Source organism: Paenibacillus sp. GCM10012306 (assembly GCF_042649265.1).
Lineage (GTDB): Bacteria > Bacillota > Bacilli > Paenibacillales > Paenibacillaceae > Paenibacillus_AQ.
The window spans coordinates 265,911-323,581 of sequence record NZ_JBHRYW010000008.1; the positions used below are offsets into that span (position 1 = coordinate 265,911).

At 49.9% G+C, this 57,671-nt stretch carries 53 protein-coding genes (1 of these 53 only partly in view); 42 read left to right on the forward strand and 11 right to left on the reverse strand.

Annotated elements, in window-relative coordinates; translation table 11 throughout:
- The 5 genes from ACFORK_RS18875 to ACFORK_RS18895 all read left to right on the forward strand — a co-directional run.
- Nucleotides 1–1,724 carry the 3' portion of a calcium-translocating P-type ATPase, SERCA-type gene (locus tag ACFORK_RS18875; protein ID WP_379201894.1) on the forward strand. Its footprint begins 1,096 nt before the window's first position, so 1,724 of the gene's 2,820 nt are visible here — the last part of the coding sequence; the start codon falls outside the window, past its left edge; the stop codon is at nt 1,722–1,724.
- A 131-nt stretch (nt 1,725–1,855) separates the two neighbouring features.
- Nucleotides 1,856–2,692, forward strand: a complete 837-nt coding sequence (gene dapF, locus ACFORK_RS18880; RefSeq protein ID WP_379201745.1) for a diaminopimelate epimerase — start codon at nt 1,856–1,858, stop codon at nt 2,690–2,692.
- 151 nt (nt 2,693–2,843) lie between these two features.
- The gene (locus tag ACFORK_RS18885; RefSeq protein ID WP_379201747.1) at nt 2,844–4,505 is read left to right on the forward strand and encodes a spore germination protein; all 1,662 of its coding nucleotides are present in this window, start codon (nt 2,844–2,846) and stop codon (nt 4,503–4,505) included.
- Nucleotides 4,498–5,703, forward strand: coding sequence for a Ger(x)C family spore germination protein (locus ACFORK_RS18890; RefSeq protein ID WP_379201749.1), 1,206 nt, complete (start codon nt 4,498–4,500; stop codon nt 5,701–5,703). The genes ACFORK_RS18885 and ACFORK_RS18890 overlap by 8 nt, the downstream gene beginning before the upstream one ends.
- A 21-nt stretch (nt 5,704–5,724) precedes the next feature.
- On the forward strand, nt 5,725–6,831 hold the full coding sequence (locus ACFORK_RS18895) for a GerAB/ArcD/ProY family transporter (protein ID WP_379201751.1): 1,107 nt from the start codon (nt 5,725–5,727) through the stop codon (nt 6,829–6,831).
- Here the strand turns inward: ACFORK_RS18895 and ACFORK_RS18900 are convergent.
- Complete coding sequence (locus ACFORK_RS18900) at nt 6,804–7,061, reverse strand: hypothetical protein (RefSeq protein WP_379201753.1); 258 nt, start codon at nt 7,059–7,061, stop codon at nt 6,804–6,806. The two genes, ACFORK_RS18895 and ACFORK_RS18900, sit on opposite strands and share 28 nt — an antisense overlap.
- Before the next feature lie 163 nt (nt 7,062–7,224).
- Between ACFORK_RS18900 and ACFORK_RS18905 the strand changes: the two genes are divergently transcribed.
- From ACFORK_RS18905 to spoVM, 16 genes are all read left to right on the forward strand, one after another.
- Nucleotides 7,225–9,096, forward strand: coding sequence for a bifunctional homocysteine S-methyltransferase/methylenetetrahydrofolate reductase (locus ACFORK_RS18905; RefSeq protein ID WP_379201755.1), 1,872 nt, complete (start codon nt 7,225–7,227; stop codon nt 9,094–9,096).
- Between the two features lie 38 nt (nt 9,097–9,134).
- Nucleotides 9,135–10,031, forward strand: a complete 897-nt coding sequence (locus ACFORK_RS18910) for a YicC/YloC family endoribonuclease (RefSeq protein ID WP_379201896.1) — start codon at nt 9,135–9,137, stop codon at nt 10,029–10,031.
- A gap of 55 nt (nt 10,032–10,086) precedes the next feature.
- The gene (gene remA, locus ACFORK_RS18915; protein ID WP_006209218.1) at nt 10,087–10,347 is read left to right on the forward strand and encodes an extracellular matrix/biofilm regulator RemA; all 261 of its coding nucleotides are present in this window, start codon (nt 10,087–10,089) and stop codon (nt 10,345–10,347) included.
- Nucleotides 10,348–10,366: 19 nt separating this feature from the next.
- Nucleotides 10,367–10,942 (forward strand): guanylate kinase, encoded by a 576-nt coding sequence (gmk, locus tag ACFORK_RS18920; RefSeq protein WP_379201758.1) that lies wholly within the window; start codon nt 10,367–10,369, stop codon nt 10,940–10,942.
- Between the two features lie 39 nt (nt 10,943–10,981).
- Complete coding sequence (gene rpoZ, locus ACFORK_RS18925; protein WP_379201760.1) at nt 10,982–11,185, forward strand: DNA-directed RNA polymerase subunit omega; 204 nt, start codon at nt 10,982–10,984, stop codon at nt 11,183–11,185.
- A 283-nt stretch (nt 11,186–11,468) separates the two neighbouring features.
- Nucleotides 11,469–12,719, forward strand: coding sequence for a bifunctional phosphopantothenoylcysteine decarboxylase/phosphopantothenate--cysteine ligase CoaBC (gene coaBC / locus ACFORK_RS18930; protein ID WP_379201762.1), 1,251 nt, complete (start codon nt 11,469–11,471; stop codon nt 12,717–12,719).
- Entirely contained in the window at nt 12,719–15,274 is a 2,556-nt protein-coding gene (gene priA, locus ACFORK_RS18935) for a primosomal protein N' (protein ID WP_379201765.1), read from the forward strand. The genes coaBC and priA overlap by 1 nt, the downstream gene beginning before the upstream one ends.
- 1,239 nt (nt 15,275–16,513) lie before the next feature.
- Nucleotides 16,514–16,999, forward strand: coding sequence for a peptide deformylase (gene def, locus ACFORK_RS18940; protein ID WP_379201767.1), 486 nt, complete (start codon nt 16,514–16,516; stop codon nt 16,997–16,999).
- 4 nt (nt 17,000–17,003) lie between these two features.
- The gene (gene fmt / locus ACFORK_RS18945) at nt 17,004–17,948 is read left to right on the forward strand and encodes a methionyl-tRNA formyltransferase (RefSeq protein ID WP_379201769.1); all 945 of its coding nucleotides are present in this window, start codon (nt 17,004–17,006) and stop codon (nt 17,946–17,948) included.
- A complete protein-coding gene (gene rsmB, locus ACFORK_RS18950) occupies nt 17,945–19,474 on the forward strand; it encodes a 16S rRNA (cytosine(967)-C(5))-methyltransferase RsmB (protein WP_379201771.1) in 1,530 nt (509 codons plus the stop codon). Before fmt ends, rsmB begins: the two co-directional genes overlap by 4 nt.
- Before the next feature lie 181 nt (nt 19,475–19,655).
- Nucleotides 19,656–20,696: a dual-specificity RNA methyltransferase RlmN gene (rlmN, locus tag ACFORK_RS18955; RefSeq protein ID WP_379201773.1), complete on the forward strand. Its 1,041-nt coding sequence runs from the start codon at nt 19,656–19,658 to the stop codon at nt 20,694–20,696.
- Between the two features lie 6 nt (nt 20,697–20,702).
- On the forward strand, nt 20,703–21,479 hold the full coding sequence (locus tag ACFORK_RS18960; protein ID WP_379201775.1) for a Stp1/IreP family PP2C-type Ser/Thr phosphatase: 777 nt from the start codon (nt 20,703–20,705) through the stop codon (nt 21,477–21,479).
- Nucleotides 21,476–23,755, forward strand: coding sequence for a Stk1 family PASTA domain-containing Ser/Thr kinase (gene pknB, locus ACFORK_RS18965; RefSeq protein WP_379201777.1), 2,280 nt, complete (start codon nt 21,476–21,478; stop codon nt 23,753–23,755). Before ACFORK_RS18960 ends, pknB begins: the two co-directional genes overlap by 4 nt.
- A 100-nt stretch (nt 23,756–23,855) precedes the next feature.
- A complete protein-coding gene (gene rsgA, locus ACFORK_RS18970; RefSeq protein WP_379201779.1) occupies nt 23,856–24,761 on the forward strand; it encodes a ribosome small subunit-dependent GTPase A in 906 nt (301 codons plus the stop codon).
- Nucleotides 24,762–24,763: 2 nt separating this feature from the next.
- Nucleotides 24,764–25,429, forward strand: a complete 666-nt coding sequence (gene rpe / locus ACFORK_RS18975) for a ribulose-phosphate 3-epimerase (protein WP_379201782.1) — start codon at nt 24,764–24,766, stop codon at nt 25,427–25,429.
- Between the two features lie 242 nt (nt 25,430–25,671).
- Complete coding sequence (gene spoVM, locus ACFORK_RS18980; protein WP_006675261.1) at nt 25,672–25,752, forward strand: stage V sporulation protein SpoVM; 81 nt, start codon at nt 25,672–25,674, stop codon at nt 25,750–25,752.
- A 99-nt stretch (nt 25,753–25,851) separates the two neighbouring features.
- On the opposite strand, the gene rpmB is transcribed toward spoVM, so the two are convergent.
- Nucleotides 25,852–26,040: a 50S ribosomal protein L28 gene (rpmB, locus tag ACFORK_RS18985; RefSeq protein WP_066370676.1), complete on the reverse strand. Its 189-nt coding sequence runs from the start codon at nt 26,038–26,040 to the stop codon at nt 25,852–25,854.
- 190 nt (nt 26,041–26,230) lie between these two features.
- On the opposite strand from rpmB, the gene ACFORK_RS18990 reads away from it, so the two are divergent.
- The 4 genes from ACFORK_RS18990 (at nt 26,231) to ACFORK_RS19005 (ending at nt 31,375) form a co-directional block, all read left to right on the forward strand.
- A complete protein-coding gene (locus ACFORK_RS18990; RefSeq protein ID WP_379201784.1) occupies nt 26,231–28,006 on the forward strand; it encodes a DAK2 domain-containing protein in 1,776 nt (591 codons plus the stop codon).
- Between the two features lie 89 nt (nt 28,007–28,095).
- A complete protein-coding gene (locus ACFORK_RS18995; RefSeq protein ID WP_379201786.1) occupies nt 28,096–28,956 on the forward strand; it encodes a DegV family protein in 861 nt (286 codons plus the stop codon).
- Between the two features lie 12 nt (nt 28,957–28,968).
- Entirely contained in the window at nt 28,969–31,020 is a 2,052-nt protein-coding gene (gene recG, locus ACFORK_RS19000; protein ID WP_379201788.1) for an ATP-dependent DNA helicase RecG, read from the forward strand.
- 67 nt (nt 31,021–31,087) lie between these two features.
- Nucleotides 31,088–31,375, forward strand: coding sequence for a stage VI sporulation protein F (locus ACFORK_RS19005; protein WP_379201790.1), 288 nt, complete (start codon nt 31,088–31,090; stop codon nt 31,373–31,375).
- A 129-nt stretch (nt 31,376–31,504) separates the two neighbouring features.
- On the opposite strand, the gene ACFORK_RS19010 is transcribed toward ACFORK_RS19005, so the two are convergent.
- Together ACFORK_RS19010 and ACFORK_RS19015 are read right to left on the reverse strand one after the other, a co-directional pair.
- Complete coding sequence (locus ACFORK_RS19010) at nt 31,505–32,377, reverse strand: YitT family protein (protein ID WP_379201792.1); 873 nt, start codon at nt 32,375–32,377, stop codon at nt 31,505–31,507.
- A gap of 46 nt (nt 32,378–32,423) precedes the next feature.
- Nucleotides 32,424–32,801, reverse strand: a complete 378-nt coding sequence (locus tag ACFORK_RS19015; protein WP_379201794.1) for a hypothetical protein — start codon at nt 32,799–32,801, stop codon at nt 32,424–32,426.
- A 177-nt stretch (nt 32,802–32,978) separates the two neighbouring features.
- On the opposite strand from ACFORK_RS19015, the gene ACFORK_RS19020 reads away from it, so the two are divergent.
- The gene (locus ACFORK_RS19020) at nt 32,979–33,398 is read left to right on the forward strand and encodes a DUF2500 domain-containing protein (protein WP_379201796.1); all 420 of its coding nucleotides are present in this window, start codon (nt 32,979–32,981) and stop codon (nt 33,396–33,398) included.
- A 101-nt stretch (nt 33,399–33,499) separates the two neighbouring features.
- On the opposite strand, the gene ACFORK_RS19025 is transcribed toward ACFORK_RS19020, so the two are convergent.
- Nucleotides 33,500–34,426 (reverse strand): C40 family peptidase, encoded by a 927-nt coding sequence (locus tag ACFORK_RS19025; protein ID WP_379201798.1) that lies wholly within the window; start codon nt 34,424–34,426, stop codon nt 33,500–33,502.
- Nucleotides 34,427–34,756: 330 nt separating this feature from the next.
- Here ACFORK_RS19025 and ACFORK_RS19030 point away from each other — a divergent pair, with 330 nt between their 5' ends.
- The 9 genes from ACFORK_RS19030 to ACFORK_RS19070 all read left to right on the forward strand — a co-directional run bounded on the left by ACFORK_RS19030 (nt 34,757) and on the right by ACFORK_RS19070 (nt 44,072).
- Entirely contained in the window at nt 34,757–35,833 is a 1,077-nt protein-coding gene (locus ACFORK_RS19030; RefSeq protein WP_379201800.1) for an ABC transporter substrate-binding protein, read from the forward strand.
- A gap of 58 nt (nt 35,834–35,891) precedes the next feature.
- Nucleotides 35,892–36,815 (forward strand): ABC transporter permease, encoded by a 924-nt coding sequence (locus ACFORK_RS19035; protein ID WP_379201802.1) that lies wholly within the window; start codon nt 35,892–35,894, stop codon nt 36,813–36,815.
- A complete protein-coding gene (locus tag ACFORK_RS19040) occupies nt 36,808–37,602 on the forward strand; it encodes an ABC transporter ATP-binding protein (protein WP_379201804.1) in 795 nt (264 codons plus the stop codon). Before ACFORK_RS19035 ends, ACFORK_RS19040 begins: the two co-directional genes overlap by 8 nt.
- A gap of 199 nt (nt 37,603–37,801) precedes the next feature.
- Entirely contained in the window at nt 37,802–38,593 is a 792-nt protein-coding gene (locus ACFORK_RS19045; RefSeq protein ID WP_379201806.1) for an SDR family oxidoreductase, read from the forward strand.
- 200 nt (nt 38,594–38,793) lie between these two features.
- Nucleotides 38,794–39,510 (forward strand): MgtC/SapB family protein, encoded by a 717-nt coding sequence (locus ACFORK_RS19050; protein ID WP_379201808.1) that lies wholly within the window; start codon nt 38,794–38,796, stop codon nt 39,508–39,510.
- An 86-nt stretch (nt 39,511–39,596) separates the two neighbouring features.
- Entirely contained in the window at nt 39,597–40,586 is a 990-nt protein-coding gene (locus tag ACFORK_RS19055) for an aldose 1-epimerase (protein WP_379201810.1), read from the forward strand.
- A 337-nt stretch (nt 40,587–40,923) separates the two neighbouring features.
- On the forward strand, nt 40,924–41,592 hold the full coding sequence (locus tag ACFORK_RS19060; protein WP_379201812.1) for a TraX family protein: 669 nt from the start codon (nt 40,924–40,926) through the stop codon (nt 41,590–41,592).
- Nucleotides 41,593–41,683: 91 nt separating this feature from the next.
- Nucleotides 41,684–43,201 (forward strand): copper amine oxidase N-terminal domain-containing protein, encoded by a 1,518-nt coding sequence (locus tag ACFORK_RS19065; RefSeq protein ID WP_379201814.1) that lies wholly within the window; start codon nt 41,684–41,686, stop codon nt 43,199–43,201.
- A gap of 271 nt (nt 43,202–43,472) precedes the next feature.
- Entirely contained in the window at nt 43,473–44,072 is a 600-nt protein-coding gene (locus ACFORK_RS19070; RefSeq protein ID WP_379201816.1) for a nitroreductase family protein, read from the forward strand.
- Nucleotides 44,073–44,201: 129 nt separating this feature from the next.
- On the opposite strand, the gene ACFORK_RS19075 is transcribed toward ACFORK_RS19070, so the two are convergent.
- On the reverse strand, nt 44,202–45,359 hold the full coding sequence (locus ACFORK_RS19075) for a peptidylprolyl isomerase (protein ID WP_379201818.1): 1,158 nt from the start codon (nt 45,357–45,359) through the stop codon (nt 44,202–44,204).
- 196 nt (nt 45,360–45,555) lie between these two features.
- Entirely contained in the window at nt 45,556–45,894 is a 339-nt protein-coding gene (locus ACFORK_RS19080) for a LytTR family transcriptional regulator DNA-binding domain-containing protein (protein WP_379201820.1), read from the reverse strand.
- 218 nt (nt 45,895–46,112) lie between these two features.
- Here ACFORK_RS19080 and ACFORK_RS19085 point away from each other — a divergent pair, with 218 nt between their 5' ends.
- Nucleotides 46,113–47,234: a lactonase family protein gene (locus ACFORK_RS19085; protein WP_379201822.1), complete on the forward strand. Its 1,122-nt coding sequence runs from the start codon at nt 46,113–46,115 to the stop codon at nt 47,232–47,234.
- A 117-nt stretch (nt 47,235–47,351) separates the two neighbouring features.
- On the opposite strand, the gene hfq is transcribed toward ACFORK_RS19085, so the two are convergent.
- Nucleotides 47,352–47,573, reverse strand: coding sequence for an RNA chaperone Hfq (gene hfq, locus ACFORK_RS19090; protein ID WP_217492827.1), 222 nt, complete (start codon nt 47,571–47,573; stop codon nt 47,352–47,354).
- A 171-nt stretch (nt 47,574–47,744) separates the two neighbouring features.
- Here hfq and ACFORK_RS19095 point away from each other — a divergent pair, with 171 nt between their 5' ends.
- On the forward strand, nt 47,745–48,332 hold the full coding sequence (locus tag ACFORK_RS19095; protein ID WP_379201825.1) for a phosphatase PAP2 family protein: 588 nt from the start codon (nt 47,745–47,747) through the stop codon (nt 48,330–48,332).
- 51 nt (nt 48,333–48,383) lie between these two features.
- Here ACFORK_RS19095 and ACFORK_RS19100 read toward each other — a convergent pair whose 3' ends face one another.
- Complete coding sequence (locus tag ACFORK_RS19100; protein ID WP_379201828.1) at nt 48,384–48,875, reverse strand: hypothetical protein; 492 nt, start codon at nt 48,873–48,875, stop codon at nt 48,384–48,386.
- A gap of 632 nt (nt 48,876–49,507) precedes the next feature.
- On the opposite strand from ACFORK_RS19100, the gene ACFORK_RS19105 reads away from it, so the two are divergent.
- The 3 genes from ACFORK_RS19105 to bcbE all read left to right on the forward strand — a co-directional run bounded on the left by ACFORK_RS19105 (nt 49,508) and on the right by bcbE (nt 55,230).
- A complete protein-coding gene (locus tag ACFORK_RS19105; protein ID WP_379201830.1) occupies nt 49,508–50,536 on the forward strand; it encodes an FUSC family protein in 1,029 nt (342 codons plus the stop codon).
- A gap of 890 nt (nt 50,537–51,426) precedes the next feature.
- Complete coding sequence (gene helD / locus ACFORK_RS19110) at nt 51,427–53,775, forward strand: RNA polymerase recycling motor HelD (protein ID WP_379201832.1); 2,349 nt, start codon at nt 51,427–51,429, stop codon at nt 53,773–53,775.
- 174 nt (nt 53,776–53,949) lie between these two features.
- Nucleotides 53,950–55,230, forward strand: coding sequence for a bacillibactin exporter BcbE (gene bcbE / locus ACFORK_RS19115; RefSeq protein WP_379201899.1), 1,281 nt, complete (start codon nt 53,950–53,952; stop codon nt 55,228–55,230).
- Nucleotides 55,231–55,376: 146 nt separating this feature from the next.
- On the opposite strand, the gene fsa is transcribed toward bcbE, so the two are convergent.
- Entirely contained in the window at nt 55,377–56,024 is a 648-nt protein-coding gene (gene fsa / locus ACFORK_RS19120) for a fructose-6-phosphate aldolase (RefSeq protein ID WP_379201834.1), read from the reverse strand.
- Between the two features lie 270 nt (nt 56,025–56,294).
- Between fsa and ACFORK_RS19125 the strand changes: the two genes are divergently transcribed.
- Both ACFORK_RS19125 and ACFORK_RS19130 read left to right on the forward strand, forming a co-directional pair.
- Entirely contained in the window at nt 56,295–56,744 is a 450-nt protein-coding gene (locus ACFORK_RS19125; RefSeq protein ID WP_379201836.1) for a hypothetical protein, read from the forward strand.
- A gap of 72 nt (nt 56,745–56,816) precedes the next feature.
- Complete coding sequence (locus ACFORK_RS19130) at nt 56,817–57,308, forward strand: GNAT family N-acetyltransferase (protein WP_379201838.1); 492 nt, start codon at nt 56,817–56,819, stop codon at nt 57,306–57,308.
- A 3-nt stretch (nt 57,309–57,311) separates the two neighbouring features.
- Here the strand turns inward: ACFORK_RS19130 and ACFORK_RS19135 are convergent, their stop codons facing one another.
- Nucleotides 57,312–57,509 carry a hypothetical protein gene (locus ACFORK_RS19135; protein ID WP_379201840.1) on the reverse strand — a complete coding sequence of 66 codons (198 nt, stop codon included), beginning with the start codon at nt 57,507–57,509 and terminating at the stop codon, nt 57,312–57,314.
- Between the last annotated feature and the right edge of the window lie 162 nt (nt 57,510–57,671).

Sequence of the window (57,671 nt, forward strand, 5' to 3'; positions counted from 1 at the left end):
TGAAGGGCCGTGCTGTGGAGCTGAAGAACGATCAGAGTCTGCGGCGACTGCTTCAGGTAGGCGCACTGTGCAATAACGCGGAAATCGTAGAAACCTTCCCCGAGGACCAGGGTAAGCGCAAAAAAGGTAAGGACAGTGATGGAGGCAAGGAACAGCAGGGCCAGGCCGTATGGGAGTTGAAGGGCGATCCGACAGAAGGGGCGTTGGTTACACTATCCTCGAAAATGGGGTTGACCCCGCAGTCTCTGGCGGGGACATATACCCGCGAGAAGGAGTTTCCATTCGATTCGGAGCGCAAACTGATGTCCGTTGTTGTAGAACATCCCGGCGGTCGAATGGTCTGCACCAAAGGGGCACCCGATATTCTGCTTAGCCGCTGCTCTTACTTGCTCTGGGAGGGCGCAGTGGTACCTCTCACACCGACATTGCGCCAGAAAGTGATGGATGCTAATGAGGCCATGGCCTCAGGCGCGCTGCGAGTGCTGGCCATGGCGTATCGTGATCTGCGGAAGAATGAAGGCGTAGGTGAGGATAAGGATGCGGAGTCTCAGCTGATCTTCATCGGCCTTGCAGGTATGATTGATCCGCCGCGCCGTGAGGTTCGGGACGCGATCAGTATTACCCGCCGGGCAGGAATCAAGACGGTTATGATCACCGGAGATCACGGGACAACGGCGGAAGCTATTGCTCATCAGCTTGGTATTCTGCAGCGGGGCGGCACGGTACTAACCGGTAACCAGCTTAGCCGAATGGATGACGACGAGTTGGATAAGGTGTCAGACAACGTGTATGTATACGCCCGTGTATCCCCGGAACATAAGCTGCGGATCGTCAAATCACTTCAGCGTCGTGGACATGTCGTAGCCATGACTGGTGACGGAGTCAACGATGCCCCGGCCATCAAGGCGGCGGATATTGGGATTTCAATGGGGATTACCGGAACGGATGTGACCAAGGAGGCTTCATCGCTAATTCTCGGCGATGATAACTTCTCCACGATTGTGGCAGCTATTGAAGAAGGCCGAAACATCTATGAGAACATCCGCAAGTTCATTCGCTATCTGCTGGCTTCCAATGTCGGGGAGATTCTGACAATGTTCTTCGCCATGATGCTGGGACTGCCACTTCCGCTCGTGCCGATTCAAATCCTGTGGGTCAATCTCGTCACAGACGGCTTGCCGGCTATGGCACTGGGTGTTGATCAGCCGGAGAAGGACCTCATGGAGCACAAGCCACGCGGTGCCAAAGAGAATATCTTTGCCCGCCGCCTCGGCTGGAAGATTATCAGCCGTGGCTTACTGATCGGCCTGTGCACGCTAGGGGCCTTCTGGCTGACACTGCGCATCGCGCCGCAGAATCCGGATCAACTGATTCGGGCACAGTCGGTTGCTTTTGCCACATTGGTTATGGCCCAACTCATTCACGTGTTCGACTGCCGTAGCTCCCGCTCGGTGTTCCATCGCAATCCGTTCCAGAACAAGTACCTTGTGCTGGCTGTATTGTCTTCCGTTGTTCTAATGCTGGCTGTGATGTACTTGCCAGTTCTGCAACCGGTCTTCAAGACGGTGCCGCTGAATTTCCGCGAATGGTGCCTGGTGCTGGTAGCCTCCGGCATCCCTACCTTCCTCATGGGAGCGGGCAGCGTGTGGGGCGGCAGACGCAACCGTCACAGTATGAACAGAGGCGGTCGGCCGATGATAAAAAGTACAAAAATTTCGGCATAAAGTCAATAGCATAAGCTCATTCCTTACGGTATGCTTGTTGCAGCCAAAGCCAGTATGCTAGTGTGCTGAACATCAGCGCAAGTTTATATGGCCCAATATGACAAGCCTATCTCTCAAGGAGTGACCTGAATATGGAATTTACTAAAATGCACGGACTCGGCAATGACTTTATTATCGTCTATGGAGAGCAGGAGCTGCCTGCCAATGCTTCTGAACTGGCAGTAACGCTCTGCAATCGGTTTTTCGGGATCGGGGCTGACGGACTGGTGTTCATTCTGCCATCCCAGCGCGGGGATTATATGATGCGTATTATGAACTCAGATGGATCGGAAGCGGAGCAGTGCGGCAACGCAATCCGCTGCGTATCCAAATATGTATATGACCACGGTCTCGTGAGCTCGGAGGAAATCGTTATTGAGACTATTGGCGCCGGAGAGCAGAAAGTTACGCTGAACGTGAAGGATGGCGTAGTCGAGACTGTAACTGTGGATATGGGCGAGCCAGTGCTGTCCGGCCTCCAAGTTCCGGTTGCAATCGATGCGGAGCCTGTACTGAACCAGCCGATTGAAACGGAAGGGGCGGCATTCAAATTCACCGCGGTGTCCATGGGCAATCCGCACTGTGTAATCTATGTGGAAGATGCGGTGTCCTTTGACCTGGCGACCTGGGGGCCAAAGCTTGAAGTGCACCCCCTGTTTCCGCGCAAAGTTAATGTAGAGTTCGCAACTGTTCTCGATCGGGGCCGGGTAGATATGCGTGTCTGGGAACGCGGTGCCGGACCTACGCTGGCTTGTGGAACTGGAGCCTGTGCAACCCTTGTATCGTCCGTGCTGAATGGCCTGACCGACAGAGCAGCCTGGATCAGCCTCAAGGGCGGGGATCTCTTTATCGAATGGAATGAAGAAGATAACCATGTCTATATGACAGGTCCCGCTGAAGTTGCCTACACAGGTACTGTTGAAGTGTAAGGGAACTGCTAATCGTCAATATGAGTTATGTTGTAAGCCAAGCCGTCACGTATTGTGACGGCTTTTTTATTATGCTAAGGCCAAGATCAGGCGAATAATGGAAGAGTCTGCCGCGAATAATAAGCTCCAGTGTGAGAAAGGAGGGAGAAGAGTGAACAGAAACGGCAGGTTCTGGCGTAGCAGTGAGGGCAAGAGAGAATCGTCTTCAGCTACACAAAATGGTAGTGTCAGTGGCACATCCGGGCTTAGCGCTGTACTAGATGAGACACTGGAAAATATGAAAAGTGAGCTAGGCGACAGCCCGGATCTGAAAATCCGCCATGTCCTTCTCGCCGGAGCGTCGCCAGTCAAAGCGGCTGCTGTTCATTTTAGTGAACTGGCGAATACAGACAGTGTCAACCAGTTTGTAGTCGGGTCTCTGCTGGAGGTCTCGGTAGATACTTTCAGGCAAGGTGAAGAGGGTTGCGGTAATCTGCCGGATTTTATACTCAAACGGGCCTTGGAGATCGGACAGGCAACCAGACTGGAGGCGTGGAACGAAGTCCTGCTTGCTCTTCTCTCGGGAGAGACACTGATCCTGCTTGATGGCTATTCTGTGGTGATTACCTGCGAGACAACAGGTGGAGAATGGCGCGCAGTCGGTGAGCCCAGCTCCCAGCTTGTGGTTCGAGGCCCCAAAGACAGTTTTGTAGAGTCAGTGGCTACTAATGTATCTCTCATCCGGCGGAGAATCAAATCGCCTAAGCTCAGGCTGGAGTATATGAAGATCGGCAGTGTTACCCAAACTCTTGTGGCTCTGATGTACATTCAGGACACAGTGGACAATGATCTGCTGGATGAGATCAAATTACGTTTGAACCGGATCAGAATCGATGGAGTGCTGGAATCAGGGTATATCGAAGAGCTTATTCAGGACAAGACCTTTACGCCATTTCCGACCGTCTACAATACGGAGCGCCCCGATTCCGCGGTTGCGAATTTGTTGGAGGGACGTGTGGTGCTGATCGTGGACGGTACGCCCTTTATCCTCGTGCTTCCAGCAGTCTTCACCCAGTTTTTTCAATCCTCAGACGATTATGCCCAGCGGTTTGATATTTCCCTGTTGATGCGAATTATCCGGTATATCAGTTTTATCGTGCTGATGCTTGGACCAGCTGTATACATCGCCCTCACTACCTATCACTATGAGATGATTCCAACCACTCTGCTGATTAGTCTCTTGGCACAGCGTGAGAACGTTCCCTTTCCAGCTTTTGTGGAGGCACTGTTGATGGAAGGAGCCATTGAAATTCTGCGGGAAGCAGGAGTGCGTATGCCTCGAGCAGTAGGGCAGACAGTGTCCGTTGTCGGAGCCTTGATTCTCGGCCAAGCCGTGGTGGAAGCCGGGATTATTACACCGGTAATGGTGATCGTGGTCGCCTTGACCGGGATCGCAAGCTTCGCTATTCCCGCCTATAATATGTCGATTGCGGGTAGGCTAATTCGCTTCTTCTTTCTGCTTCTGGCAGGGATGTTTGGTTTCTTCGGAATCACACTGGGCATGATTGTCCTGGTTGCACATATGAACAGTCTGCGTTCTTTCGGCATTCCCTATCTGGCGCCCATCGTTCCGCCTTCATCGAAATCCCGCAAAGATACCATTGTAAGACTACCGCTGTGGGCGAAGGGAGCTAGCAAACAGCACCCAACGGCGGTCTCCGTACCACTGGGCAAGAAAATCACCAGCGGACATGAGGAGAATCTCTCGCCCAAGTTCCTGGAGCAACATGCCGGAACAGCTGGTCCCAAGGAAGGGCGGGAACAGCATGAATAGGGTATTCCTGCGGGTAGCAGCGGCAATGCTGTGTTGCTCCATTCTACTCGGACTGACCGGCTGCTGGGACAGTGTGGAGCTGAACCGGAGAGCTGTAGTCACCGGGGTAGCAATTGACCGGGGGCCATCATTGGAGGAGAAATACGAGCTTTCCTTCCAGGTTATCGTTGCGGATGAGATTTCGGGCAAAAACGCCCGAGGCACCTCGCCCGTTGCAGTCTATACCGGCAGGGGCCGCTCTATGTTCGAAGCACTTGCTGATGCTTCTCGTCAGACGGCTCGATTTCTGTCATTAGGCCATGTCCGGGTGCTGGTCATCTCCGAGAAATTCGGGAGAGAAGGCATCAAAGACGTTATGGATGCATTGGAAAGGGAGAGTGAGACGCGCCTGACGAGTTATATGTTCATCTCCAAAGGACAGGCGGCAAAGGATAGTATGACCACCATGACGGTGTTCGGCAAGATTCCAGCCAATGATCTGGTGGAGAAGCTGGAGACCACCTCAAAGCAATTTGGCTACAACTTCAAGATGGAAGTGGATGATGTGGTCCGGGGGCTTCAGATTCCGGGTGGAGGCCCACTGATCAATGGCGTGCTGCTCTCCGGGGATGAGAAGAAGTCTGATACCAATGACAATCTAAAAAGCATTGCGCCAAAAGCAACACTGAAGGTGACGGACATAGCCGCTTTTAAAGGGGACAAACTAGTGGGCTGGCTGGAAGGCAGTGAAGCTGTCGGTACAGCGTTGATCAAGAACAAAATCACACAGATGCCGCTGCTGCTCAAAAGCGGGAAGGGAAACTACATGGCGTTTAACGTCTATCTCTCACAGGTCAAGATTGCGGCAGAGGCTGACAATCCCGAAGATCCCCTGATCCATATAAAAGTCACCCAGCAGGCAAGCCTTAAGGAATCTCCAAATGATCTGGATCTTGCGAATCCCCAAGTGTTAAAGGATCTCTCCAAGCTGGTGGAACAAGAAACCGAGAAGCAACTGACGGCGGCGCTGACAGCGGCCCGCAGCATGAATAGCGATTTTCTGGGCTTTGGAGAAGCCGTGGAGAGAGACAACAAGAAAGGGTGGAAGCGGGTCGAGAATCATTGGGACCAGATATTCAAAACATGCCGTGTCAAGTATGAGATTGATTCAGTAATCAGGCATACAGATATGCGCAGCAGCTCTTTTCAGGCCGATTAGTCCAGATTAAGGGGGGAGATTATGAATAAAGGTAGCATTAAGATCGGGTTATTTGAGATATTCACATTGACCCTGCTGTTCGAGCTTGGGACGGCACTGGTAGTGAATCTAGGTATGGAATCGGGAAAAGATGCCTGGCTCTCCATACTGATTGGGGATTGCATCGGCCTGTTTGTTTTTGCGGGGTATGCTTTTCTCTACAGGCGATACCCCAAGCTGCCCTTGACGGGCTACACCCGAAAGCTGCTAGGAAAATACATCGGCGCGGTGGTCTCCGTGCTGTACATCATTCTGTTCATGAATCTGGCGGGGCGTGACTTGCGAGATGGAAGTACAATGCTCGTCATGGCGACAATGCACCGGACACCGTTATTTATTATTTCAGTGCTCATGATCCTGTCCTGTGCCTATGTGCTGCACAAGGGTGTGGAAGTGCTGGCGCGGACATCGTTAATATTCGGGGTGATCGTGCTGTTTATCGGGCTCTTCTGTACGATTTTTCTGTTCCTGTCCGGGTCAATCAATAGCAACCACCTGCTGCCGGTGCTGGATAACGGGATTCAGCCTGTCCTGTCTTCGGTTCTGCATCAGAATTTCATGTTTCCTTTCGGGGAAATGATCAGCTTCACCATGCTAATGCCGTACTTGAGCAACAGTAAAAAAGGCCCCAGGGTCATCGGTGCAACGATGTTTTTATCCGGCCTGCTGCTCAGTTTTACGATGGCTTTGAATATTTCGGTGCTTGGCGCCGATATCGCGAATCGTTCCCCGCTCCCGCTGATGCCTACCATCAGCAAGATCTCCATTTCGGATTTTATCCAACGGGTCGATATCCTGGTTGTGATGGTGCTTATTATCGGTGTGTTTTTCAAAATGGCGGTGTTCTTCGCGGCAGCATTGGTGGGAATCTCGGAGCTGTTCAAGGTACCTTACCGGAAAATGGTTTATCCTGTCTCCCTGATTGTTCTGTTCATCTCCATGTTAGACGCCCGCAGCTTTACTGAGCATCTGCAAGAGGGCGGGAAGCTGTTGTATACGGTATATCCCTTCTTTATGCTGTTGTTTCCCGCGATTCTAATTCTGCTTTCCTTCATAAAGGGTCACCGTTCGCCGCCCCGTTCAGGCTGACGTCCGGTGATCCACTGCTTGATATCCGGAACTACTAGACACAGCAGCATAATGACAGCTATTAATTTCTCGGAGGCCGTGTACAGCAAATAGTTCAGGATATATGGGATATTATCCAGGCCATAGCCGAACATCCAGTCTCCAAAATATATATATAGCAGATTCAGCCCACACAGGAGCAGCAGGAGTGCATATTTCTGAAGCAGAAGTTTTCTTGTTTTGTTCTTCATTAGGTACATCTCCCTTACTTTTGCTTCAACATAGTATGAGGAATTTATGGAAGGGACATGCATCTCCAGTGGCGGGCCAGACATTGCTTTCTGCGAGAAAGCTTATCATTCATCCCGATTTATGCTACATTAGTATGAAACTAATGTTAGGGGAGGGCTTGCGGTGAAGCCGGATTTACGTTCCGCATGGGGAAATAAAGTGCTTGTCGGTGACGGTGCGATGGGTACATTTTTATATCAGAAAGGCTTCCCTGTAGGGATCTCTTATGAAGAATTGAACTTGACCTCACCGGAGGTTATTGAAGAAGTACATCGTAGCTATATTCAGGCGGGAGCGGTGCTGCTGGAGAGCAATACCTACTCAGCTAACTATGATAAGCTGTCTAAATTTGGCTTGGAATCCAAGGTCGAAGAAATTAACCGGACAGGTGTGAGGATTGCCCGGCGTGCCGCTGGAGAGGCTGGCTATGTTGTTGGGGCCGTTGGCTCAATCCGTGCCGGGAAGCGGGCCAATCTGTCCTCTTCGGAGCTTAAGAAATATTTCACACAGCAGATTACCGCATTGTTGGAAGAGGATGTAGACGGCATTATGCTGGAGACGTTCTACGATGTCGAGGAAATGCATTTGGCGCTCAAGACTATCCGCAAACACAGCTCGGTGCCGGTGATCTGCCAGTTCGCTATGGATGATACAGCCCGTACACTGGACGGGCTGACACTGCCGGAGGCGTTCCGGATTCTGGAGCAAGACGGTGCCGATATTATTGGCTTCAACTGTCGTACTGGCCCGATGGGGATCAAGCGCGCTCTGGGCACACTTCAGGGAAGTCTGACGCTGCCGGTCTCCATATACCCGAATGCAGGTATAGCGGATTATGTGGATGGACAGTACAAATATGGGGCGTCGCCTGAGTATTTTGGCCAGATGGCGATGACTTTTGCAGAGATGGGCAGCCGAATTATCGGGGGCTGCTGTGGAACAACTCCGCAGCATATTGCGGAAATCTCCAAGGCGCTGGCGGGCTACGAGCCGGAGGCGCTGCCGGAGCCGACAGTGAAGCCTGTTGAGCGTATTACAATTACAGAGCATTTGAGTGACGAGACTGGACGCGATGGAGGAGAGCCGACGCTGGTTGACCTCGTTAAGGAACGCCATACTGTCATAGTGGAGCTTGATCCGCCGCGAGATCTGGATATTAACAAGTTCATGAAAGGCGCGGAAGCGCTGCGCCGCGCCGGTGCTGATGCGCTGACACTCGCGGATAACTCGCTGGCTGTTACCCGTATGAGCAATATGGCGCTCGGCCATCTCGTACAGGCACGTACAGGGTTGCGCCCGCTGGTGCATATTGCCTGCCGGGACCGCAATCTGATCGGAACACAATCCCATCTGATGGGCTTCGATGCACTGGGTGTCAACCACGTTCTGGCTGTAACCGGTGACCCGGCCCGCTTCGGTGATCTGCCCGGTTCAAGCTCGGTGTATGACCTGACCTCATTTGAAATCATAAGAATGATCAAGCAATTGAATGATGGTATTGCATTCTCGGGTAAGCCGCTGAAGCAGAAAGCCAATTTCGTGATCGGGGCTGCATTTAACCCCAACGTCAAGCATTTGGACAAAGCGGTACAGCGTCTGGAGAAAAAAATCGCCTCTGGTGCAGATTATATTATGACCCAGCCGGTCTATGATCCAGAACTTATTGCCAATATCGCCAAAGCGACAGCGCATCTCAGCGTACCTGTATTCCTCGGCATTATGCCTCTTGCGAGCGGCCGCAATGCTGAATATTTGCACAACGAGGTACCGGGCATTCAGCTATCCGAAGAGGTTCGCAACCGGATGAGTGGGCTGGAAGGGGAAGCAGGACGGGCCGAAGGCGTGGCGATTGCCAAGGAGCTGCTGGATGCGGCTACAGAGCATTTTAACGGAATTTACCTGATGACACCTTTCATGTTCTACGATATGAGCGTACAGCTGCTGGAGTATGTATGGCAGAAGTCCGGGCGCAAATTGTCCCCCTTGTTTCGTTAAGTATAATCAATTACAATAGTGTAATGGATGTGATTCCGTTGTCATTTAGCATGACCGGATACGGTCAGTCGTCCCTGCAATTCGGCGGTTACAAGATTACGTTCGAAGTCAAATCGGTGAATCACCGGTACTGCGAAGTTGTACTGCGGATGCCCCGGGATTGGATGGTCTATGAGGATGTACTGAAGCGTAAGGTGCAGCAGCACATCAAACGGGGACGGGTGGATGTAGTTATTAACAGGGAGCGCGATGAGGAAGCTACTGCCGGCCTGGTATTGAACCAGGCCGCTGTGCAGTCCTATCTTCAAGCCGCGGATACGCTGAAAGAATCTTTCGGGATTGTTGGCGAACTCGGTCTGCGCGACCTGCTCTCATTGCCTGGCGTAATGGAAAGCAGGGAGGAAACTGCGGGTCTTGACTCGGTATCCCCCGAAGCTCTGTCTGAAATGCTTGAGCAAGGCCTGGATCATAGTCTGCAGTCCCTTATGGAGATGCGTGTTCGTGAGGGAGGCTATCTGGGTGCAGATCTTGAACAGCGGCTGAGCCATCTGGAGCAGCTTCATGCTGATATGGTGGGACTAGCTCCAACGGTTGTAAGTGAATATCGGGACAAGCTGCGCCAGCGGCTTGGCGAACTGAATGACGGATCCTTCCCTTTTGATGAACATAAGTTTGGAATGGAAATCGCCATTTTTGCTGACCGCTGCAATATTGATGAAGAGCTGACCCGGCTCCACAGTCATTTCGAACAATGCAGAAGCCTGTTGAGAGGGAACGAACCGGTAGGGCGTAAATTGGATTTTCTCATTCAGGAGATGAATCGGGAGACGAATACTATCGGTTCCAAATGTAATCACTTGACATTGGCTGGCTGTGCGCTGGAAATGAAAGCGGAGCTGGAGAAAATTCGGGAACAGGCGGCGAACTTAGAGTAACCGTAGCCTTGATCCACAAGCGAAGATGTAACTTATTGGGGGGAACAAACGGAACATGGCCATTAAACTTATCAACATCGGCTTTGGAAATATCGTGTCGGCAAACCGTATCATTTCCATTGTCAGCCCGGAATCGGCGCCGATCAAACGTATCATCCAGGAGGCCAGAGACAGGCATATGCTGATTGATGCCACCTACGGTCGCCGTACCCGTGCCGTCATCATTACGGACAGCGATCATGTCATCCTGTCTGCGGTTCAGCCAGAGACTGTGGCGCACCGCTTGTCCAGCAAAGACGACGATAACGACGAATAACGATTAAATGGAGTGTATTATGTCAAAAGGATTGCTGATCATATTATCCGGCCCATCCGGTGTTGGTAAAGGAACTGTCTGTACTGCGTTGCGGCCTAAGATGCCGGAATTAATATATTCCGTATCGGCTACAACCCGTAGCCCGCGTGCAGGTGAAGAAGACGGTGTCAATTATTTTTTCAAAAGCAGAGAGCAGTTTTTGTCCATGATCGAAGCCGATCAGCTGCTCGAATACGCAGAATACGTGGGTAATTATTATGGTACTCCACGTGATTTTGTGGAACAGACACTGGAGAGTGGAAAGGATATTATCCTGGAGATCGAGGTGCAAGGCGCCTTGAAGGTCAAGGAGAAATTCCCGGAAGGCATCTTTGTGTTCCTGCTTCCGCCGTCCATGGATGAGCTTAAGGACCGCATTCGCGGCCGCGGCACCGAGCATCCGGATGTCATCAATCACCGTATGTCGGTGGCAGAGGATGAGATCAACTTGATGCAGCATTATGACTATGCTGTCGTTAACGATGAGATCGATCTGGCCTGCAAGCGAATAGAAAGTATCATTATCGCCGAACATTGTAAGATCAGGGAACTGTAGGTCGGTTCTATTAACAGTAAATTATAAAGAGGTGCTCACGTGTTATATCCATCCATTGATGAAATGATGAACAAAGTGGACAGCAAGTATTCGCTCGTTGTCGCTGCATCCCGCCGTGCCAGACAATTGCGTGAAGGCGGAAAGACTGAAGTTAAAGCTCCTAAATCCCACAAGTTCGTTGGGGTTGCCCTTGAAGAAGTCTATGAGGACCGTATCATCGTAACAAAAGGGGAAGAAAACTAGTCCCAAGCAGCTTCAGCATAAACGGACGCCGCCTTCCCAAGAGGCGGGCGCTGCCGTTTTTTTTCTGAGTGAATTAGCTAAAGGTTGAAGTGACAATTTAGCGATAATAGCCCGGACCGGGCTGTTCCTGACAACCGGAAGGTTGTTATTTTTTTAAATATAAGGATGTTATGTTCTACGCTATAAATCATCCTTATATTTCTCGTTGAAACGGATACCGTCCCTTAAAGGACGGTAAAGCCGTTTCTACTTGCTCACATGATCGCTCAATTGCAGGATGAGTATGAGGAGGAGGATCATTTTGAATAGCTTGAAGGGGAAAAGGATTATACTTGGCGTAACCGGTGGGATTGCAGCTTTCAAGGCAGCGTCTTTAACTAGCAAGCTGGCCCAGAAAGGGGCCGATGTACATGTGATTATGACAAAATCGGCTAAAGAATTTATCACCGAACTGACGATGCAGTCATTATCCAAGAACCTGGTGTACAGTGATACGTTTCAGGAGCGGGACCCGTCTCTCTTTGCCCATATAGATCTTGCGGGTAGTGCAGATCTGGTGCTGGTTGCGCCGGCCACGGCTAATATTATCGCTAAAATGGCCCATGGCCTGGCAGACGATATGCTGTCCACTACACTTCTGGCTACAACAGCTCCCATCATGGTGGCTCCGGCCATGAACGTGCATATGTACCAGCATCCTGCCGTTATGAATAACCTCGATATTCTCGCCCGTAGAGGTGTTGGGTTCATTGAACCGGGTGAAGGTATGCTGGCTTGTGGCTATGTCGGTAAAGGAAGACTTGAGGAGCCGGAGACGATTGTGCAATGTGTTGAACGTTTTTTTGCCAAGCAGGAGACAGTGACATCAGGACCTCTAACCGGCAAAAAAGTGGTCATCACCGCTGGCGGAACTGTGGAACGAATTGATCCGGTCCGTTATATCTCTAATGACTCGTCCGGGAAAATGGGCTTTGCCCTGGCCCGTGCCGCAAGACTTATGGGTGCTGAGGTCACTCTGATTGCCGCCCGTACGGATGAAGCGTTGCCGCAGGAGGCTGGCATTCATGTGGTGCGAGTGCAATCGGCCGAGGATATGTACAATGCTGTCATCGCGCATTGGGAGGACTGTCATATTCTGATCAAAGCTGCGGCTGTCTCAGACTATCGTCCAAAGTTCAGTGCGGATACCAAAATCAAGAAAAGCGGAGAGACGATGACGCTTGAGCTTGTAAAAACAACGGATATTTTGGAAACACTGGGCAAGAAAAAGGAAAATCAGTTCCTGATCGGTTTTGCGGCCGAGACGGGCAATGCGGAGATGTATGCTAAGGACAAGCTGGTTCGCAAGAACTGTGATCTGATTGTCGCTAATGATGTAGCCGTACCGGGTGCCGGATTTGGGACGGATACGAATATCGTATCTATTTATGACCGGGACGGACTGGTAAAAGAGCTGCCGCTGTTGTCCAAGGACGAGGTTGCGAAGCAACTGCTCATCCTGGCGGCAGAACGAATTTCCGGAGTCTCTTTATAATGGATATAGCCAAGGTCATTGTCGATGTACCCGTACGCAGCACTGACCGGCCTTTTGACTATAGTATCCCGGAATCGCTGAAGCTCTGGATTGAAATCGGCAGCCGTGTTGCTGTTCCTTTCGGGCATCGTACAGTACAGGGGTTCGTTGTATCGCTGGAATCCGGAGAAACGGGTTCAATGTCAGGATTGAAGCCGATTCAGGAGGTGCTGGATCTTATCCCTCCGCTGTCGCCGGAGCTGGTCGAACTGGCAGATTGGATGAGTCGGAAGTATGCATGCAGGAGAATATCCTCTCTGCAGGCGATGCTACCCACCGCATTGAAGGGCAAAGCCGAACGACTGATCTCGTTGGGCGAGTCTGCTGGTGACCTGTCCTCGGGTGATGGGTCTGACGGCATCTTTCCTGAAGATGAGCTGTTCTCGATGTTTGACGATTCAGGGAGCGAAGAGCGGGAGATTACCGAATTTGTGCGGCGGGCCGGGGAAGTGTCTATGAAGCAGTTGACTCGCTCCTTCCCGGATGCTGCGGAGACGGTGAAGTTCATGCTGCGCCGGGGTGTCCTGTCGGAGAGTCAAAGCATCAAGGACAAAATGGGCAAGAAGAAGATAAAGGTTGTAGACCTGATTATGGATGTCGATTCGGCTCGTGAGGCGCTGGCTAGCTTCCCGGCAAGGTCTGCACGACAGAAGGAAGTGTTGACCTTCCTGATTGAGATGGCTGCTATGCTGCCATTGCCACTCAAGGAAGTGTTAGCGGTCCTGCAGGTGACAGCAGGTACAGTGAAGGGGCTGGAGGAAAAGGGCTACATCGAGATCGGCGAGATTGAGGTGTACCGCGACCCTTACCGGGGCCGTGACTTCAAGCCAACTGCGCCTCTACCACTTACCATGGAGCAGCAAAACGTGTACTCCCGCATTGCAGCCACAGTGGATGAACAGCAGCATGAGGTATTCCTACTGCACGGTGTAACCGGCAGTGGTAAGACGGAAATCTACCTCCAATGCATACAACGTTGCCTCGATCAAGGTCGTCAGGCCGTGGTGCTGGTGCCGGAAATTTCCTTGACACCACAGATGGTGGAACGATTCAAGGGTCGCTTTGGCAGCGGTGTAGCTGTGATGCACAGCCGCTTGTCGGCCGGGGAGCGGTACGATGAATGGCGCAAGATTCGCGAGGGAAAAGCTACGGTTGCTGTTGGAGCGCGTTCGGCGGTGTTTGCACCGTTTGCTAACCTGGGCTTGATTATCATGGACGAGGAGCATGAGACCTCCTACAAGCAGGAAGAGAATCCGAAGTACCATGCCCGTGATGTTGCGGTACGCAGGGCGGAGCAATGCGGGGCTGCAGTTATTCTAGGCTCGGCGACACCGTCGCTGGAGAGCTATCATGCCGCGCGGTCGCGAAGTGACATTCACTTCTCGCCAGTGCTGCTGGAAATGCCAAGTCGTGCACTTGGCAACCCGTTGCCGAAAGTGCAGGTCGTGGACATGCGCGAGGAGCTGAAGGAAGGCAACCGCTCGATGTTCAGCCGCAGGCTCCATGCTGCTCTGGCTGAGCGCTTGGAGCGGGGAGAGCAGACGGTGCTGCTACTGAACCGCCGGGGCTTTTCCACCTTCGTCATGTGCCGGAGCTGCGGGTATGTAGCTACTTGTCCGGAATGCGATATCTCGCTGACCTTCCACAGTCGCAGCAACAACCTGCGCTGTCATTACTGCGGTCACGCCGAGCCGGCGCCGCAGCTCTGCCCGGAATGCGGAAGTGAGCATATTCGCTTCTTCGGGACTGGCACGCAGCGTGTTGAGGAAGAGCTGGGCAAGCTTTTTCCGGGTATCCGGGTGATTCGGATGGACGTGGATACCACCACGGAAAAGGGTTCGCATGAGAAGCTTCTAGGTCAATTCCGGGATAAAAAAGCCGATGTGCTGCTGGGAACGCAGATGGTGGCCAAAGGTCTTGATTTTCCGGATGTGACGCTTGTTGGTGTCATCACGGCGGACTCGGCGCTGAATCTGCCAGATTTCCGTGCAGCCGAGAAAACGTTCCAGCTACTCACCCAGGTGGCTGGTCGGGCAGGGCGTCACCAACTCCCCGGAGAAGTGGTCGTGCAGTCGTACACACCGGAGCATTATTCCATTATTCATGCTAGCGGGCATGATTATCATGCCTTCGTCCGCGATGAGCTGAAGCATCGCAAAGGCCTGCATTATCCGCCATATTGTCGGCTTATTCTTGTGACGTTGTCGCATGAGCAGCTTCCGCTACTGCTGCGGCTGGCCGAGAATTATGCGCTGAATATACAGGGCAAAGCCAAGCAGCTGCGATGGTACGGAAGCCTGGACAAGCTGTCTGCGGATGCGCTCGATCTGTTGGGTCCGGTGGCTTCGCCGCTGCCGCGTCTGAAGGGCAGATACCGGTTCCAATGTATGATCAAATGGCGCGGGAGTATTGATGCGGTAGGTCTAGCACGACAGGTAGCAGCGGAGCTGGAAGATTCCGCGCGCGATACAGGATTGCAAATCAGTATTGATGTAGACCCACAAATGTTAATGTAGACCCGCAAACGTTAATGTACAGCGGGATCATGTTGCAATAGGTGGAAGAATGTTTATATAGCTATCTAATGTGAAAACATCTAACGTCCGGGACGGGTGATGGGTGGAATCCTTGGTATACGAGGGTGCGACTTGAGATAAATCAGGTCACTTCGGTATCACAGGTAACTCCGGTGTCACAGGTGTCACAGGTATCTCAGGTATCACAAGCAACTTAGGTGTCTCAGGTAACTCAGATGTCACGGGTAACTTAGGTGTCTCAGGAAACTTAGGTAATTCAGGTATCCCAACTAACTTAGGTGTCACAGGTAACTCAGGTATCTCGGGTATCTCAGGTAACTTAGGTATCACAGGCAACTTAGGTGTCTCAGGTAACTCAGATGTCACGGGTAACTTAGGTGTCTCAGGAAACTTAGGTAATTCAGGTATCCCAACTAACTTAGGTGTCACAGGTAACTCAGGTATCTCGGGTATCTCAGGTAACTCAGATGTCACAGGTAACTTAGGTGTCTCAGGTGTCTCAGGTATCTTAGGTCACTCAGGTCCTTAGGTATCCTAGGTTCTTAGACATCTTGTGTAACTGAGTATCTCGTTATCTTGTTTAGCACATCCGTAGCCGATCATTCTTAGGCCTAGAGAATAGAGTGGGTTTAACCTTGAAGAATTCGGGGAGCCAAAGCCACTGTGGTCCACACTTCACGGGAATAGTCACCTGAGCCAACGTTCGAGCTTAAGAAGGGTCTGGATAACAGGAAAATATACCGTTATTTCTCCTCTTTCTCCTTATTTGTTGCGAATAACGGGAATTTCTCCCGTTAAAAACTTTTTTATTACCGTAATTGTCTAGTTATGAGGTGATTAACGGGAATTTTTCCAGTTATTTTTAGAAAAGAAGAGAATGAGATCAAAATAACAGGAGTTATTCCCGTTATTCTTATTATTCCAACGCCCAATCGAGTGAAGTTGAGCTTTTCGGAGCATTCGTCATCTGAATGAGTGCAATCCTTGTGAGCCAAGGATTCATTTTGTCCCTTAGGCTACAAAATAGCCTTCCAGCAATAAAGTGGCTCGTAAGATCAAGAAGGCTCGTAGGATATAAAATGGCCCGTAGGCTACAAGAAGGCCATTAGTTAGACGTCGGCGTCATTTTCGAGATGACGTTGTGTTTTTAAATGCGTTATATATCTTTATAATATTAAAAATACAAACATGTATCAGAATAGGGATGGTGTTGTTGAGATGGCAATACGTTTGATTGTAAAAGAACCAGATGAAGTGTTGCACAAGATAGCAAAAGAAGTAAAGGCTGTAACTCCAAATGTACAAAAACTGCTGGATGATATGGCAGACACGATGTATGACGCAGAGGGCGTAGGTCTTGCTGCGCCGCAGGTCGGCATTCTGAAACGCCTAATTGTGGTGGATGCAGATGAAGAGCATGGTCTGATCAAAATGATCAATCCGGAAATTGTTTCGACCGAGGGTGAGCAGCTCGGACCGGAAGGATGCCTCAGTATCCCTGGTCTTAATGGTGATGTCCGCCGTGCGGAGACAGTTACTGTGCGCGGTCTTGACCGTGAAGGTAAAGAAATTACGATTACAGGTAGCGGCTTGCTTGCACGGGCCTTTCAACATGAGATTGACCATCTGAACGGCGTATTGTTCACGGACATTGCCGAGAAGGTATATGAATATACGGCTGAACGCAGCGAATCCGAGGAGTGATCTGATGAAGATAGTATTCATGGGAACCCCGGCTTTTGCCGTGCCCAGTCTACAAATGCTGGTGGAGGAGGGCTACGAGGTCGTAGCTGTTCTCACCCAACCGGACCGTCCGCAGGGCCGGAAAAAAACGCTGACTCCTTCGCCGGTCAAAGAAGCGGCACTGGCACTGGGTCTTCCAGTGCTTCAGCCGGAACGCTTGCGTCGTCCGGAAGCGGTGGCAGAACTGGCGACTTATGCGCCGGATTTGATTGTTACCGCGGCTTATGGGCAGATTCTGCCCAAGTCGGTTCTGGATCTACCACAAAACGGTTGTGTGAACGTTCACGGTTCACTTTTGCCGAAGTATCGTGGTGGTGCTCCGATCCAGCGCTCGATTATCAATGGTGAAAAAGTCACAGGTGTGACCCTGATGTACATGGCAGAAGGACTGGATACCGGTGATATGATCTCTCGTGTGGAGGTGCCGATCGAAGACGGAGATACCTCTGGTGATATGTTCGAGAAGCTGAGCCTGGCAGGACGTGATCTGCTAAAAGCTGAAATGCCTCGCCTTGCTGCCGGTCGTGTGGACGCGGTGGTGCAAGAGGAGAGCGAAGCTACCTATGCGCCGAACCTCAGCCGTGAGGATGAGCGTATAGACTGGAACGCGTCTTCGCGTGACATTTATAACCGCATCCGCGGACTCGTGCCGTTCTCCGGCGCATTTACCCTCTGGAACGGGGAGACGTTCAAGGTATGGGCAGCTAGCAATCCTGCGCTGGCTTCTACCGGGAACGGCGGTCAAGCCGCACCAGGTACGGTGCTGGCGGTGGAAGCACAAGGCGTCGAGGTGAAGACCGGCGACGGCAGCCTGCTATTGACGACGGTGCAGCCGGCAGGCAAAAAGGCCATGAGCGCCGCTGACTTCAGCCGCGGAGCAGTGATGAAGCCCGGCACGGTGCTAGGATGAGCGCCGGTAATAATGGCGCAGGCCGGCATGGCCAGCGCGGACATTCACCTCGCCAGGGCGGAAGCCGTCCGCCGGGCGCAGGAAAAGCAGCCACCGCAGGGAAAGCGGCTGCTGCAGTAAACGCCGCTGCTGGCAAGGCTAGCGGTGCAGGTAGCGGAAAAGGTGGCGGCGGTAAACCGGCGACGGCCCGTGAAGTCGCCCTGGATGTGCTGGTAAGAGTCGAGCAGCAGGGCGCTTACAGCAATCTGCTGCTCAATAGCAGCTTGCAGAAATCTTCACTGAGCCGGGAAGATACGGGACTGGCTACCGAGCTAGTCTACGGAACCATCTCCAGAATGAACACGCTGGATGAAGTGCTGGAAGGGTTCGTCAGCAAGGGAATCGCCAAGCTGCAGCCCTGGGTACGGAATCTGCTTCGTCTGAGCCTATATCAGATCATGTATCTTGATCGCGTTCCATCACATGCAGCCGTGAACGAAGCTGTGAATATCGCGAAGAAGCGTGGGCATCAGGGCATTTCCGGAATGGTCAACGGTGTCCTGCGCAGTGTGCTGCGCGCTGGTGACCTCCCGGTGCTGCCGGAGAACCTTGGTCCGGCGAAGCGTATTTCTATTCGACACTCGCATCCACTATGGTTGGTACAGCGCTGGATTGCAGAATATGGTGTGGAGACGGCAGAGGCGATGTGTGCCTCCAATAATGAGCCTCCTGCCATCAGCGTTCGTGTCAACACAACGATGATCAGCCGTGAACGTCTGCTGGAGAAGATGGCGGCAGAGGGGCTGGAGGTCTCGCCTTCGAAGGTCAGTCCTTACGGGATTGTCATCAAGGGTGGCGGCAATCCGGCACTAACCTCATGGTACCGGGACGGCTATCTGTCCGTTCAGGATGAAAGCTCCATGCTGGTGGCCGAGGTTGTGGCCCCGGAACCCGGTATGAAGGTGCTGGACTGCTGTGCCGCTCCAGGCGGTAAAACCTCGCATATGGGCGAGTTGATGAAAGACGAAGGGACAATTCAAGCCAATGATCTGCATCCGCATAAAGCTGCATTGATTGCGGATCAGGCCCAGCGGCTTGGACTGGAATGTGTTGTGACAGGAAGTGCCGACGCGCTTGACCTGGAGCAGAAGTTCGAGCCAGGCTCCTTCGACAGAATCCTGCTCGATGCCCCTTGCTCCGGCCTTGGCGTGATTCGCCGCAAGCCGGATTTGAAATGGCGCAAGCAGCCGGAGGATATCGAGAGCGTAGCTGCGCTTCAGCGGCAGCTACTGCAATCGGTCTCCCGACTGCTGAAACCGGGAGGCGTGCTGGTGTACAGCACCTGCACGACAGAGAAAGCCGAGAACGGGGAAGTCGTGGCCTCCTTCCTGGAGCAAAACCCTGATTTTGCGCCGTTAACCTTCTCCACGGAGGTCTGGAACCGCCTGGAGGGGACGGCGCTGGCCGCAGGGGAAGGCATCCAGCTACTGCCCCATCATTATGGCAGTGACGGGTTCTATATTGCCCGACTGCAGCGAATCTTGTAATATAGTAAAGGCGAAGGTAAAACCTTTACTACCCCGCCCACCGGGCTCGGTGTGGCGGGTTTTCTTTTAAAATATAAGAATGAATATGTTTTACGCTATAAATCATCCTTATATTTGTGTTAAACTAGAAAGAATGAGAAATAATAAGCATATCCTTATGAAAGAACAGGTGCTAATACGAATGAAACCTTTAATATATGATTTTTCTTTGGAAGAGTTGCAACAATGGGCGAAAGACAACGGAGAGCCGGCTTTTCGCGGTGGACAGATTTTTGATTGGCTGTATGTGAAGCGTGTGAATGATTTTGAATCCATGAGTAACTTGTCCAAGGCGTTGCGGACCAAGCTCAGTGAGCAGTTCTCGATTGACGTCTTAACTGAAATTACGAAGCTGGAATCGAAAGATGGTACTGTGAAGTTCCTGTTCGGTCTCCATGATGATCATGCGATCGAGACTGTTATTATGAAGCACAACTACGGTAACAGTGTCTGTGTGACTACACAAGTTGGCTGCCGAGTTGGCTGTACTTTCTGCGCCTCGACACTTGGCGGATTGAAGCGGGACTTGACGGCGGGTGAGATTGTAGCACAAGTGGTTCGCTCTCAGCAGATTCTTGACACCCGGGGCGAACGGGTAAGCAGTATTGTGATTATGGGCACAGGTGAACCTTTCGAGAATTATGACGCTACCATGAGATTCCTGCGCCTGATGATTCATGAGAAGGGTCTGAACATCGGCCAGCGTCACATCACGGTTTCTACAAGCGGTATTGTACCAAACATCTATAAGTTTGCCGATGAGGATACGCAGATCAACCTGGCGATTTCCATCCATGCACCGAACGATGCGCTCCGCTCCAAGCTGATGCCGGTTAACCGCCGCTTCCCCTTTGATGATGTGATCGAATCTCTACGTTACTACCAGGCCAAGACAGGACGTCGTATTAGTTTTGAATACGCCCTGATCGGTGGAGTGAATGACCAGCCTGAACATGCTGCAGAATTGGCGGGCGTGCTGAAGAACATGCTGTGCCATGTCAATTTGATCCCGATCAACCATGTGCCTGAGCGCAAGTATGTACGTACATCCCGTAAAGATATCTTTGAGTTTCAACGTGTATTGTCCGATCATGGTGTGAATGTTACTATCCGTCGTGAACAGGGCCATGATATTGCGGCCGCATGTGGACAATTGCGCGCCAAACATATGGATCTGAGGTGAGGATATTTGATCAGGACAGTTCATATCAGCGACATTGGCCGGGTTCGCTCTGTCAATGAGGATTCAGTCTGGATCGGCGTTACGCGTTACGGTTATACACTTGGCATCATTGCAGACGGAATGGGGGGGCATTTGGCGGGCGACACAGCAAGCAGACTTGCTTTGGATTCAATTAAGGATACCCTGAATAACCTGGGGCCTGATGTTTCCGGCGAAGAACTGAGTGCGGCGCTCTCTTCTGCCATTCTGAAAGCTAATGATACTGTTTTCAAAGAGGCATCCAGTGACGAGAAGTACCACAACATGGGGACTACAGTCGTTTCTGTCTTGCTGAATGGGTCAAGCGGTGTTATTGGCCATATTGGGGACAGCAGGGCCTATTTGATAAAAGACAGTAACGCAATCCAACTAACCGAGGATCACACGCTGGTCAATGAGCTGTTCAAGAACGGCCAGATCAGCCTGGAGGAGCTAGACAATCATCCGCGGAAGAATGTGCTGACCAGAGCGCTAGGTACGGATGCGGAGACCTCCGTCGATTTGGCCCCGATCAAGCTGGAGGTAGGGGAAGTGCTGCTGCTGTGCAGTGACGGTCTGAGTAATTTCGTCAGCAAGGAGCATTTGGCGAAGGTAGCGGGAATCGAAGAAATCTCGCTGGAAGAACGGGCGGATCGCCTGCTGCAGTTGGCCCTGCTTGCCGGTGGCGGCGATAATATAAGCGTCGCTATGTTAGAACATCAAGGAGAGGCCGCAGTGCCCGAAACAAAGGAGTGGGATAGATGATCGGTCACGAGTTGGGAGGCCGTTACCAAGTCATCGAACGAATCGGTGGAGGCGGCATGGCGCTTGTATACAGGGCCCATGATATTTTATTGAACCGTAACGTCGCCATCAAAGTGCTGCGCAGCCAGTTTGTGCATGATGAGGAATTTATCCGCCGATTCAGGCGGGAGGCGCAATCTGCCGCATCGCTGTCTCATCCGAATGTGGTCAGCATTTATGATGTCGGGCAGGAAGATGAAATTCATTATATTGTTATGGAGTATGTTGAAGGCAAGAACCTGAATGAGATTATTAAGGAGCGGGCTCCGCTGCAGGTGGACGAGGCCGTTCGTATTGCCTCCCAGATCTGCGATGCCCTTGACCACGCTCATCAGAATCAGATCATACACAGGGACATCAAACCTCATAATATTCTTATTGGACGTAACGGGCGTGTTAAGGTTACGGATTTTGGTATTGCGCGTGCGGTTACATCTACAACAATAACTCAGACGGGCTCTGTGGTAGGCTCGGTGCATTATTTCTCACCAGAACATGCCAAGGGAGTAGCCACAGGGGAAAAGTCGGATCTGTACTCTCTGGGTATTGTGCTCTATCAAATGTTGACAGGCAGTCTGCCGTTTCTGGGAGAAAGCCCGATCAGCGTAGCTCTGAAGCATCTTCAGGAGGAATTCGAGGAACCGAGGCTACTTAACCCGCTAATTCCGCAAAGTGTGGAGAACGTGATCCTGCGGTCTATGCGCAAGAATCCGGAGGAGCGATACCAGTCAGCCAAACAAATGCTGAAGGATCTGGAGAGCTGTCTGTTGCCTGAACGGCGGAGTGAGCCGAAGGCCGAGTTTCAGGATGACGACGATGAGGACAAGACGCGGATCATTCCTGCCATCAAGCCGATTCAGAGAACACAGGGGAATCGGGGTGGGCATGCAGAGAGAGTACGTCATTCCGACGAGCCGGAGGTTCCGGTAGCTAGCGGCAAGAAGAAGTTGGGCCGTCCGGCACTCTGGATCGGATTAACACTCCTGATTCTACTGGCAATGGCGAGTGTAGTGTGGTATGTGAATGCCAAGCTGGTTATCCCGGAGGTAACGGTACCAAACGTCATTAACCTGTCTCTGGATGATGCGAAGAAGAAACTGTCTGAGGTGGGAATCGAGGTCGAGGAACCGGTCACCGAGATTTATAGCCCTAACTACGGAGCAGGTATTGTCTACAAGCAGAGCAAGCCGGAGAATACGACGGTCAAGAAGAATACATCGATTCAGCTCACGGTCAGCACGGCCAAGCCGTTAACCAGAATGCCGGACTTATCGAACCAAACATTTGATGAGGCTGTTAAAGCGTTGATTAATCTGGGTGTGGCACAGAATCGCATATCTCAGGATACGCGTACAAGCTCTGATGTGGCGGCTGGCAGGGTGATTACCCAAGATCCGTTGCCTACAACTGATTTTGATCCGGAGACGGTTCAGGTCACACTGATTCTCAGTAAAGGTGAAGAAAGCGTCACGATGCCGGATCTTATCAACCTGACAGAGAAGGAAGCCAGAGCGAAGCTTGAGGCTGTGAAGCTTGTGCTGGAGGAAGTCAAGGAAGAGGGGAGCTTCTCTGTTGATAAAGGCAAGGTCGTTAAGCAGTGGCCTTATGATAAGGGAGTTCCGACACCTCCAGGTACGAAGATCACCATTACCTTGAGTTCAGGATACCCGCCGGAAGCCTTGAATTACACGTATAATCTTCCGGTTGCGCCGACCCAGGAAGGGAAGAAGACCAAGATCCGTATTGAATATGCGGATGCCCGCAACAATGGTGAGAAGCAGGAGTGGGGTACCCGGACGATTACCAAGAATCAAGTGCTCTCCATCAACATGTTACTCGCTCCGAACAAAGATGGTGTAGTCTTGATTTATCGCGACGGTGAGCTTTATGATACGTATCCAGTGTCCTATGTAGATGCTAAGAATGGAACTGTTCCTGTTCCGACGCTGCCGGAGCCGACGAGAACACCAGATCCGACCCAAGCGCCTACGGAAGCACCGCCATCCGAGCAGCCGACTAGCGATCCAGCTATGGCTCCTGATCCGGGAGGTAACAGTACCGGCACCGGCACCGGAAACAACGGTGGTGATAACGGTGCGAATGGAACCGGGAATGTCGATCAGACGGGCTTCGTGCCCGGCATTGGTCAGCAGGAAGACGGTGCAAAGCATGTTGCCAGCAACAACGGCAAGAACAAAGATAAGTCTTTGAAACATAAAGATAATAAAAGCCACTAATAGCTGACCGAGGGGTCAGTGTCCAGTGGCAGAGCGAGATGACCCGGGGATAACAACTTGGGTCATCTTCGTAAATTCAGGAGAGGAAGGCTCACTATGTATGCCTGAAGGTATAATTGTTAAGGCTTTAAGTGGTTATTATTATGTAAAACCACATTGTGATGGACTCATCGTGTCTGAAGAGGCAGCGGTGCAATGTAGGGCCAGAGGTATTTTTAAGAAAAAAGGAGTATCTCCTCTGGTAGGCGATCGTGTAATTTATAGCTTGACGGAGAATGGCGAGGGCATGGTGGATCAGATTCTTCCTCGGGATTCAGAGCTGATCCGGCCGCCTGTGGCCAATGTCAAGCTAGCCGTGCTATTATTCTCCCTGCGTGAGCCGGATATGAACCTGAATCTGCTCGACAAGTTCCTGGTGCACATAGAGCATTCTGGATTAGATACATTGATTGTACTGACTAAGCAGGATCTGGCGGTAGGCGACGATGAAGCGACAGCCACGGTGAAGGCCTTGTATGAAAAAATCGGCTATGAAGTACTGGTGACGAGTTCGCTTACAGGTACAGGCAGCGAGGACGTTCACAGACGGCTCGCAGGTGGGATCAGCGTATTCGCTGGACAATCAGGTGTGGGTAAGTCTACACTGCTCAACCGGATCGTTCCTGGTCTCCTTCTGGAGACCGGAGAGATCAGCCTGCGGCTGGGCCGTGGCCGTCACACCACTCGTCATGTCGAGCTGATGGACATTGGGGACGGAGGCTTTGTGGCGGATACTCCTGGCTTCAGTCAACTCGATTTCCTTGAGCTTGGTGTAGAGGAGTTGTCCACCTGCTTCCGAGAGTTTGCTCCATATGCGGAAGCCTGCAAGTTCCGCGGCTGCAGTCATTTGCATGAACCGGGCTGCAAGGTTGTTGAAGCTGTGGATCAAGGGGAGATTGCCCCGAGTCGCTATGAGCATTACAAGCTGTTCTTTAACGAAATGAAAGATAAAAAGCGGAGGTACTGATCATGATTATTTTAGCCCCATCGTTGTTATCCGCGGATTTTGCCGCACTTGGAACAGAAGTGAAGGAAGTGCAGGCCAGCGGTGCTGACTGGCTTCACGTAGACGTGATGGACGGACGTTTTGTACCGAATATCACCTTGGGACCGCCAATTGTCGCTGCCGTCTCCAAGCATACTTCATTGCCGCTTGATGTCCATCTTATGATTGAGAATCCTGAACGTTATATCGGGGATTTTGCCAAAGCCGGAGCTGCTGTCATCACAGTGCATGCTGAGGCTTGTGTGCATCTTCACCGTGTGATTCACCAGATCAAGGAGCTAGGTCTTAAAGCGGGCGTAGCCATTAACCCGGGTACACCGGCAGCCGCCGTGCGTGAAGTGTTAGAGGATGTGGATCTGGTACTTGTGATGACTGTGAATCCAGGTTTTGGCGGACAGGCTTTTATACCGAGCACAGTGCGTAAAATCCGTCAAATTCGTGAGTGGGCTAATGAAGTCAATCCAGACCTGCTGATTGAAGTGGATGGAGGCATTGCCGAAGCGACAGCCCCACTGGTTGTTGAAGCTGGTGCTAATGTGCTGGTCGCAGGTAATGCGGTCTTCGGTCGAAGCGACCGTGCTGCCGCTATTGAGTCGATCCGAAGCGCTGCAACACAGGCCAAGCTATAAAATACACTGCTTAGACTGCTGGTATAGGCCAAGTCTGCAGCGCATAAATATGGTTACATGAGCAGAAATCTCATGTAGCCTTTTTTTTCGTCGTCTGCGGGGGGACCTGAAGCAAGTCGAAGGAGGGTCCCGGGCTAGCGGAGATATTCTGGCGATTGGGAGAGGTCTGCAAGATGTAACCGTCAGCGAAAGAGAACATAAAGTCTCCTACCGTACGGCATGAATTGATGGGAGGGTAAACCATGAAATTTTACACGTTCAAGCTGCCAAAGTTTTTAGGAGGTTTCGTTAAGGCGATTTTGAATACTTTTCAGAAGAGTTGAGGCCGTAAAAGAAAAAAAGACATGAAAAAAAGCACCTTACATATGTAAAGGGTGCTTTTTGCTTGATATGAGATATCGCTCGTTCTAAATTGCTAAAGACTAGACGCGCTCAACTTTACCGGACTTCAAAGCACGGGTGCTGACATAGACGCGTTTCGGCTTGCCGTTCACGAGGATACGGACCTTTTGAACGTTAACTCCCCAAGTGCGACGGTTGTGGTTGTTCGCGTGAGACACGTGGTTACCACTTCCCGGCTTCTTGCCTGTTACGATACATTTACGGGACACAGATTACACCTCCTTGTTACTTACACCTGCATAAAACAATACTTTAATATAATATCACAGGAAAAAATGCTTCGTCAACCGCTCAAAAACATTTATTTCTTTAGTCTCTTATAGTACAATATAAATTAGTGTATTATGTCCAGTTAATCCTAGTGTTGATTAGGCATGAAGTTAGGAAGGGGAATTCTCATTGAGTAAGCGTTCTATCAACGGAACAGATTTTACCGCAATGGTACTCACCGGAGCGGAGAAGCTGCAGCAGCATGCAGAGCACGTCAATTCGTTGAATGTTTTTCCGGTCCCGGATGGAGATACGGGAACAAACATGAATTTGACGATGACCGCAGGCGCGAATGAATTGAAAAGGAATAATACGGCCTCTCTTGGCCAATGTGCAGGAGTACTCTCGAAGGGCTTGTTAATGGGGGCCAGAGGGAACTCAGGCGTTATTCTCTCCCAGTTGTTCAGGGGGTTCAGTCGCTATGCGGCGCAGCATGATGAGCTGAACACACAGCAGTTTGCAGCAGCGCTGCAGACCGGAGTGGATACAGCATACAAGGCAGTTGTAAAACCTGTAGAGGGAACAATACTTACGGTTGCCAAGGAAGCGGCGCGGCATGCGGTTTACTTTGCACGTCGCACTAATGATGTGACAGAGCTGATGACAGAGGTACTGTCCAAGGCCAAGGAAGCGCTGGCGAATACGCCTGAACTCTTGCCTGTGCTCAAGCAAGTAGGAGTAGTCGACTCCGGCGGACAGGGTCTTGTCTATATCTACGAAGGTTTTCATCAGCACCTAACCAGTGGAATCACAGGTATAGCTGCCCAAGAACAGGCTGCGATTCCTGCACCAATTGCTGTGACAGCAGGTCTGAATAAACCAGAGCCTAATTTGGCCTCGGTACAGACATCCGCACAATCTCAGCTTTCCACGGAAGATATTGAATTCTTATATGATATGGAATTTTTTATAAACCGTCAGTTGGGCGGTTCCGCGCGAGCGATTTTCGATGAGGATGCATTTAGGAAAGCGCTATCAGTAAATGGAGATTCCATCATCGTTATTTCGGATGACGAGACGATCAAGGTACACGTTCATTCCAAAGCTCCTGGCGAGGTGTTGAACCTTGCGCTACTCTATGGGGAGATCACCCAGATTCACATTCTTAACATGCGTGAGCAGCACCGGGATTTGCTGACAGCGGGTATGGACATTGCCCCGATGCCAGATGTGTTCGCCGATATTCCGAAGGAAGAGGTCAGCGCACAGGCTCCGGCCGTGCCACCAGCTGATGATCTGGCTCCATATGGATTCATCGCCGTCTCTTCAGGTGCGGGAATTGCTGATATTTTCAAAAGCCTTGGCGTCGATGTTGTGCTGGAAGGCGGACAGACGATGAATCCAAGCACCGAGGATTTCGTAAATGCTATTTCTTCGATTTCTGCAAAGCATGTATATATATTGCCTAACAACTCCAACATTGTGCTGGCCGCGCAACAGGCCAAAGAACTGTTGGAAGATGAACGAGAGGTTACTGTGATCCCGAGCAAGAGTATTCCACAGGGGATTTCTGCAGCGTTCGCATTCCAGGAGGATGACGCGGTGGATAGCAACACAAGCAATATGCTTGAAGCTATTGCACAAGTGAAGTCCGGTCAGGTTACACATGCGGTTCGAGATACGCTCTATGAGGAGCTGGAGATCAAGTCCGGTCAGTTTATAGGGATATCCAATTCCAAAATTGTGGCCGCAGCGGATGATTTGCTGGCAGCGAGTCAAGCGCTCCTGACTAATATGCTGGAGAACGGTGACGAGATCATAACGATCTTGAGCGGAGAAGATGCGCAGGAGGAAGTCACAGAAGCGCTTAGCGAATGGATCAGCTCTGTGTACCCTAATGCAGAAGTAGAAATGCATGAAGGTGGACAGCCGCTATACTATTACCTGTTCTCCGTGGAGCCTTAGGGTTAAAAGGTTCTGATGGTTAGAGCGAAGTAAGGTGTTCTGATTTATTGCTTTGTGGGCTGACCAACTATAGTTTGGGGAGGAAATTCATGAACCGTACCATAATCGTCACTGATAGCACATCCGATATTCCACCGGCTATGGCCGAGAAATATGGCATTGAGGTTGTGCCATTGACATTAATGTTCGGTGATCAATCTTACCGGGACAATGTGGATATGACACCAGAGCAGTTTTATGAGCGTCTTCCTAGCTCACAGAAGCTGCCGACTACTTCGCAGCCGTCGCCGGTTGAATATATGGATGTTTACCGCACTATTTTGGACCAATACCCGGATAGCCCTATTCTGTCATTTCATATTTCCTCTGGTCTCAGCGGTACCTTTCAATCGGCTATGCTAGCTAAATCCATGCTGGAGGAGGAGGGGGAGCGGATCACAGTTGTGGATTCCCTGTCTGCCTCCTATGGATTCGGAGTAATGGTGGTACATGCTGCCAGACTGGCGGCAGAGGGAAAAGGGCCGCAGGAAATTCTTGAGGCGGTAGAAACACTGCGCCAGTCCCGCAAGCTGTATTTCCTTGTCGATACGCTGGAGTATCTGCAAAAAGGAGGCAGAATCGGCAAAGCATCGGCCATTTTGGGCACGTTACTCAACATTAAGCCGATTCTGTCCATTGATGCTGAAGGCATTATCTACGCAGTGGAGAAAGTAAGGGGCCGCAAGAAGGCCGTTGCCCGCATGATCGAGTTGTTCAAGAACGATCTGCCGGGCGTGGACAAAATCAATGTGGCCGTGGGACATACGGCAGAACCGGCTTCTGGTGAAGAGTTCCTGAGTGAACTCGACAGGCACTTTACGCTTGAAGAGAAAGTGCTGACCAACATTGGCCCTGTGGTAGGCAGTCATGTTGGGAACGGAACGCTGGCTGTATTTATTTGGCCCGCATAATGAGGGATGAACATGACACTTTCTTTGAATGAAATTGAAGTGAAAAAAGTAACTGGCGTGAGTGCTCAAAAGCAAGGCGAGCTTCACGCCTTTGGCATCTTTACAGTGAAGGATCTATTGGAGTACTATCCATTCCGTTATGAGGACTACCGTCCACGCTCGCTTAGCGAGGTCAAGCATGGGGACAAGGTCACAGTGGAAGCCAAGGTGATGGGTATTCCGGTGCTTCAGCGCTTTGGTGGGAAGTCCAGACTTAGCTGTAAAATGGTCGCTGAACCGTTTATGTTCACAGCAACCTGGTTTAACCAGCATTATATCCGCGAACAGCTCACCGCAGGCCGCGGTATCGTGATCTCTGGCAAATGGGATCAGAAGCGCAGCCAAATTACCGTGACAGATTATGAATTTCCGGACCGCGGAGAAGGCAAAACGGGAACCTTGCAGCCAGTCTATTCTGTCGGGGGCAAAATTACACAATCCTGGATACGGAAGTCGATTAGTCAGGGGCTGCAGCAATTCGGGGAGCTGATCCCTGAAATTTTGCCGCGGGTGATCTTACAAAAATATGACTTTATGCCACGTAAGCGGGCTATTGCGACCATTCATCAGCCGGAAGATAGCCGGGAAGGGCAGCAAGGACGCCGCCGGATGGTCTATGAGGAGCTTTTCCTGTTCCAGTTGAAGGTACAAGCCTTCCGTGTGTTGAACCGCGGTAGAATGGACGGGGTAGTGCATACGGTGGACAACGCAACGGTTCGGCAATTTGTCCGCAGCCTGCCGTTTGAGCTGACGGACGCCCAGAAGCATGTGGAGCTGGAGATTTTGCATGATATGCGGTCTCCTTATTGTATGAACCGACTTCTGCAAGGAGATGTAGGTTCCGGTAAAACAGTACTTGCAGCTATTGCGCTCTACGCTACGGTAAAATCCGGTTTTCAGGGTGCGCTAATGGTGCCTACCGAGATTCTCGCGGAGCAGCATATGCGATCGCTTACGAGAATGTTCGAGCCATTCGGCCTTACTGTAGCACTGCTGACAGGAAGTGTGAACGGACGCAAGCGCAAAGACCTGTTGGCTTCCTTGCAAATGGGCATGATTGATGTGGTGGTTGGAACCCATGCCCTGATCCAGGAGGATGTTTTCTTCAAAAACCTCGGAATGGTAGTCACGGATGAGCAGCACCGCTTCGGGGTCAACCAGCGCAGCGTCCTGCGCCGCAAGGGTTATAACCCGGATGTGCTTACTATGACGGCTACTCCCATACCGCGTACACTGGCCATCACCGTTTTTGGCGATATGGATGTGTCCACGTTATCTGAGCGGCCGAAGGGGCGTGTACCGATTACGACTTACTGGGTCAAGCATGATCTGATGGACCGGGTCCTGAATTTGATTCGCCGTGAAATCGATCAAGGCCGGCAAGCCTATCTGATCTGTCCGTTGATTGAGGAGTCAGAGAAGCTGGATGTGCAGAATGCGATAGATCTTCATATCCAGATGTCCCAAGCTTTCCCAAACTATAAGGTCGGATTGCTGCATGGGCGGATGACACCCGGGGAAAAGGACGAGGTGATGCGCGCGTTCTACAGCAATGAACTGCAGTTGCTCGTCTCTACCACCGTCGTGGAGGTCGGCGTCGATGTGCCGAATGCAACCCTGATGGTTATTATGGATGCGGACCGCTTCGGTCTCTCCCAGCTGCACCAGCTGCGGGGCCGCGTGGGCCGGGGCCAGCATGCTTCGTACTGTGTGTTGGTCGCTGATCCCAAGTCGGAGATTGGACGTGAGCGGATGACGGCTATGACGGATACGGATGACGGCTTTGAGGTATCGCGTCGCGATCTGGAGCTGCGCGGTCCGGGGGATTTCTTCGGCACCAAGCAAAGTGGACTGCCGGAATTCCGCTTGGCGGATATGACGGCTGATTTTGAAGTGCTGGAGCAGGCTCGTGATGATGCCGCCGGCTTGCTGCGGGATGCTTCCTTCTGGACTTCTCCTGACTATGCGCCGCTGCGGAATTATTTGCAGAATGAGCAAATTTTCCAGGGTGAATTAATTGACTAAATAGGCACATGGGACAAAGGCTCCCTCATATACTTTGAAAGACTGGATATGACGGGAGGTGCTGCACTTGGGTTACCAGCAATATGGAATCAGTCCCCAACTCGTTGATCGCATCAAGGTCAAGATGAAGAATAAGGCGGTCAAGGAACGCATCAAAACTATGATTACCGGTGTTTCAAAGAAAGAGCTACAGGAAACGGCCACGGTCCGCAAGTTGGTTCGGAGTTCATCCGCTGTGCTTAATGAGAAACTGACGTCTGCGCAGGAAGAGCAGATTGTAAAATTTGTGATTGCGCAGAAAATAGACCCGAACAATACGTTTCACCTGATTCGGCTTTGGGGGATGTTCCGTTAAAGCATCTTGAGTCTGGTTAGATCTTCTTCACAGCAAAAAAAAGCGCTCCCTGTCTGGCTGACGGGGAACGCTTTTTTGATTTGCAAGATTCAAAATGCTTGTAGCCTTCGAACCCAGAATTCTTTCTTGTTATTTGAAAATAATTCTGCGCCTGCGGGCGCTCTCGGCGGATTTGAAAACAATCCGTGAATCCGGATCAGCCTTTTGAATTAGTTCGGTTAACACTTGTTCCTCATTTCTTTCCGTGTGGCAGAACAAGGTGCCTGGCTGGTTGTCATCCCCGACATCGCCAATCAGCGCGGCCTCCCGGTTAAGCTCCTCCTTAAGGACCCGCTGAATGTCTTCACAGCGGTTGCTGGTAATCCAGGCGGACCGGGATGGCGAGAGCCCGCGAAGAGAGAGGCGCACGCCTTCAAAGGCCAGCAGGTAGGCGATGATGGAATACATGGCTTGATCCCAACCAAAGAGGGCCCCTGCTGCAAACAGGATGGCGCAATTCAGCAGCATGATTACGATCTCAGAAGATCGGGGCGGCCCGCCGCTCAGCAGTGAGTAACCCTGATCGCTGGCGCTGGTCACCTGATTCATTCCGCCAAATCGAACGGAGATGCCGACCCCGAGGCCAAGACAGATGCCTCCAGCGATGGCGGCAGGCAGTGGGTCGCCGATGATGGCCGGAAACTGGTGCAACGCCAGAGAACCTATCGTAAGGGCGGCCAACCCCACTACTGTATAGAGGGCAAACCGTAAATTGATTTGTTTGCGAGACATAAAGATAAAGGGCAGGTTAAACAGAAACAGAAACAGTCCAAGCCGCATTTCTGTAGTATGGGCAAACAGGGCAGACAGCCCAGTGATCCCACCAACGACCAGGCCGTGGGGCATCAGAAACAATTCAAGGCCAACTGCGGCCAGAAGCGCGCCTGCAATGACAGCGAGAATGCGGAAGCCTTTGCTTTGGCTGCCAGGGCGTCTCCGAATACCGGCGAAATCGGTCTTCATAAACATTCCTCCCTTCAGCAGGGAACATTTTATATAGAATAGTTCATCATGTAAGTTCAGTTTCCAGTTCCACAAAATTTGAAGTGAATTTTAGCGGATTGAGCCACTGTCGCAGCAACCATTTATAGATCAGCGGACAGAAAAGTAAGCAGAGCACAGGCAGTATAACATTTTCCCGCGCCGGGACGGTGTTCCCTGATAGCCTTGCTTTTAACACAGGAGTATTCATGTCGTTATAGGTCTTCAGACGAGCAGGAGGCATGCTTTTGCGTTCATAACGTTTGGATTCATAATTTTCTGCTTCCTGTCCTTCGTTATTGAATGCTTCAGAAGACCAGACAGGCGGAAGTGACAGTGAAAGCACCACACTAAGCGTAATATTCAACAGCCAAACCAATACAAAACGGCTTGCAGAGCGTACCAAGGGAACACCTCCTTTCTGCAGTTATTACTAAAAGCATAACATACGTTCTGGAGTTGAACCAAATCGGATTGCAAAAAAAAACAGGTCTTTCGAACGATGGGAAAACGAAACCGGGCTGTAAAAAACGCGTAAGCTGTAGTAATGACCGCTTTAATAATAATTTTTTGCGCAGGAGGGATGAATTTGAACGGATGGGACGGTTTTAATGATTTTAATAAGCGAAGTTTCTTTGATGGATTTCTTGGAGATGCCCCTCCATTCTTCAAGATTTTTCTGCTGGTCTTTTTACTTGTTTTTATTTTTATAATATTCAAAACGATACAGAATTGGTTAGCATACAAAACCAGCCCAGTAACCACAGGATATTATCAAGCCGTTGCCAAACGCAGCGAAGTCTGGGGAGGATCTGGGCAGCATAGCGCAAAGACTAGTTACTATGTGACCTTTGAGGATGAGGGAGGCAACCGTGTAGAACTGCAGGTTCCAAATTCGGCTTACGGATATATTATTGAAGGCGATACTGGAGAGTTAATCTATCAGGGTACAAGATTAAAGGATTTCCAGCGGCAAGGAAGCAGATCAGGTTCACGGATATAGCTTTTCATCTAAAGATATAGCATTTCATCCGATTAATGTGGAAAAGGGAAGGCCTGGGTTCAATCTCCCAAGTCTCCCCTTTTTGTGTTTTAACATACGCGCTACAACACCCGCTGCATATGCAAAATGACATGGCTCCAATAGCCGGTATCCAGCTCACTGATCTGAACACCAGGATCTCCCCAAGTATGGATGAACTTGCCGTCGCCAATGTAGATGCCGACATGACCTGGAATGGCATTACTTTCAAACCGTCCGGGAACGGTGAAGAAGACCAGATCGCCAGTCTGCAGTTCGTTCCGATTTACACGTGACCCTAGATTATCCTGATCCTTGGCCAGACGGGGCAGATTCAAACCGAATTTTTTGAAAACATGCTGTGTAAAGGAAGAACAATCGAACTTTTTACTTTCTTCGTAAGGGGCAGCACCGAACTCATAAGGGACACCCAAAAAGGTTTTGGCGTATGACACAAGCTCACTGCTCTGTGAAGGTGAGAGACTTTGGATTTTTAACGGCCTGGATAGCTGGTTCTGACCTGCTTCAACCTTGGAATCTTTTACCGTTGGCGTTGCGATATTGATCTCCCCGCTGTATGGGTTCCAGGCCACTTTGGTCTGGAGTAGTTTGGAAAGCGCCTTGGGCGTCACATAGATCTGGCCGTTGCGGAGCTGAGGGGCATCGCTCAAAGAAACCTTTTCACCCAATGACAGAACTTCAGTTGAACCTGGGCGAAGCTTGTACATCACGTCAGTGTAACCTATGCTGGTATATCCACCCGGCTTATTTGCCTCCTTCATTTGGTAGCCAATGGAGGCCACAGCAGGGGAGAGCGGAATCCAGAACTTGCCGTTGGCATCGGTGATTTTGGCTTTCTCATAATAGCTGGTTGCAGGTGATCCGTCGGGAGTCAGCGATCTTACTTTTGCGGTGTCTTTGGCCTTATAATAACCGCAGGCTGTACAAACCATGACAGTGCACAATATAAGGGCCGCTACAGCCCTATATTTATGGGGATGTTTCATCATATTACACGCTCCCTATCGTAAGCTTTAGTTTTAAGTTTGCGCAGGGAGCTCTTTTTTATGTAAGTCCAAGGTAATACATTGCAACCTGCAGGTTGTGTCAGATATTCTCCATTTTTAATGGAACTTTGTTAGAATATTGTTAAATGTGAGCGTGTTATAAGTGATTGACGGATATACAACCTCCATATAATATAGGTTTAATAGATTCGCATGTGTCGCTGTGAGATTCGTGTAAGCTTTCGCTTTAGTGCATTCATCTATAAAAGCGATAATGCTTTACCACTACTTCTGATGCACGCGCTGATACTGTACAAGAAAAGGGGTTATCTAATGAAGAAAAAGAATATTTGGCTAAGCTTGAGCCTGAGTATGCTGCTTGTGGCAGCAGGCTGTGGTTCTGGCAACAACAATGCGGCCGTCAATTCGGGAACTGGTGGCAATTCGGCGGGAAGTGCTGCAGCTACAGAAAATACGGGCAGTGGGGACGCCAAGAGCTACAAAATTGCCATCTCGCAGTATGTTGAGCATCCATCGCTTGATGCTACACGTGAAGGTATTCTGGCTGCACTTAAGGATGCCGGAATTGTTGAAGGCAAGAATCTGAAAGTGGATTTTGAAAATGCTCAGGCTGACCAGGCGAATAACTTGTCCATTGCCCAAAAGATCGCAGGGGAAAACAATGATCTTGTATTGGCGATTGCCACACCTTCTGCACAGGCGGTAGTACAGTCCATCAAGAACGATACACCGATTCTGTTCGCAGCTGTTACGGACCCGCTGGATGCGAAAATTGTTAAGGATCTCGATCATCCGGGCGGAAATGTCTCCGGGGCATCCGATACGAATCCGGCAGCAATTACTGAGCTAATGGATTTCATTGCCGCACAATTCCCGAATGTGAAGAAGCTGGGTCTCGTTATTAATGAAGGCGAGCCTAACGCAGTAACGATGGCGGGAATAGCCAAGAAAGCGCTCGACCAGCATGGCATTGAACTGGTTAAAGCGGCGATTACAAATACTTCTGAGGTGAAGCAGGCTGCTGAATCGCTCGTTGGCCGTGTCGACGCGTTGTATGTCACACTGGATAACACCGTGGTAGCAGGGATTGAACCGATCATCCAAACGGCAAATGCCAATAAGCTTCCTTTCTTCTCCAGTGATCGGGATACGGTCGAGAAGGGTGCTTTTGCCACAGTAGGCTTCAAATACTTTGACCATGGCTACCAGGTTGGCCAGATGGCTGCTGAAGTGTTGAAAGACGGCAAAAAACCGGGGGACATGAAGGTCAGCATGCAAGAGAAGCTTGATGTTATTTTGAACCTGAAAGCGGCAGCAGCACAGGGCATTGACGTTACCGACGCGATGAAGAGCGCAGTCAAAGACCCGGCTAACAGCATTATTCAATAAGACATGACATGGGGGCGGTTCTGAGGAACGCCCTTGCCGCTTAGGGAGGAAGTCAGCGATGATGAATTCAATGCTTGGTGCTACGGAACTGGGCTTACTTTATGCTTTTATGGCTTTAGGGGTATACATTACTTTTCGCATATTGGATTTTCCAGACCTTACGGTGGATGGTAGTTATACTACCGGTGGCGCAATAGCCGCTGTTATGATCTCGCACGGGTATTCGCCTTGGTTGGCAACGCTGGCTGCATTGGCTGGAGGAATGGCGGCAGGCATATGTACGGGACTGCTGCATACCAAGGGCAAGATTAACGGTCTCTTATCGGGTATCCTGATGATGATTGCCCTGTATTCGATTAACCTGCGTATTATGGGCAAACCCAACGTGTCGTTAATGGGTGAGGATCTGATATTTGGCTCCTTGAAGAATCTGTTGTACGTCATGCCGTTCGTGGTTCTTGCCGTAAAGCTGTTAATGGACTTATTCCTGCGTACCGATCTCGGCTTGGCCCTGCGGGCTACGGGAGATAATGCGCGAATGATTCGCAGCTTTGGTGTGAATACAGACAACACAACAATTCTAGGTATTAGTCTGTCGAACGGGATGGTGGCACTGTCAGGTGCTCTGATCGCTCAATACTCCACGTTTGCTGACTCCTCTATGGGGATTGGGATGATCGTCATCGGTCTGGCTTCAGTTATTATTGGTGAAGCAATCTTCGGTTCGGGGAGTGTATTCCGGGCAACACTGGCGGTTGTTCTGGGGTCTATCGTCTACCGGATCGTGGTCGCACTGGCTTTGCGAGTGCCGTGGCTCAATGCTTCGGATCTTAAGCTCATTACAGCTGTTATCGTCATTGTTGCGCTGGTATTCCCTTCGATTCAGCGTTACTTGAAGCAGAAGAATGTTGGACGTAAGCGGACGGAAGAATTGGCTGAGCAGGCGCTCCGCAGCAAGAAAGGGGGTGCTCTCGATGCTTAAACTGGACAATGTATCGAAGCTGTTTAACCCTGGAACATCTGATGAGAAGATTGCGCTGCTTGGTATTGATCTGGAGCTTCATCCAGGTGATTTTGTGACCATTATCGGCAGTAATGGGGCTGGAAAGTCAACGCTGATGAATATTATTTCCGGGGTAATGAAGCCTGATCTTGGCGAAGTGCTGATTGAGGGCAGCTCAATCAGTGGCCTGCCTGAGTTTCAGCGCAGCCGCTGGGTTGGGCGGGTCTTCCAGGACCCGATGGCAGGCACGGCTCCGCATATGACGATTGAAGAGAATTTGGCGATGGCCTATAAACGAGGCAAGAGCAGAGGTCTGAGCTTTGGAGTTAATGCGGCGAGACGGACAATGTTCCGCGAGCAGCTAGAGCGTCTGGGCATTGGCCTGGAGAATCGGCTGCGGGCCAAGGTTGGGCTGCTGTCAGGCGGGGAGCGGCAGGCGCTCAGCCTGCTGATGGCGACGTTCACGCAGCCGCAGATTCTGCTGCTGGACGAGCATACGGCAGCGCTTGATCCTGCCCGTGCGGAGCTGATTACGAAGCTGACGGAATCCATTGTTCGTGAAATGAAGCTGACCACCTTGATGGTCACCCATAACATGGAGCAGGCGATTCGCCTTGGGAACCGGCTGATTATGATGGATAAGGGATCGATTATTCTCGATATCGATGCTAGCCGGAAGCAGGATTTGACCGTGGAGCGCCTGCTGGGAGAGTTCGAGGCAATCAGCGGGCATAAGCTGGCAGATGACCGGATCGTGCTCGGCTAATGGTGAATCAAAGCCGCGAGCCATAGGCAATTAATAGTAGACAAAGAGGTAGGGATGCAAGGTCCGTTAAGGAGCTTATATTCCTGCCTCTTTGCTTGTACAAAAGATAATCTGTCGATTCATGAACTCGTATGCGAGGTAAAGGTTAGGGAAAGAACTGAACTTGAAGCTTGCAATACGATAAGGAGGATGAATAACCATGGCAGAGAACCAGTTGAAAGGTAAAGTAGCGATAGTGACAGGTGGGGGCTCGGGTATAGGCCGAGCGGCAGTGATTGAGTTCGCCAGACAAGGGGCGAAGGTTGCTCTATTGGACCGGACAGTGGATAAGGCGGAGCACGTTAAAAAGCAGGTGGAACAGGAGGGTGGCCAAGTTCTAGTCATCGGATGCGACATTGGCGATCCCAAGCAGGTGGAGGCAGCAGTCAAGCAAGCGGCTGAGGCTTGGGGACAACTGGATATTGTCTTCGCCAATGCGGGTATTAATGGCGCCTTGGCACCGATTGAGACAATGGATATCGAGAGCTGGGATCAGACGATTCAAATTAACCTTCGCGGAACGTTCGCTACCGTGAAGTATGCGATTCCCTATTTGAAAGCAAAGGGTGGCAGCATCATCATTACCAGTTCGATCAACGGTAACAGGGTCTTCTCCAATATTGGATTTTCTGCATATAGCACAACTAAAGCCGGGCAGGTGGCCTTTATGAAGATGGCAGCGCTGGAGCTGGCCCAATTCAAGATCCGTGTTAATGCAATATGCCCGGGAGCGATCAAAACCAACATTGATAAAAATACCTTTCCTGCAGATGATTTAGGTGAGGTGCAAATTCCTGTGGAGTTTCCCGAAGGGGATCAGCCGCTGGAAGAGGGACCGGGAAGTTCAGAGCAAGTCGCCAAGCTCGCACTGTTTCTGGCCTCCGACCACTCGGATCATATCACGGGTACAGAAATTTACTGTGACGGGGCAGAGTCACTGCTTCATGGCTAGTTCCGACTAATTCGACCTATCCTTGCATATGATGAACCGAATGTATTTTCCTTCCTGGAACTAGAACGGATTTCCGCCCCGCCGCAGATTAACGGTGTACCAGGCCGTGCCTGTCAGGGGTTGAAATACCGTTTTTGCTTATAGAAAGGGGGAGGGGTTTCAGTTATAATGGATTATCTGTGAGGAGAGGAGGAGACAGGATGGAATTACATTATGAATCGATTATTAAACTCTGCGTGGCCATGCTGTTCGGGCTGTTCATCGGTATCGACAGACAGATTAAGCAGAAACCGCTGGGAATTCGGACCAGTATGGTCATCAGCATTGCGAGCTGCTTGGTTACGCTCGTTTCTATTCATGCGTTCGACAAGTTCGCTGGACCCGATCATCCTAATATGGACCCGATGCGGCTGGCTGCGCAAATTGTGAGCGGGATCGGTTTTCTGGGGGCAGGCGTGATTCTGCGCAGAGGAGGCGATGCGATCTCCGGACTGACCTCAGCGGCGTTGATCTGGACTGCTTCTGGAATCGGGATTGCAGTAGGCGCAGGATTCTACGAGGAAGCGGCTTATGCGGTTGCACTGCTGATGTTTGCTGTGAATGCCGTTCCCCACCTGATTAAAGCGATCGGGCCACAGGTGCTTAACAAGCATGAGGTTTCCGTCAAAATCATTATGGAGCCCAATTACGTTTTGACAGATGTCATCCTGAAAATTGAGAAGCCAGAAGCTGTATCACAGAAGCGGCCGAAAGGCTATGTCAGAACCATTCGTCGCATAAAAATCAAGGATTTGGATGATGGCAGACAGCTGATTGACATGGTTCTGTCTACGCCGGATCGAGATTATGCCACGGAAATCTATTATGATATCAAGAAGATTGAACATGTTATGAGTGTGGAAGTGGAGCAGTTATAAAAGGTCATGTTAACGCTTGCGAAGTTGTGGTAATCTAACAAGTGGAGAGTATTTCTGAAGGTACTGAAGGGAGACTGTACACAATCATGTCGATTACAGCATTTGAAGGGCATTATGAAGGCGAAGCCGCCATTTGGCTTAAAGCCGGGCGTTATGAAGCGGCTCTACTACCGGGGATCGGTGGCAATTTGATTTGCTTCCGTGATACCGAAAACGGTTACCGTTTCCTGCATGAGCCAGGAGCGGAAGAAATGGAAGCGTTCAAAGCGAGTCCAGGCATTCATGGTATTCCGGTACTATTTCCACCTAACCGCTACGAGGATGGTAAATTTCCATGGAAGGGACAAACGTATCAGTTCCCTGTGAATGAAGCGGCAACCGGTAATCACTTGCACGGGTTTCTTCATACAGCAGCCTGGGAGGTAGAGGAGTTCGGTAGCAGCAAGACAGAAAGTTTTGTTATCGTCAAAATAAAAGTGGATGAGAATCATCCCTCCTATGAATATCTACCTTTCAATTATACAATCAAGCTGCGCTACAGCCTCGGAGAAGGCGGTTTGTCCCAGCAGCTGCTGGTACATAATGACGGCACAGAGGAAATGCCTTGCCTGTTGGCATTCCATACAGCGATCAATGCACCGTTCGCACCGGGTAGCACGCCACAGGACTACCGGGTGAAGCTCACGCTGGGACAACGCTGGGAGCTGAATGAACGGATGCTGCCTACCGGATCATTCCAGGAGCTGCAGCCCGAAGAGATTCAATTGCGTGATGAAGGGGTAAATCCGTTCTATGCTTCAATGGATAATCATTACACAGCCGTAGCACAGAATGGACGTAACCGGATGGAACTGACAGACAGTCAAGCTGGCGTTACGCTTGTCTATGATGTGGGTACCTCCTACAAGCAATGGATGATTTGGAACAATGGCGCGACAGAGGGCTTCTTCTGCCCTGAACCGCAGATTAATCTTGTTAATGCTCCGAATGTGGATCTTCCGGCGGAAGAGATCGGCTTGTTCAGCTTGAAGCCGGGCGAATATTGGGAAGAGACTAGCCGTTTATATGTAAAATAAAGTAGAGTGTTTCTTCATAAATAGTATTTGGCAGATAGGTCTTAAGGGCCTAGGGTGAAATAGAAACCGCTCTTTTGAAAATGGGCACAGAGACCCTGTGTCATTTGGAGAGCGGTTTCTTACGTTTGTATCTCCCACACATACTGGGTTCTTCGCCGCGTTTATATTTCACTGCTTTAAACTGTTATTGTGCGTGTGAGATTTGCGTCTTTACGTAAGATTTAGTTAGTATGAATTTTACATATTAGTAGAGGGGACAGGCTTGCGGTTGATGATAAACCATTGGATAATAGGGTGAAAATCAATCCGTCCCTTACCGAGCCGAAGGAGGAGTGGGATGCAGATTCTTGCAATGGTGACCATGTTGATAGACCATATCGGCGCCATTTTTTTTCCGAGCGAAATGACTTGGAGATATATAGGTAGAATTGCTTTTCCAATCTATTGCTATGCTCTTGTGCAGGGACACATCCATACCTCATCCCGATCCAGATATGTGCTGCGGCTGCTCCTCATCGCCCTGCTTGCCCAGATTCCATACAATCTGGCCTTGAATCCGGGTGGATGGAATGTCGTATTTACATTATTGCTATCGGTGCTTGTGCTGATCGTACTGGACAAGCTGCCCAGTCCCTGGCTGGCTGCACCGGTTGTTGCTGCTGCTGTACTGTTGATGGAATATTTCCCGCTGGATTATAACGCTTACGGCTTGTTGCTGGTCCTGATTTTTCGCTATACGAGATCGCATGGACTGGTGCTGGCACATCTGGCACTCAATATATTCTATCTATTCTACTACGGCTGGCTGATACAAATGGCGAGTCTTGTTCCGACCTTGGCTATTGTATATGCACCAGCCATATGGACAACACTGCAGCATCGTCGTGTGCCCCGCTGGGTATGGTGGTCTTTTTATCCGGTACATCTAGCGGTGTTGGCTGTGGTGAGAGGGCTGGTGAACGGTCAGTGGATGCCTATAGACTGGACGCAACTACTTAAGCTGTAGTGGTATATCATCGACAAGAATAGCGTTTACAAATCTTGGCTCAGTTGAGATAATGAATTGATTTCACAAAATTCAGAAGAGGAGACATGCTATGAGAAAAATCAAATCAAGAGCCAAATGGTTTGTACCATTCATTGCGCTGCTACTGGTTCTGGCAGGTTGTCAACCTGTCGGCGGATTCGACGTTAACAAGGCGCTGCTTGGAGATTTGGATGTGAAGTCGTCCGAATTCAGCACGAAGCTGTCCTTGGCTGCTGTACCGTCTGACGGAATTAGCCCAGAGGATCAACAGATTGTAGATCTTATTAATTCATTATCTTTGAATGTAAGCAACCTGAAGGTGCAGGATAATGGTGATATCTCTGCCAAAGGAACTGTGGGCTACAAGAAGCTGAACTTGCCGTTCGCATTCTTCTTGGATAAAGAAGCGATTGTGCTCAACGTAGAGGGGGCCAAGCAGCCGTTCTACTTCCCAGTTACTTCTTATGAGAAGGAATTTGGTGTAGAGGGTCTGGACCCAGCCAAAGCACAGGATCTGTCCAAGCTGATTACAGAATTTGTAGTTAAGAATCTCCCGAATCCGGGTGTAATTAACGTCTCGAACGTTAGTGAGGCAGTCTATGGCGAGCAGCTTAATCTGACTAAGCTACATGCAGAGGTGACAGGCCAAGAATTGCCTGCGCTTCTAAAAACGTTCCTGAAATCGATATCCAAGGATACTGAGGGCTTCACTAATTTGATCAGCGGTCTCTATGACTACCTGTATCCGATTGTTAAGGCCTCGGGTGTTAACGCAGATGACTACCTCAATCTTGGTCTCGGCGATCTTCCGCTGGATGATAAAGAGGGTGTTGTAACCGTTCTGCATGATGCGGCGAAGTTAGCTGTAGATTCCTTGCTACTTGTCTATGACAAGCAGCTTGATAATCTGTATGAATACGAACCTGAATTGAAAACGGTGCTGAGTAAGGATACTAAGCTTCAAGTTGACCTCTATGTCGACAGCAGCCTTCATATCCGTAAGCAGAACGTCGATCTGAAGATCGCGCTTCCGCAAGTGGATGGCATTCCGTTGAAGAGTATTTCTTTGAAGGCCGAGTCACAAGCCTGGAATATTGGGGGCAAAGTAACGGCTGATCACCTCAGCAAGGATGGTGCCCTGGATATTACTAAGGTAAGCTTGACACCAGGGGAGACGCTGAGAAGCTTTGAACCAGAGTCAGATGTTTATCGCTTGCTCAAGGACGAAATCGGCATCACCAAAAAGACACTCGTGATTGCTCCGGATGATGATTATTACTATCCGGTTGTGATTGACAACACTACTTATGTTCCGCTGCGCTACTTGGCACAGGACTTGGATGCAACCATTAAGTGGGATGGAGCAACCAGAACGATTACCGTTACTGACGATCTGCAAGGTGACCAGTTGGTATTTAAAGTCGGTTCTGCCCAAGCTACGCTGAATGGACTCAAGATTAATCTTGGTAAGGCTGTATTTATTGATGAGTACGGCGATGCCAATGTGCCACTCCGTGTTCTGGCCGAAGCTCTGCATGGCAAGGTAACCAGAGACAAAGAGGGCTGGATTTACATTAATCGCGATTAGTACACATAATGAAGTATAGGTAAGAAAAGCCGTCTTCACTGCAAAGAACTTGCGGAGAGGACGGCTTTTTGTGTGTTCAAGAGGACCTTGACGCTGCGGTTTATATCCCATTTTCCTAATGGTGAATAATAAAGTGCGGGTACAGCGAAAATAAGCAATGAAAAGCATTCATATCCGACAAAAAAAGTAGAGTATTACTGTTGCAAACCTCGAAAAAAAGTGCTATGATGTAAAAAAGTAAGCAACTAAAATTAATGGAGGTAGTTATTTTATGTCTAAGAACTTTTTTGAAGCCGTTAAAGGTAGACGTTCCGTATATGCCATCAGCAAAGAATCCCCGATTTCCGACGAGAGAATCAAGGAAATTGTTGAAGAGGCTGTACTACATAGCCCATCTTCTTTCAACTCCCAAAGCGCTAGAGCTGTAGTTCTGCTCGGTGAAAATCATGATAAACTTTGGAATATTGCGGAAGATGCTCTTCGCAAAATCGTTCCGGCTGATCAGTTCGAAGCGACTGCACAAAGACTGGGTGCTTTCAAAGCCGGTTACGGCTCCGTGTTGTTCTTTGAAGATCAAAACGTTATTAAACAACTTCAAGAAAAATTTGCAACCTATGCTGATAACTTCCCGCTTTGGTCTAACCAATCTTCCGGTATTCTGCAATTCGTAGTATGGACTGCATTGGCGGAAGAAGGTTTGGGTGCATCCTTGCAGCACTACAACCCGCTGATCGATGATGAAGTGAAGAAAGAATGGGGCATTCCGCAAGAATGGAAGTTGATTGCTCAATTGCCGTTCGGCAAGAAAGTAGCTGAACCAGGAGCAAAAGAATTCCAACCGATTGAAGAACGCGTGAAATTTGTTAAATAAGAATAAGGCGGTTGCAATCGCTAATTCTTGTCCATAAGATTAACAACAAAAAGCCTCCATTCCCAATACTAGGGGATGGAGGCTTCTTGTAAGTGCAGACACGATGTAGAAACGTGCCCACAGTTATTTTTACTGCTTCGCAGGTGCTTCTGTTGCTTCCGGAGTAGCGTCCTTCTTGGCATCAGTCAATGTGTTGGTGATTTTAGCTTTCTCTGTGATATCCTTCAACCATGTAGAGGACAGTTCAGAGATCTTCTGGGAAGTGAGAGTTTTGCGAATCTCATCCTTTTTCTCGTCCAGTGTATATTTCTTGGCTTCCTTGCGGTCGGTTACCTTGATGATGTGATATCCGTATTGGGATTTCACCGCACCGCTCGTTTCCCCGACTTTCAGCTTAAATGCTACATCAGAGAACTCAGGCACCATGTCGCCGCGTTTGAAGAAGTTCAGATCTCCACCGTTATCCTTGGAGCCAGTGTCCGTGGACTTTTCCTTGGCAACTGTGGCAAAGTCTTTGCCATCCTTCAACTCTTTGAGGACTTCATCCGCTTCTTCTTTGGTTTTCACCAGAATATGGGAGGCACGTACTTCTTCTTCAGTATCGAAGTGCGCTTTATTTTCATCATAGTATTTCTTAATTTCATCGTCCGTAATCTTCACTTGTGGCTCAAGGATTTTCCGCAGCTCTACCTGGAGCGGCATTTGCTTCTTAAGATCATCCAGAGTCATTCCGCTTTGGGCCAACGCGCTATTGAAAGCTTCTTCGCCCCCGAATTGGGCCTTCAGGTCTGAAAGTTCTTCAGCAATGTCAGCATCGGTTACAGTGATATTGGCTTTCTTGGCTTCCTGTGAGACCAATGTTGTGGTGATCAGGGATTGCAGAGTAGATGGCCCGCCGGCTTCTACCATCTTGTCGTAAAGCTGGGACTTTGTAATATTCTCACCGTTAACCGTTGCTACTGCTGTATTGTCGTCTCCCTTTTGGAAGGGGGGCTTGATCAGAACAATAATGAGCGCGGCAGCCAATACGATAGAGGCGATCATCCAGCCTTTTCCGTTTTTAGGGGCTGCAGGTGCTGGCGGAACAGTCTCGCCGATTTTGTTCATCACGGGAACGCTTTCTTCATTTTCCAGTATGACCGGTTCAGCAAGCTTGTCCTCTTGAACGGTCTCAGAAGGGGTGCTGCCCTCGATAACTGTCTCGTTTACAGCTTCGGGAGAATCCAGTTCTTCCGCCTTACCGTTGTTTTCCAGGTGTTCATTTTCATTCAAATCTTTTTTGTCCATTAGAATTAATGACTCCCTTCAATATAGGTGATGCCTGTCTTTCTACAACTTTACCAGAAATCGTGCTTCCAAACCTTAAGAAAGTATAAAAATGCACAATTTCTTTTTAAGTTTTCATTAAGATACGGAAAAAAGCCGGAAGACTCATGGGATCATGAGCTTCCGGCTTTTTGGGAAAAGAGGGTTCGTTGTCTCCCTAAGCGCGCCGTTTGTTGAGCAAATGGCGAATGCTTTCCTGTTTACGTCTAGGTACACGGACATTTTTGGCGTATGCACCCATTTCTCCGAAGTAGATACAATCATCAGTGATGGAGCTAATCTTGTTAAGATTGACGTAACAGCCTCCATAGACCTGGTAATAATTCGGATTGGATAACAAGCGTTTAAGTTGCTCGGCAGTCATTCTTTTTTTAATGTTGTAGTTTCTGCCGTGAAAGATGACCAAATCATGGTCTCCGACCTTAAAGAACAGAATGTCCGTCTCCACCTCGAAGTCCTCATATACGTTTCTGGCTTCCAGCAGGATGCTACTCATTCATGTTCCCCCTTTATAAGGATTAAAAAATAGATGTTAGCGCTTTCATTATATCATAACAAACAACCGGTGAAAAGCCTTATTTTTAAAATAATTTACGACATTTTTAACGTTGTATTTGTCATAGACGCTGAAAAACTGTAAATTAATAAGGATAGCTGCTTGTTCATCAGCGGGCAAAAGCCTTAAAGAGAACTACTATGGAGGAGGAACATGAAATGAGTGAACATAACAGACTTTTATTGTATACAGGTGCCTATGCCAGTGCAGAGGAGAACGGTGTTCAGGTGTTTGAGTTTGACGGCGGGGCTGGAGGTACTATTAAACTGCTGGATGCGGCTCAAGGTATCACAAACCCAACGTTTGTCAATGTAGACCCGGTAAGGTCACGGCTCTACGCTATCGGCGAGCAGCCGGACGGAAAAGGCAGTAAAGAAGGGGAGATCGTGACTTTCGCGATTGATCCACAGACCGGTGAGCTAACTCGTTTGGGCGTCATCGCCACTATGCCAGCAGCAGGTGGGAAACAGGCGACAACCTGCCATATTAGCCGTGAGCCGCAGAACGAATTCTTAGTGGTGTGCAGTTACCATGGAGGAACTGTTGGACTGGTATCACTGGATGCTCAAGGCCTTCCGGTTGCCTTGACGGACACAGCCGTACATAGCGGACATGGCGCCCATCCGGAGCGTCAGGACCGTCCACACCCGCATTCGGCTATTTTCAGTCCCGATGGCCGGTTCTTGTTCGTATCGGATCTCGGACTTGATCTTATCCGTACCTATGTCATCAACCGTGATAAGAAGACTCTGGAAGCGCAAGGCGATACCGTGCTTCATCCTGGATCGGGTCCACGTCATCTGGCCTTTCATCCAGACGGTAAATCCGCTTATGTGATTAACGAAGTGGATTCTACCATTACTTCATTTACATACGACAGTGAAACAGGCACGCTGCAGGCGGCTGTTACAGTCCCTACGCTGCCCGCAGATTTCACGGAAGAGAACACTTGCGCGGAAATCGCCCTGACGCCGGATGGCCGTTATTTGTACGGTTCTAACCGTGGACACGATAGCCTCGTAGTATTTGCGGTTGATGCTGCAACAGCTGGTCTGACACTGGTAGAGCATGTCTCTACGCAAGGCGGTCATCCTCGCCATTTCACGTTGACCCCGAACGGCGCATATCTGATTGTTGCTAACCGGGACGCGAGCAATCTTGTTGTTTTCTCCGTGGATAGTGGCAGTGGCAAGTTGTCCTTCACAGGGAACACAGCGGAGTTGTCCAAGCCCGTCTGTGTGAAGCCAGCCTTTCTTCCATCTCAGACGGCTGGGGTGTAATACTTGATTGAACCCTTCACATCCCAGGGAAAAACAAAGGGAACACCGGACAATACCGGTGTTCCCTTTGAATTGAAAAGGTGAAACATTGGATGGAGATTACTTTTAATGGAGACCTTATTTAAGAGAGACAGGCTTGAGCGGAACAATGGTGGAGATCGCCGATTTGAAGAGGATATTCTGCCTTCCATCACCCTGGCCTTGCAAGGAAATGGTGTAGGCGTCATATGCGGTAACAAGACCCTGCATTTTGACCCCGTTAGTTGTAAAAATCGTTACCGGCACTTTTGTTGAGATCACCTGGTTCAACAAACGTTCCTGCAGTTTTAGACTTTCCACTTTGGCAGCACTCCATCTTCTTTAGATTCAATTTCTCTAGCAAGTATACCACGGGAAGACCTCCAAGGAAATGTGGTTTGCTGCTTCATGTACAGAGGGGGATTCACACTGAATTACCAACAATGGCCCAGAGGGTATCGTTTTTTTATATGGTTTGCACTAGTTTTCGGGTTGATCGCCGCATGGGTGACACTCGGTGATGTCTCTTATTTTGACAATCCTATCATTCATGCCGTGCAGTCTGTGGAATCACCAACATTAACAGCGCTGGCTAAAATGCTGTCTCTGGTGGGTTCCTCCAAACTTGCAATTGGCATATCTGTATTGACTATAATTCTGCTCTATTTCCTGCTCAAGCATCGGATGGAGCTGCTTTTGTTCATATGGGTTGGCCTGGGCTCGCAGCTGCTTAACTCGTTAATGAAGCAATGGTTTCACAGAGAACGACCCAACATCCACCGAATTATTCAGGAAGTAGGGTACAGCTTTCCAAGCGGACACTCTATGGCAGCATTCTCTTTGTATGGTGTAATTGCCTATTTGCTGTGGAGGCACTTGAATAGACGCCGAGAACGGGCTATACTGGTTATTCTTGCCGTATTGATGACGGGCGGTATTGGATGGAGCCGCATTTATCTCGGAGTACATTATCCCAGTGATGTCATTGGCGGTTATGCAGCAAGCGGGGCTTGGCTGATGTTGTCTATCGGGTGGTTTGAATCCTATCGTTCCAGAAGAAAGCGCACAATTGCAGCTTGACAGACAACAGGCGGGAGACCCCGAGAACAGGGTACCCGCCTGTAGATATTGTTAGATGTTGTTGCGGTGAGGATCAACCGAACGGTCCTGATATTGTCCGGCCTGCCCGATTCGCTGTTTGAGAATAGCCGGCAAGCCGACTTTTAGCTTCTGGGCTTCGGTATCGGTGATCCGGCCCTCCGCAAGAGCTTTGTATAGCCTCTGGCTGGCGGCTTCACTTAGCTTTTGCACATATTGCGCTTCGTTCCAGCCCTTTTTTTCCTGAGCGAGAGCATATAGTGTCTTACCCGACTTCAGATTCTTGACAAGCTCTGACCGGTCCATCTCCAGCAGCTTTGCTGTTTCGGTAATGATGAAATGGCCGCCGCCTGTGCGGAATTTCCCGTCCTTGCTTTGGTGGTGATGAGGTTCACGGTGAATTTGTGGGGCATGGGATGGTGTAGCATTCTCTGCTTGGACGCTGCTTGGAAGCGTCAGTGTGGAGGCTGCAGTGAACAGTAGTGCAGCTGCGCACACTGCTATTTTTGAGACAGATTTGTTCATGGAATCACCTCTTGTAGATTTTTAAATTGTCAGGCTCTTGAACTAGTATCCCCCAAAAGCTGAAATGATCCTGAATAGAGGCTTAAAAGAGTCTAAATTTCGTCAGCTTGCTCCAGGGATAATGATGTTTGTACTATAATGAGAATGAAGTATAAGAGACGAACATAAGAAAGTAACGAAAAGTGAGAAGGAACAAAGGGGAAAGTTTGGAACAGCAAGAGCGTAGCGATCGCATTTGTCACCGGATTTCAACCGCTATATAAGATGAACAAAAGAAAGTAACGAAAAGCGAGAAGGAGCGAAGGGGGAAGTTTGGAACTGTAGGAGCGAAGCGCTTGCCTGAAAGCTTTCCGCAGGAAAGCTCGCACCGTAAGCCTAAGCTGTCGTCAGATTTCAACCGCTAAAAGCGGTTTATAAAAGAAGAAATCTGGCGACAACAGCGACCGGAAGTCCAAACATTCCACCGTAGTGACGACCGAGCCTTACGTTAGGATATTAAGTTCAACTGATTTAGAAGCGGTTATAAGAAGAAATCTGGGGACAAGAGCGACCGGAAGTCCAAACATTCAACGGAGTGACGACCGAGCTTCACGTTCAGATCTTATGATTGTCAAAATGAAGGAGGGATGGATTTGGCTTTTGGAGCCCGCATTCTTAAAACAGGGATGGCAGTTACCCTGTCCTTGTATCTGTCTGTGCTGCTGCAATTTTCATCTCCAGTCGGCGCGGCGATCGCTGCTATTTTCGCCATGCAGCCTTCCATTTACCGATCTTGGCGCTATTTCCTGGACCAGATTCAGACGAGTACAATGGGGGCGGTGCTGGCCTTGCTGGGCGGTATGCTGCTGTCGAATGAACCGATTGCGGTAGGACTTGTATGTATTCTGGTCATAATGATTAGTATGAAAATGAAACGGGCCGACACCATTGGCCTGACGCTAGTTACTGTAATTTCCGTTATGGAAGCATCGGGGCAATGGGAATTCGCCCTAACCCGTTTTTTGCTTACGCTGACGGGGATCATCTCGGCCTTCTTAATTAATATAACTGTATTTCCACCGAAGCCTCGCAAGCAGTATATCCAGCAGATTGAGAGTGTCTTCGCGAGTCTGTCGCTATTGTTAAGGACTTGTGTGTCGCATGAGATGAAGGAAAGTGTGTTCCGTGATGAGAAGCATGCACTGGAAAGCTCGATCAAATCACTGTCGGACAAATACAGCCTGTTCGAAGAGGAGCAGAAGCAGCTCAGGCGGGCCAAGTACAGCCAGACCAGGCAAATGGTCGTTTACAAGAACCTGCTGGCTTCACTACTGAAGGGATACGCGGTACTGGAGGCGGTGGATCGTCATTATTTTCAGGCGGAGCGTACAGAGGAGACGGATCGGTTGTTTGACCATCATCTGGAGCTGCTAATCAAATATCATGAGCATATTCTGTTGAAATTCGAAGACAAGCTGAAGCCAGGAGCTACCGAATGCAAGACGCTTGTGGAAGAGAACGACAAGTTCCTGGAGGCGGCCATCGAGGGGTACAACAGCGAGAAGTTCGGTCAACTGCGTCTTTCTGTCGTGGCCGGAGCTATCTACGATTACGGATATCAACTGGAGCGTCTTGATAAAGTAGCGGATCAGATCCACCGGATGTCGGAGGAGAAGGAATAGCTTTTCCGGGGAAATTTTTCGTTCGCGGAGCTTCCAGCCAAGCTAAAACATACAGTTTATTCAACACCAAGGGGGTGTCCTAAACAGCTATTTCATAGCTTTTGGGACATCCCCTTCATCATCAGTGCTTGCCAAAAACAATTGCTTCAGCAGATTGAAGCTCATGCCTGAGGGCTAACGGACCCTATCGTCGTTATTTGCCCATGAAGCAGCTTCTAGAACATGTAACGGACTCAGGGGACGCTATTTCCTCCCAAACCGTGGATTTCACACAGGATTTCTGCTCATAACGTCTCTGGAGTCCGCTATTTTCTGGAACGGTCGGTGGTTAGGAAATACGGTCTCTAGGGTCCGTTACCATACGGAATTAGGAGTAAGTACTGGCTTCGAGCTAGATCCATAAATCTAATGATGGATTTTACAGAGTGACATGAGCGCAGCGATGCGATGTCCCATTTTGTTTATCGTTACTGCGCTTTAGCTACAGTCCCAGCTCCTGAGCTTCAGGTATGGGTTTGAACTGGGCTTGCTCTATGGCAGAAAATTTTTGAATTGGTATGATATAGCTCTCCTGATCGTAGCAGGTTTTATGGTTATATCTTTCTTTATGAAGGGAACCGTTCACTTCTGGGACAACCGCTTTCTGCTATCTTCCGAATTGAGTGCATTCAACAAAAAATCCAGTCCCAAGGGACTGGATTGACGATATACATATTCTATAATGTTACTCTGTAAGAGAATAAAGTTACTATTCAACTTGAAAAAACAAGATGGAATTGATACAATATAAAAACGCCAGATGAGAAGAATTTGTGGAAAAACACAATTATTCAATATGATTTTACCATGAAGAATTTGAAATGTCAACCTTCAAAAGGGGATGAAATGAAGTGGAAAACCAGCAAGAAGAATGGAAAGAAGAACAGGAGCGGGTAACCCAGGTAACTCAGATTTTGTCGGGGCATATTCGGCAGTTATCTGAGGAGCTGGGATTGCACCGGACCGATGTGGTGGATATGCGTAAAGAATTCTGGGAAGAGGTAACCGTCAACTTCAGCAGTCCCGATGATTTGGGTGAGACCTCAACCAGCTTGCGACAGCAAGCGCAGATTCTTAACGAACGGGAACGCCATCATCTGCAGTCCAGCAAAGCTCTAAAAAAATATAAAAAGCTGGTGGTCTCCCCTTACTTTGGTCGTATAGATTTCTCAGAGGCGCCAAGCGGTGCAGCAGAGCAGATTTATCTAGGTATTGGATCACTTATGGAAGATGACGGCCATTTCCTGATCTATGACTGGCGCGCCCCGATCTCAAGTCTTTACTATGACGGAGCACCAGGACCAACTTCCTATGATACCCCGGGCGGGATCATTTCGGGTAATATGGAGCTGAAACGCCAGTTTGTAATTGATAACGGGACTATTGAGGTTATGTTTGATACTGGGATGACCATTGGGGATGAACTGCTGCAGCAAGTGCTCAGCCACAGTGCGGATGACAAGATGAAGAGTATTGTCGCTACGATCCAGAAGGAGCAAAATGCCATCATCCGTAATGATAAAAGCCGCATGCTGGTGGTTCAGGGAGCGGCCGGCAGCGGTAAGACATCGGCAGCGCTTCAACGGGTGGCTTACTTGCTCTACAAATACAGAGCGGTACTACAGGCTGACCAAATGCTATTGTTCTCGCCCAACCCGCTTTTCAACAGCTACGTCTCCACCGTCCTGCCTGAGCTGGGCGAGGAGAACATGCAGCAAACCACGTTCCAGATGTATTTGGCACATCGATTAGCCCAAGAGTTTCAACTGGAGGATGTCTTTAGCCAGACGGAGAGTCTGCTGAACGCACCCGATGGCCCTGAAGCTCGTATCCGCAGGGAAGGTATTCAGTATAAGTCCTCGGTAGACTTCCTGAATGCTATTCGCCGTTATGCCTCCATGCTGGAGCAGAAGGGGATTCAGTTCAAGCCGGTCGTATTCATGGGGCGCATCGTGGTCACCAAGGAAGAGATGGCGGCTCAGTTCTACAGCTACGATTCAGCGATTACACTGGCCAATCGCGTGGAGCTAATGATTGGATGGCTGCTCAAGAAACTGGCGGCGTACAGCCACGAGGAACGAAACTCGGAATGGGTAGAAAATCAGATTGAGCTGCTGGATTCCAGCGATTATCACCGGGCTTACCAGATGATGCGGCGCAAGAAGCGGGCGACAGAGAACAGCTTTGACGATTTTGACACGGAAAAAGAGGTCCTTGCCCGCTATGTGGTCAGTCAGCGGCTGAAGCCACTTCGCGGCTGGATCAAGCGCGGGCGCTTTGTGGATGTTAAAGCCCTGTACAGCAAGCTGTTTAGCGACCGTGAGTTGATGGAAAGCTTGAACGATAGCCCGCTGCCTGCTGAGTGGGACGAGATTAGTCGTCAAACCTTATCTGCGCTTGCAGAGAATCATCTTTATTATGAGGATGCCACGCCATTCCTTTATCTGAAGGAGCTGAGTCAGGGCTTCCGGACCAATACCTTGATTCGGCATGTGATTGTTGATGAAGTGCAGGATTATTCACCGTTCCAGCTGGAATTTTTGCGGCGACTATTCCCGCGGGCGAAAATGACGGTGCTTGGTGATCTCAACCAGGCGATTTATGCCCAAGGTGAGGTGCTTGGTGAGCTGGGCAATCTCGTGAGCATTTATGGGGAAGAGAATACGGAAGTCATCTCGTTGACGCGCAGCTACCGCTCGACGTATGAGATTGTCGAGTTCACAAGGTCGATGATTCCTGGTGGAGAGCGGATCGTGCCGTTCAACCGGCGGGGCGAAGAACCGCAGATTCAAGTGGTGTCAACCGGTGTGGAGCTGCTGAGCGCGGTGGAACAGGATATTTTGCAGCTGCATGCTCAGGGATATCATTATGTGGCAGTTATCTGCAAAACAGCTGAGGAGTGCGAGCGTGTTCATGCTGCACTTCAGGACAGACTGCCGGTAAGACTGGTGACGAAGGATACACCGAACTTCCAGAAGGGTACGCTGGTGCTGCCGGCTTACTTGGCAAAAGGTGTGGAATTCGATGCCGTCATTATTTATGATGGATCGGACCAGCAGTACAATCGGGAGAATGAACGCAAGCTGTTCTATACGGCTTGTACCCGGGCGATGCATTTGCTGCATATTTATTGTCTAGGACGTCCCAGCCGCTTCATGCCGACATCGAAGACAGAAGCGATCACGGCTGGTACCCCGTAAAATATCGGAATCCAAATGTTAAAACACTTAAAAAACCGCCTTCTCTCAGCGAAGTGCGGTTTTGCTTTTTTTTACAGTCTATAAATGGCTGTTTATTTGGATCATAGTGTATAAAGGGAGAGGAACAAACCACAATAAAGACTAATGCCAACTAAGATAAAAGGTGGTCAGTCCATGAAGGAGAAAAAATGGGATCTGGTTGCACTGGCTTCCATTCCGCTGATAATGACGCTAGGCAACTCCATGCTGCTGCCAATTTTACCGCAGATTGAACGTGCGCTGAAGATCAGTTCTTTTCAGGTCAGCATGATCATCACGGTTTATGGTCTGATTGCGATTTTAATGATTCCAGTTGCAGGTTTCTTATCCGACCGCTATGGACGGAAAGTTGTGATACTGCCAAGTCTTATGATAGCTGCCGTAGGCGGGGTTGTGTGTGTGATCGCAGCCTGGTTTATGAAAGGGCAGAGTGCGTATTGGGTGATCCTTTCAGGGCGATTATTGCAGGGAATCGGTGCGGCTGGTGCTTTTCCAATCGTGCTGCCGTTCGTGGGGGATTTGTTCAAGGATGAGAAGGAGGTCAGCAAAAGTCTGGGGTTGATCGAAACCTCCAATACTTTAGGGAAAGTGCTTAGCCCGATCCTGGGCGCATATCTGGGAGTACTGCTGTGGTACGCGCCCTTTATTGCGATTCCGTTTCTCTGCCTGCTTTCATTTGTGCTGGTGCTGTTTCTGGTCAAGCCGCCCAAACGGGAACAACAGGCCGCAGAGGAGAAGCCGACCCTTCGTAAGTTTCTGTCCGGGATCAAGCAGATTCTGCAGACAAGAGGGCGATGGCTCTATGCGATATTTGCCATTGGCTGTATTTGTATGTTCGCGACCTTCGGGGTGCTTTTCTATCTGTCAGAGATCCTGGAGTCCAAACATTCAATGCATGGAGCAATGAAAGGGCTGGTGCTGGCGATCCCGCTAGGTATGCTTTGTCTTGCTTCCTATGGCAGCGGTAAGATCATTGGACAGAACAAGACCTTGATGAAATGGCTGGGTTTTAGCGGGATGGTACTCTTGACGGGGGCCATGATTGTTACTGGCTTCAACAAGGGGATATACATGATGGTAGGGTTCCTGACGGTGAGCGGCATCGGCATCGGCGTAGTACTGCCTTGCATGGATGCCTTGATTACCGAGGCTTTCGAAAAGGAGAACCGGGGGACGATCACCTCACTATATAGCAGTATGCGGTTTATCGGGGTGGCGCTGGGGCCGCCGGTGGTTTCGCTGCTGATGCCACAGGGACACTGGGTGTTATTCGGTACCATGGCCGCGCTGGGCGCTGTAGGGGGATTACTGACATTATTCGCCGTAACGCCAAGTAAAGAAGATGGTGGACAGGATGAAGTCAAGAAGACAACGAAGTCTTTATCGATCAGGACTCAGCGGGCACGGGCACGTTAAGCTATGAGAAGGAGACTGGGATACGCCTCACGTAGTTCTCTTAGCTGTGCGCCCTATGAAAGAATGCTAATCAATAATGATACTAAAAAAGCCCTTGTCCGGACATTCCGACAAGGGCTTGATGTTTACCGTCAAGTGAAACTATTTTAAGCTTTTGGGACCGTCTCCCAGTCCTTTAAGAAACGCTCGATACCGTTATCGGTCAGCGGGTGCTTCCAGAGAGAAGGCAGGAGTGAACCAGGAATTGTAGCGATATGCGCACCTGCCAAGGCGGCTTGCTCCACATGGGCAATGTTACGGATGCTGGCTGCGATAATTTCGGAAGTCAGGCCGTAGTTGGTCAGGATAGTCTTGAGATCTCGGATCAGCTTCAATCCGTCCACGCCGATATCATCCAGACGTCCTACGAATGGGCTGATGTAGGTGGCGCCGGCTTTAGCGGCCATCAGTCCTTGGGCAGCGGAGAAGATGAGCGTCACATTGGTTTTAATGCCTTTTTTCGTGAGCTCATAACAAGCTTCCAGACCATCCTCGGTCATAGGCAGCTTGATTACAACGTTCGGTGCCCACTCAGCGATTTCATAAGCTTCCTTCAGCATTTCGTCTGCCTTCAGGCCGATTACCTCAGCGCTGACAGGCCCTGGTACGATCTCGACGATTTCTTTGATAACGTCTTTGAACAGTCGGCCTTCTTTGGCGATCAGTGAAGGATTTGTTGTTACGCCATCCACCAAACCGAGGCGGGTGATACGTTTGATCTCTTCAATATTCCCTGTGTCCAAGAAAAATTTCATTGCTGATATCCTCCCTTGATTTTGGCTAGCCGCTTTCATGTTTTATTATGAAACATGACCGGAAAAGTTTCAACTGTTATTTTGAATATTTTAAAATGACTTTATAGGATTTCTCCCGTAGTCTCTGTTATTATGGTTCACTGAAAGGTAAGACATACAGCAGGAGAGGCTTACAAAATCATATGTTTGTAAAATCCCCATTCCCGTCTCTCTTGCTGCCGTGATAAGATAAAGGCAGTGTTGTTATTCAGGGATGGACGGTGAGGATGGATGATCCTGGCGGTATTGGCTGCTGCACTTCTGTTGCTGCTGGCTTCGGGATGGCTTGCTTATCAGAACAGCCGGCTGATTGCCGGACGCAAGGTGAACGGAGCAGCAGTGCATACACCGTCCCGGCGTTATTCTGTGTTTAGCCAAGCTGCACCGGCCCAGATGGGGAACTCTGGGGGAGGAGCATTATTCAGCTTGAGGTTTCCTCTGAAATCCTCCGCATCAGTGACTGAGGAGCAGGAATATGTCTGGATTACATTATGCAGGGATGATTCAGGGCAAGGAGAAATGCTATTGCCGGATGCAGAGGGTTATATGCTGAACAGGATCAGGCAGTTGGCTAGTCAGGGGCAGCCGATCGAATATGTTGCCTTTATGGAAGAGGGAGTCAGTGACCTTGAGCAGGAGCTGATCCTGAATTTGGAGCAGGCGGTAAAAGGAGCAACCTAGCTTGCAAATCAGCGTTAAGATAGCATACAGGTGATCATGAAGAATTGTAGAAGCGGGATGGGGAAGTGACGTATGCTACCTGGTACAGAATTGGAATTTGTAGTTGTAGCTCCGGATAACAAAGAATTGCGGGAGCTTATTGTCTCCCTGGATGAGGAGCTGCTGGAGCGGTATCCGCACGAGACGATTTATGTCGTGGATTTTAGCGATCCCAAGGTTCAGGAGATGACTTTCGTTGTGGCGTATGTGAACGGGCAGCCGGTGGGGTGCGGCGGGTTGCGTCCGCTGGATTATCTGGATCCGGGGAGAAGGGCAATGGAATTGAAAAGATTCTATGTAGATTCCAACTGCCGCAAGATGGGGGTTGCGACGCGAATGCTGTTGTTCCTCGAAAGTAAAGCCTTGGCCGCCGGGTACAGGGAAATCCTGCTGGAGACCGGGATTAAGCAGCCGGAAGCCATTGGGCTGTATGTCAAGCACGGCTACCGGCCAATAGACCTGTTCGGCCCTTATGTCGGTGATCCCGACAGTCTTTGCTACGGCAAAACGTTGATAGAAGAATAAGCGTCAGGCGTGATATTTGCCAACTGGCGCGTTAAGGACCCATTCCAGCATTAGAATCATATCTTCGAGTCGTACAAGCTGGGCCTGCAATGAAATCCGCTGGGTATCATCCGCTGCCAAAGGCGCAAGGCGTGATTCCAGCGATCTGCGTTGCAGGGTCAGTTCATTGATTTTGGATTGGATTTGGTTCTCTGTTCTCATCTTGCTCCTCCTGGAGTTTGGTTATATAAGATGAACTTAAGATCCTAACATAAGGCTTGGTCGTCACTACGGTGGAATGTTTGGACTTCCGGTCGCTGTTGTGTCCAGATTTCTTTTTATAAACCGCTTCTAGCGGTTGAAATCTGGACACAGCTTATGCTT

What these genes read in the sequence shown, in the direction of transcription:
- dapF (WP_379201745.1), top strand. Translation starts at nt 1,856, where the DNA reads ATGGAATTTACTAAAATGCACGGACTCGGCAATGACTTTATTATCGTC.
- ACFORK_RS18890 (WP_379201749.1), top strand. Translation starts at nt 4,498, where the DNA reads ATGAATAGGGTATTCCTGCGGGTAGCAGCGGCAATGCTGTGTTGCTCC.
- ACFORK_RS18895 (WP_379201751.1), top strand. Translation starts at nt 5,725, where the DNA reads ATGAATAAAGGTAGCATTAAGATCGGGTTATTTGAGATATTCACATTG.
- ACFORK_RS18900 (WP_379201753.1), bottom strand. Translation starts at nt 7,061, where the DNA reads ATGAAGAACAAAACAAGAAAACTTCTGCTTCAGAAATATGCACTCCTG.
- remA (WP_006209218.1), top strand. Translation starts at nt 10,087, where the DNA reads ATGGCCATTAAACTTATCAACATCGGCTTTGGAAATATCGTGTCGGCA.
- gmk (WP_379201758.1), top strand. Translation starts at nt 10,367, where the DNA reads ATGTCAAAAGGATTGCTGATCATATTATCCGGCCCATCCGGTGTTGGT.
- coaBC (WP_379201762.1), top strand. Translation starts at nt 11,469, where the DNA reads ATGAGGAGGAGGATCATTTTGAATAGCTTGAAGGGGAAAAGGATTATA.
- priA (WP_379201765.1), top strand. Translation starts at nt 12,719, where the DNA reads ATGGATATAGCCAAGGTCATTGTCGATGTACCCGTACGCAGCACTGAC.
- def (WP_379201767.1), top strand. Translation starts at nt 16,514, where the DNA reads ATGGCAATACGTTTGATTGTAAAAGAACCAGATGAAGTGTTGCACAAG.
- fmt (WP_379201769.1), top strand. Translation starts at nt 17,004, where the DNA reads ATGAAGATAGTATTCATGGGAACCCCGGCTTTTGCCGTGCCCAGTCTA.
- rsmB (WP_379201771.1), top strand. Translation starts at nt 17,945, where the DNA reads ATGAGCGCCGGTAATAATGGCGCAGGCCGGCATGGCCAGCGCGGACAT.
- rlmN (WP_379201773.1), top strand. Translation starts at nt 19,656, where the DNA reads ATGAAACCTTTAATATATGATTTTTCTTTGGAAGAGTTGCAACAATGG.
- pknB (WP_379201777.1), top strand. Translation starts at nt 21,476, where the DNA reads ATGATCGGTCACGAGTTGGGAGGCCGTTACCAAGTCATCGAACGAATC.
- rsgA (WP_379201779.1), top strand. Translation starts at nt 23,856, where the DNA reads ATGCCTGAAGGTATAATTGTTAAGGCTTTAAGTGGTTATTATTATGTA.
- rpe (WP_379201782.1), top strand. Translation starts at nt 24,764, where the DNA reads ATGATTATTTTAGCCCCATCGTTGTTATCCGCGGATTTTGCCGCACTT.
- spoVM (WP_006675261.1), top strand. Translation starts at nt 25,672, where the DNA reads ATGAAATTTTACACGTTCAAGCTGCCAAAGTTTTTAGGAGGTTTCGTT.
- ACFORK_RS18995 (WP_379201786.1), top strand. Translation starts at nt 28,096, where the DNA reads ATGAACCGTACCATAATCGTCACTGATAGCACATCCGATATTCCACCG.
- recG (WP_379201788.1), top strand. Translation starts at nt 28,969, where the DNA reads ATGACACTTTCTTTGAATGAAATTGAAGTGAAAAAAGTAACTGGCGTG.
- ACFORK_RS19010 (WP_379201792.1), bottom strand. Translation starts at nt 32,377, where the DNA reads ATGAAGACCGATTTCGCCGGTATTCGGAGACGCCCTGGCAGCCAAAGC.
- ACFORK_RS19020 (WP_379201796.1), top strand. Translation starts at nt 32,979, where the DNA reads ATGAATTTGAACGGATGGGACGGTTTTAATGATTTTAATAAGCGAAGT.
- ACFORK_RS19025 (WP_379201798.1), bottom strand. Translation starts at nt 34,426, where the DNA reads ATGATGAAACATCCCCATAAATATAGGGCTGTAGCGGCCCTTATATTG.
- ACFORK_RS19030 (WP_379201800.1), top strand. Translation starts at nt 34,757, where the DNA reads ATGAAGAAAAAGAATATTTGGCTAAGCTTGAGCCTGAGTATGCTGCTT.
- ACFORK_RS19035 (WP_379201802.1), top strand. Translation starts at nt 35,892, where the DNA reads ATGATGAATTCAATGCTTGGTGCTACGGAACTGGGCTTACTTTATGCT.
- ACFORK_RS19040 (WP_379201804.1), top strand. Translation starts at nt 36,808, where the DNA reads ATGCTTAAACTGGACAATGTATCGAAGCTGTTTAACCCTGGAACATCT.
- ACFORK_RS19045 (WP_379201806.1), top strand. Translation starts at nt 37,802, where the DNA reads ATGGCAGAGAACCAGTTGAAAGGTAAAGTAGCGATAGTGACAGGTGGG.
- ACFORK_RS19050 (WP_379201808.1), top strand. Translation starts at nt 38,794, where the DNA reads ATGGAATTACATTATGAATCGATTATTAAACTCTGCGTGGCCATGCTG.
- ACFORK_RS19055 (WP_379201810.1), top strand. Translation starts at nt 39,597, where the DNA reads ATGTCGATTACAGCATTTGAAGGGCATTATGAAGGCGAAGCCGCCATT.
- ACFORK_RS19060 (WP_379201812.1), top strand. Translation starts at nt 40,924, where the DNA reads ATGCAGATTCTTGCAATGGTGACCATGTTGATAGACCATATCGGCGCC.
- ACFORK_RS19065 (WP_379201814.1), top strand. Translation starts at nt 41,684, where the DNA reads ATGAGAAAAATCAAATCAAGAGCCAAATGGTTTGTACCATTCATTGCG.
- ACFORK_RS19070 (WP_379201816.1), top strand. Translation starts at nt 43,473, where the DNA reads ATGTCTAAGAACTTTTTTGAAGCCGTTAAAGGTAGACGTTCCGTATAT.
- ACFORK_RS19075 (WP_379201818.1), bottom strand. Translation starts at nt 45,359, where the DNA reads ATGGACAAAAAAGATTTGAATGAAAATGAACACCTGGAAAACAACGGT.
- ACFORK_RS19080 (WP_379201820.1), bottom strand. Translation starts at nt 45,894, where the DNA reads ATGAGTAGCATCCTGCTGGAAGCCAGAAACGTATATGAGGACTTCGAG.
- ACFORK_RS19085 (WP_379201822.1), top strand. Translation starts at nt 46,113, where the DNA reads ATGAGTGAACATAACAGACTTTTATTGTATACAGGTGCCTATGCCAGT.
- ACFORK_RS19100 (WP_379201828.1), bottom strand. Translation starts at nt 48,875, where the DNA reads ATGAACAAATCTGTCTCAAAAATAGCAGTGTGCGCAGCTGCACTACTG.
- bcbE (WP_379201899.1), top strand. Translation starts at nt 53,950, where the DNA reads ATGAAGGAGAAAAAATGGGATCTGGTTGCACTGGCTTCCATTCCGCTG.
- fsa (WP_379201834.1), bottom strand. Translation starts at nt 56,024, where the DNA reads ATGAAATTTTTCTTGGACACAGGGAATATTGAAGAGATCAAACGTATC.
- ACFORK_RS19125 (WP_379201836.1), top strand. Translation starts at nt 56,295, where the DNA reads ATGATCCTGGCGGTATTGGCTGCTGCACTTCTGTTGCTGCTGGCTTCG.
- ACFORK_RS19130 (WP_379201838.1), top strand. Translation starts at nt 56,817, where the DNA reads ATGCTACCTGGTACAGAATTGGAATTTGTAGTTGTAGCTCCGGATAAC.
- ACFORK_RS19135 (WP_379201840.1), bottom strand. Translation starts at nt 57,509, where the DNA reads ATGAGAACAGAGAACCAAATCCAATCCAAAATCAATGAACTGACCCTG.